The sequence below is a fragment of the Fundidesulfovibrio sp. genome, from assembly GCF_058402725.1.
Window position 1 is genome coordinate 1 of sequence record NZ_JBZVFJ010000012.1, and the last position, 40,835, is coordinate 40,835.

At 67.7% G+C, this 40,835-nt stretch carries 35 protein-coding genes; 17 read left to right on the forward strand and 18 right to left on the reverse strand.

Translation table 11 applies throughout. The annotated features are described in order from the left end of the window. The 3 genes from ACV4UX_RS03050 to ACV4UX_RS03060 all read right to left on the reverse strand — a co-directional run. On the reverse strand, nucleotides 1-189 hold a 189-nt coding region (locus ACV4UX_RS03050; protein ID WP_491591860.1), incomplete at its 3' end, for a hypothetical protein. A gap of 340 nt (nucleotides 190-529) precedes the next feature. After that, nucleotides 530-2,764, reverse strand: coding sequence for a ribonuclease R (rnr, locus tag ACV4UX_RS03055; protein WP_491591861.1), 2,235 nt, complete (start codon nucleotides 2,762-2,764; stop codon nucleotides 530-532). Beyond that, entirely contained in the window at nucleotides 2,761-4,050 is a 1,290-nt protein-coding gene (locus ACV4UX_RS03060; protein ID WP_491591862.1) for a sensor domain-containing diguanylate cyclase, read from the reverse strand. The genes rnr and ACV4UX_RS03060 overlap by 4 nt, the downstream gene beginning before the upstream one ends. A 159-nt stretch (nucleotides 4,051-4,209) precedes the next feature. Here ACV4UX_RS03060 and ACV4UX_RS03065 point away from each other — a divergent pair, with 159 nt between their 5' ends. Further along, nucleotides 4,210-4,554 carry a hypothetical protein gene (locus ACV4UX_RS03065; protein ID WP_491591863.1) on the forward strand — a complete coding sequence of 115 codons (345 nt, stop codon included), beginning with the start codon at nucleotides 4,210-4,212 and terminating at the stop codon, nucleotides 4,552-4,554. A 143-nt stretch (nucleotides 4,555-4,697) separates the two neighbouring features. Beyond that, the gene (locus ACV4UX_RS03070; RefSeq protein ID WP_491591864.1) at nucleotides 4,698-7,109 is read left to right on the forward strand and encodes a methyl-accepting chemotaxis protein; all 2,412 of its coding nucleotides are present in this window, start codon (nucleotides 4,698-4,700) and stop codon (nucleotides 7,107-7,109) included. A 96-nt stretch (nucleotides 7,110-7,205) separates the two neighbouring features. Here ACV4UX_RS03070 and ACV4UX_RS03075 read toward each other — a convergent pair whose 3' ends face one another. Then, complete coding sequence (locus ACV4UX_RS03075) at nucleotides 7,206-9,287, reverse strand: methyl-accepting chemotaxis protein (protein ID WP_491591865.1); 2,082 nt, start codon at nucleotides 9,285-9,287, stop codon at nucleotides 7,206-7,208. Between the two features lie 307 nt (nucleotides 9,288-9,594). Here ACV4UX_RS03075 and ACV4UX_RS03080 point away from each other — a divergent pair, with 307 nt between their 5' ends. Next, nucleotides 9,595-11,043, forward strand: a complete 1,449-nt coding sequence (locus tag ACV4UX_RS03080; protein ID WP_491591866.1) for an SH3 domain-containing protein — start codon at nucleotides 9,595-9,597, stop codon at nucleotides 11,041-11,043. Between the two features lie 128 nt (nucleotides 11,044-11,171). Next, nucleotides 11,172-11,936 carry a bestrophin-like domain gene (locus ACV4UX_RS03085; protein ID WP_491591867.1) on the forward strand — a complete coding sequence of 255 codons (765 nt, stop codon included), beginning with the start codon at nucleotides 11,172-11,174 and terminating at the stop codon, nucleotides 11,934-11,936. A 392-nt stretch (nucleotides 11,937-12,328) separates the two neighbouring features. On the opposite strand, the gene ACV4UX_RS03090 is transcribed toward ACV4UX_RS03085, so the two are convergent. The 10 genes from ACV4UX_RS03090 to ACV4UX_RS03135 all read right to left on the reverse strand — a co-directional run bounded on the left by ACV4UX_RS03090 (nucleotide 12,329) and on the right by ACV4UX_RS03135 (nucleotide 23,623). Then, complete coding sequence (locus tag ACV4UX_RS03090; RefSeq protein WP_491591868.1) at nucleotides 12,329-13,537, reverse strand: cyclic di-GMP phosphodiesterase; 1,209 nt, start codon at nucleotides 13,535-13,537, stop codon at nucleotides 12,329-12,331. A 170-nt stretch (nucleotides 13,538-13,707) separates the two neighbouring features. Then, nucleotides 13,708-16,137, reverse strand: coding sequence for a glycosyltransferase (locus ACV4UX_RS03095; protein WP_491591869.1), 2,430 nt, complete (start codon nucleotides 16,135-16,137; stop codon nucleotides 13,708-13,710). A 522-nt stretch (nucleotides 16,138-16,659) separates the two neighbouring features. Continuing rightward, nucleotides 16,660-17,223: a hypothetical protein gene (locus ACV4UX_RS03100; RefSeq protein ID WP_491591870.1), complete on the reverse strand. Its 564-nt coding sequence runs from the start codon at nucleotides 17,221-17,223 to the stop codon at nucleotides 16,660-16,662. A gap of 158 nt (nucleotides 17,224-17,381) precedes the next feature. Beyond that, entirely contained in the window at nucleotides 17,382-18,827 is a 1,446-nt protein-coding gene (locus ACV4UX_RS03105; RefSeq protein ID WP_491591871.1) for an outer membrane homotrimeric porin, read from the reverse strand. A 613-nt stretch (nucleotides 18,828-19,440) separates the two neighbouring features. After that, a complete protein-coding gene (locus tag ACV4UX_RS03110) occupies nucleotides 19,441-19,683 on the reverse strand; it encodes a hypothetical protein (protein ID WP_491591872.1) in 243 nt (80 codons plus the stop codon). Nucleotides 19,684-20,012: 329 nt separating this feature from the next. Continuing rightward, nucleotides 20,013-20,585 carry a type II toxin-antitoxin system VapC family toxin gene (locus ACV4UX_RS03115; RefSeq protein ID WP_491591873.1) on the reverse strand — a complete coding sequence of 191 codons (573 nt, stop codon included), beginning with the start codon at nucleotides 20,583-20,585 and terminating at the stop codon, nucleotides 20,013-20,015. Next, the gene (locus tag ACV4UX_RS03120; RefSeq protein ID WP_491591874.1) at nucleotides 20,572-21,393 is read right to left on the reverse strand and encodes a hypothetical protein; all 822 of its coding nucleotides are present in this window, start codon (nucleotides 21,391-21,393) and stop codon (nucleotides 20,572-20,574) included. Before ACV4UX_RS03120 ends, ACV4UX_RS03115 begins: the two co-directional genes overlap by 14 nt. 9 nt (nucleotides 21,394-21,402) lie before the next feature. Then, nucleotides 21,403-22,323, reverse strand: coding sequence for an IS1595 family transposase (locus tag ACV4UX_RS03125; RefSeq protein WP_491591875.1), 921 nt, complete (start codon nucleotides 22,321-22,323; stop codon nucleotides 21,403-21,405). 117 nt (nucleotides 22,324-22,440) lie between these two features. Then, entirely contained in the window at nucleotides 22,441-22,854 is a 414-nt protein-coding gene (locus tag ACV4UX_RS03130) for a Ros/MucR family transcriptional regulator (protein WP_491591876.1), read from the reverse strand. A gap of 124 nt (nucleotides 22,855-22,978) precedes the next feature. Beyond that, complete coding sequence (locus tag ACV4UX_RS03135) at nucleotides 22,979-23,623, reverse strand: EAL domain-containing protein (RefSeq protein WP_491591877.1); 645 nt, start codon at nucleotides 23,621-23,623, stop codon at nucleotides 22,979-22,981. Nucleotides 23,624-23,852: 229 nt separating this feature from the next. Between ACV4UX_RS03135 and ACV4UX_RS03140 the strand changes: the two genes are divergently transcribed. From ACV4UX_RS03140 to recJ, 7 genes are all read left to right on the forward strand, one after another. Further along, nucleotides 23,853-25,226, forward strand: coding sequence for a MiaB/RimO family radical SAM methylthiotransferase (locus ACV4UX_RS03140; protein WP_491591878.1), 1,374 nt, complete (start codon nucleotides 23,853-23,855; stop codon nucleotides 25,224-25,226). 85 nt (nucleotides 25,227-25,311) lie between these two features. After that, a complete protein-coding gene (locus tag ACV4UX_RS03145) occupies nucleotides 25,312-26,193 on the forward strand; it encodes a YicC/YloC family endoribonuclease (RefSeq protein WP_491591879.1) in 882 nt (293 codons plus the stop codon). Nucleotides 26,194-26,202: 9 nt separating this feature from the next. Continuing rightward, the gene (locus tag ACV4UX_RS03150) at nucleotides 26,203-26,466 is read left to right on the forward strand and encodes a DUF370 domain-containing protein (protein ID WP_173081119.1); all 264 of its coding nucleotides are present in this window, start codon (nucleotides 26,203-26,205) and stop codon (nucleotides 26,464-26,466) included. Beyond that, the gene (gene gmk, locus ACV4UX_RS03155) at nucleotides 26,453-27,076 is read left to right on the forward strand and encodes a guanylate kinase (RefSeq protein WP_491591880.1); all 624 of its coding nucleotides are present in this window, start codon (nucleotides 26,453-26,455) and stop codon (nucleotides 27,074-27,076) included. The genes ACV4UX_RS03150 and gmk overlap by 14 nt, the downstream gene beginning before the upstream one ends. 96 nt (nucleotides 27,077-27,172) lie before the next feature. Further along, on the forward strand, nucleotides 27,173-28,033 hold the full coding sequence (locus tag ACV4UX_RS03160) for a tetratricopeptide repeat protein (RefSeq protein WP_491591881.1): 861 nt from the start codon (nucleotides 27,173-27,175) through the stop codon (nucleotides 28,031-28,033). Between the two features lie 6 nt (nucleotides 28,034-28,039). Further along, on the forward strand, nucleotides 28,040-28,903 hold the full coding sequence (locus ACV4UX_RS03165; RefSeq protein WP_491591882.1) for an HDOD domain-containing protein: 864 nt from the start codon (nucleotides 28,040-28,042) through the stop codon (nucleotides 28,901-28,903). 66 nt (nucleotides 28,904-28,969) lie between these two features. Next, on the forward strand, nucleotides 28,970-30,664 hold the full coding sequence (gene recJ, locus ACV4UX_RS03170; RefSeq protein ID WP_491591883.1) for a single-stranded-DNA-specific exonuclease RecJ: 1,695 nt from the start codon (nucleotides 28,970-28,972) through the stop codon (nucleotides 30,662-30,664). A 165-nt stretch (nucleotides 30,665-30,829) separates the two neighbouring features. Here the strand turns inward: recJ and purE are convergent, their stop codons facing one another. Both purE and purD read right to left on the reverse strand, forming a co-directional pair. Next, the gene (gene purE, locus ACV4UX_RS03175; RefSeq protein ID WP_491591884.1) at nucleotides 30,830-31,318 is read right to left on the reverse strand and encodes a 5-(carboxyamino)imidazole ribonucleotide mutase; all 489 of its coding nucleotides are present in this window, start codon (nucleotides 31,316-31,318) and stop codon (nucleotides 30,830-30,832) included. Beyond that, nucleotides 31,315-32,595, reverse strand: a complete 1,281-nt coding sequence (purD, locus tag ACV4UX_RS03180) for a phosphoribosylamine--glycine ligase (RefSeq protein ID WP_491591885.1) — start codon at nucleotides 32,593-32,595, stop codon at nucleotides 31,315-31,317. Before purD ends, purE begins: the two co-directional genes overlap by 4 nt. 186 nt (nucleotides 32,596-32,781) lie before the next feature. Between purD and ACV4UX_RS03185 the strand changes: the two genes are divergently transcribed. From ACV4UX_RS03185 to ACV4UX_RS03195, 3 genes are all read left to right on the forward strand, one after another. Then, a complete protein-coding gene (locus ACV4UX_RS03185) occupies nucleotides 32,782-33,216 on the forward strand; it encodes a Fur family transcriptional regulator (protein WP_491591886.1) in 435 nt (144 codons plus the stop codon). A 101-nt stretch (nucleotides 33,217-33,317) separates the two neighbouring features. Then, complete coding sequence (locus tag ACV4UX_RS03190) at nucleotides 33,318-33,812, forward strand: rubrerythrin family protein (RefSeq protein WP_491591887.1); 495 nt, start codon at nucleotides 33,318-33,320, stop codon at nucleotides 33,810-33,812. Between the two features lie 51 nt (nucleotides 33,813-33,863). Further along, nucleotides 33,864-34,025, forward strand: coding sequence for a rubredoxin (locus ACV4UX_RS03195; protein WP_491591888.1), 162 nt, complete (start codon nucleotides 33,864-33,866; stop codon nucleotides 34,023-34,025). Nucleotides 34,026-34,128: 103 nt separating this feature from the next. Here ACV4UX_RS03195 and ACV4UX_RS03200 read toward each other — a convergent pair whose 3' ends face one another. Next, a complete protein-coding gene (locus ACV4UX_RS03200; protein ID WP_491591889.1) occupies nucleotides 34,129-35,574 on the reverse strand; it encodes an HD-GYP domain-containing protein in 1,446 nt (481 codons plus the stop codon). Between the two features lie 189 nt (nucleotides 35,575-35,763). Here ACV4UX_RS03200 and ACV4UX_RS03205 point away from each other — a divergent pair, with 189 nt between their 5' ends. The 3 genes from ACV4UX_RS03205 to ACV4UX_RS03215 all read left to right on the forward strand — a co-directional run bounded on the left by ACV4UX_RS03205 (nucleotide 35,764) and on the right by ACV4UX_RS03215 (nucleotide 40,115). Next, nucleotides 35,764-38,400: an HDOD domain-containing protein gene (locus ACV4UX_RS03205; RefSeq protein ID WP_491591890.1), complete on the forward strand. Its 2,637-nt coding sequence runs from the start codon at nucleotides 35,764-35,766 to the stop codon at nucleotides 38,398-38,400. Beyond that, nucleotides 38,397-39,719: a P-loop NTPase gene (locus tag ACV4UX_RS03210; RefSeq protein ID WP_491591891.1), complete on the forward strand. Its 1,323-nt coding sequence runs from the start codon at nucleotides 38,397-38,399 to the stop codon at nucleotides 39,717-39,719. Before ACV4UX_RS03205 ends, ACV4UX_RS03210 begins: the two co-directional genes overlap by 4 nt. An 81-nt stretch (nucleotides 39,720-39,800) precedes the next feature. Next, nucleotides 39,801-40,115, forward strand: a complete 315-nt coding sequence (locus ACV4UX_RS03215) for a cupin domain-containing protein (protein ID WP_491591893.1) — start codon at nucleotides 39,801-39,803, stop codon at nucleotides 40,113-40,115. A gap of 102 nt (nucleotides 40,116-40,217) precedes the next feature. Here the strand turns inward: ACV4UX_RS03215 and ACV4UX_RS03220 are convergent. Continuing rightward, the coding region (locus ACV4UX_RS03220) for a methyl-accepting chemotaxis protein (protein ID WP_491591892.1) at nucleotides 40,218-40,835 on the reverse strand (618 nt) is incomplete at its 5' end.

Below are 40,835 nucleotides of genomic sequence, written 5' to 3' on the forward strand. Positions count from 1 at the left end.
TGTGGCCCACTCTTCGGGAGAAATCACGTCGGGCCAGCGGAATTCGGGCTTGAGCCAGGCAAGGGGACCCTGCCCGGGCCTGTCGATGAGATAGGCGAGGCTCGATTCGCTCAGGCCGCCTTCCCCAGCCGCCTCGGTGAGGAAGCGGCAGGTGGCGTCTGCGGGCGGCGCGAGCGAATCGATGGGCATGGCGAAGCTCCCTGCGGCCGATGCGGCAGCTGAGACGGCGCCCGAACAACCAGCCGCCAGCCGGAACCGGCACGTGCTGCTCCTGTCATGGATAGCGGCATCGCCCTGTCTTCGCAAGGAAAACAGTGAGGCACGCTTGCAATCAGGGGGCGGGGCCCTGCGGCGTTGAGCCGCCTGGGCGCAGGATGGCGGGGGCGGCGACCAGGGGGCGATCCGCAGACTCGACGAGAGAGCACCCGAGGGAACCGGGGGTGGCTTCCGCCGCGACCTGGGTCGGTGCGCGGGCCTGGGGAGCGCTTTCGTGCGCGGAGGCCCGGCCCGCACGTTGTCAGGGCAGGTCTCAGCGGGCGCGGCGTCCCTTCTTCCCGCCCGCCTTGCCCGCGAGCTTGCGCTGCTGCCGCCGGGGCAGGCCCATGCGGTCGTCGGCCAGGGCCAGGTTCACCTCCAGGCGCGCAAGGCTCACGTCTTCGAGCGTCACGCGCACCTTCTGGCCCAGGCGGAAGCGCCGCCCGGTGCGCTGGCCCAGCAGCTCCTGGCGCTCGGGGAACAGGGCGTAGTAGTCGTCCGTGAGCGTGGAAAGGCGCACCAGCCCCTCGCAGAGCACTTCGGGCAGCTCCACCCAGAACCCGAAGTCCGACAGCGAGCTGACCACGCCCTCGAACTCCTGCCCGGTCTTGTCGCGCAGGAAGAGCACGGCCGCTCGCTTGAGCATCTCGCGCTCGGCCTCCATGGCCGCGCGTTCGCGCAGGCTCAGGGTGTCGCACACGGTCTGGAGCCTTCGCGCCGTGACGGGCTGGGCCTCGCCCCGCAGCACGGCCTTGAGGGCGCGGTGCACGCAGAGGTCGGCGTAGCGGCGGATGGGCGAGGTGAAGTGGCAGTAGCACTCCGAGGCCAGGCCGTAGTGCCCGGCGTTCACGGTGTGGTAGCGCGCCTGCATCATGGAGCGCAGGAGCAGGCGGCTGGCAAGGAACTCCAGGTCCGTGCCCCGGGAGCGCTCCACCAGCTGCTGGAGCCCCTTGGGTGTGGGTTCGGAGGGCAGCGAAAGGCCCAGTTCCGTGCGCGAGAGCACGCCGAAGAGCGTCTCCAGCTTGTCCGGATCGGGCTCGGGGTGCACGCGGTAGGGCAGGGGCGCGCCGTGCTCCGTGAGATGCCGGGCCACGGCCTCGTTGGCCGCGATCATGAACTCCTCGATGATGCGGTGGGAGAAGCGCCTCTCTCGCGCGCGGATGTCCACCCCCCCGGTGGCGGGGTCCAGGCGGATCTCGGGTTCGGGCAGTTCGAAATCCAGGCTGCCGCGCTCCTCTCGCCGCGCCCGCACGGCCCGGGCCAGGGTCTCGGCGCGGCGCAGCATGGGCATCAGCGGGGCCAGGGCCTCACGCTCGGGGCCATCCTCCTCCAGGGCGGCGTGCACCTGCTCATAGGTGAGCCGGGCCTTGCTTCGGATCACGGCCGACGCGAAGTCGCAGCGCCCGGGCAGGCCGGAGGCGTCGAAGCGGATGGCCACGGCCATGGCCAGGCGGTCCACGCCGGGATTGAGGCTGCACAGCCCGTTGGAGAGGGCCTCGGGGAACATGGGCTCCACCGAGAGCGGGAAGTAGCAGGAGTTGCCGCGCTCCATGGCCTCGCGGTCCAGGGGCGAGCCCGGGGGCACGTAGTGGGCCACGTCGGCGATGGCCACGCGCAGCAGGAAGCCCTTGCCGTCCTCCTCCACGAGGACGGCGTCGTCGAAGTCCCTGGCGGTCTCGCCGTCGATGGTCACGAAGTCGAGCCCGCGCAGGTCCTGCCTGCCGGGGAGGTCGGCCTCGCCGGGCGCGGCGGGGAGCAGGGCGGCCTGTTCCAGGCAGCGCTCCGGGAAGGGGCCCGGGATCTGGTGGTTGAGCTTGACCATGCGCTCCTGCACGGCCAGGTCGGTCTCGCGGCCCAGGGACTCCACGAGGCGCGCCGCGAAGAGCTGGTGGTCGAGCATTTCCCCGGCCTCCAGGGCGAGCACGTCGCCGGGGGCGGGATCCTTGCCGCCCGGGGCGGTCTCCAGGAGCAGGGCGTGCAGGTGGCGCGGATCGGTGGGGCGGCACAGGGCCAGGCCCGGCTTGATCAGGCGCTCCACGCGGCAGGGCATGGCCTGCATGCCGCGCTCCAGCACGCGCACGATGCGTCCCTCCGGGTTGCGCCCGCCATGGCGGGTGAGGGCCACGGCCACGCGGTCGCCGTGCCAGGCCAGGCCGAAGTCGCGCGGGTTGATGAACACGTCCTTGCGGCGCTTGTCGTCGAGGATCACGTAGCCCACGCCCGAGCGCTGCACCTCCAGGCGTCCCGTGACCAGGCGCATGCTCTCGGCCAGGCCCCAGGCCCCCTGGATGCGGATGATCCGCCCGCTCTGGGTGAGCGTTTCCAGCAGGTGCAGAGCCTGGGCCTTCTGGACCTTGTGCGCGCCAAGCCCCGAGAGCACGTCCTTCACGGTGAGGGGCCTGCCGCGCTCCTTGAAGAGGGCCAGGAGCGATGCCTCGTCCATGCGCGCCGCGTCGCGTCCCGTCTTGCGGGCGCGCTTGGCCAGGCGGTCGGATCGTTTGGAGCTCATGCGGCCTCCACGCGGTTTCTGCCGTTGCGTTTTGCCAGGTAGACGGCCTGATCCACGCGCTGGAGCATGGCCTGGAGCGATTCCCCCTGGCGCGCCTGGGCCACGCCGAAACTGCACGTGACGCTGGGCGCGCCTGCGAAGGGGTGCCGGGACACGATCTCGCGCAGGCGTCCGGCCAGTTCCAGGGCGTCGTCCAGGGCGGTGTAGGGCGACAGGATCATGAATTCCTCGCCGCCCCAGCGGCCCAGGGCGTCGGTGTCCCGGATGTTGCGCAGCACCAGCCCGGCCAGCTCCTGGAGCACAAGGTCCCCTGCCAGGTGGCCGTGGGTGTCGTTGACGGCCTTGAAGTGGTCGATGTCGAACATGATGAGGCAAAGGGGCGCACGGTAGCGGCGGAAGCGCACGTGCTCGGTGTTGATGGCTTCGGAGAGCTTGTAGCGGTTGGCCACGCCGGTGAGGCTGTCCGTGGTGGCGCGGTAGATGAGCTGGACGCGCTCCTGCTCCAGGGGCGTGATGTCGGTGAAGGTGACCACCTCGCGGTCCAGTTCGGGGAAGCTCTTGTGGGTCACCCAGTACATGTTGTCGCCGGAGCAGGGCTCGCCGTCCGTGGAGAAGCAGACGGTGTGCTGGCGTCCGGGTTTGGAGCGCAGGATGTCCAGCCAGGTGAAGTCGTGCAGGGGGATGCGCTCTCCGGCCAGGTGGATGCTGGTTCTGGCTCCGGGCCTGCCTTCCAGGAGGCTTTCGAGGGTTTCGTGGCCCAGGTGCTGGAGGCAGGTGCGGTTGGCGTAGTCCATGCGCCCTTCGCGCGTGGAGATGATGCAGTGGGGGTTGATGTCCAGGAGGTAGGAGAAGAGCGCGGCCCGGGCCTCCTCCTGGCGGCGGTGCAGGGCGTGCCGGGCGTGGCGGTAGAGCACGGGGAGCGCGGCCCCCCGGTCCACGGGTTTGCGCAGGCAGCCGTCGATGCCCGCCTCCACGGCCTGGAAAAGGATGGGTTCCTCGTCCTGGGAGACAAGGGCCAGCACGGGAGTGTCCGGGGCATGGGTCTTGAGAATGGCCGCCAGCGAAATGCCGTCCAGGGAGGGCGGCAGGGTCAGGGCCGTGAGCACCATGTCGGGGCGGCGTTCCCGGAAGAGCTTGAGCCCCTGGGACCCGTCGCAGGCGTGCAGGAGCCCCCCCGCCAGGGGGCGCAGGAGGTCAAGGAGGTCCCTGGCGGTCTGGTCGTCGTCCTCGACCAGGAGCAGGGTGGTCTTCGCGAGGGTTTCTTCCGGCGTGGGGGCGTTGCGCATGGGAGGGGAGTACAGGATTCGCGGGGTTTTGTCCCGGGGGGGGACGGCTCCGCGCCGCTTGTGAATCGGGCCGCCGGTCAGGCCGTGCGCCAGGGGAGTTTTCAGAAGCGATTCCATCTGGCACAGTGCGATAAAACGCGTTGCGAAGGATTGGGAACCATGTCCGGATCTGGTTGGGAACTTGTAGGCGAAGTGCGCCTGGGGGCGGAATTGACCTTCGACGAGGCTCAGGAGGCGGAAGGCCTCCTGAGCGGGGAGCTGGAGAGGCTGATGGAAGGCCTGGGTTCTCCCTGGCTTGACGTGAAGGTGACGGGCGAAGGGATTGTTTTCACCGCGTCGCCGCGCGTGGGGGAGTTGGAGGACCTTCGGGAGCTGTGCGCAGGGCTCTCGCGGCTGCTGGACCCGGGCGCGCGCGGCCGTCTGGTGGCCGTGGGGGAGAATTTCGGGCCGGTGCTGACCTTCGGCTTCACCGCGCGCGGGGTGGAGCCTCCATCTGGGGAATGAGGCGGGCTCTTCGGGCGCTCGAGGCGGCGTCAATCGTGAAGAAAGTATCGAGGCGCGCGTCGTTGACAAAATGGTGACGAATGTGAAAACGAGTGGGAGTTGTCTGTTATACATAGATAATATCTATCGGGTGGAGGGGTGGCATGGGAATTCGTCGCAAGATGTTCCTGCCGTTTGTCGCGGCCATTGTCGTGCTTGGCGGGGCGAGCCTCTGGGTGCTCTATTCTTCGCTGGAGGATCTGGAGGAGAAGTTCATCGGCCATGTTCTTGCCGGCAAGGCGGCCGAGGTGCAAAGCGCCATCGAGAGCGCCTCGCGCGCGGCCATGGAGCAGGCGGTGCTTTTCTCGCGCATTCCCGGGATCCAGGCCGCCTATGAGGAAGCCCTGAAAGGCAACATCTCCGACGAAGCCGACCCTGCCGTGCAGCGCGCCCGCGAGGCCATCCGCCTGGAACTGGGGGGCCTGCTCCAGGGCTACGAGGCGGGCATGGGCCGCAAGCTCCAGCTGCACTACCACCTGCCCAACGTGCGCAGCCTCGTGCGCCTGTGGCGCGACAAGCAGGTGGTGCGCGGCGGCCAGAAGCTCGACGTCTCCGACGATCTCTCCTCCTTCCGACCCACCGTGGCCGAGGTGAACCGCTCGGGCAAGCCCGTGATGGGCATCGAGCTGGGCGAGGGCGGCTTCGCCATCCGGGGCGTCACCCCGGTGCTGAGCGCCCAGGGCAAGCCCGTGGGCTCCGTGGAAACCCTGGCCGACTTCGCCGCCGTGCTCCAGGGAGCGTCCAGCGGCGGCAAGCAGCTCATCCTGTACATGAACGCGGAACACCTGAAGATCACAGCCGCCCTGCGCGACAGCGCCAAATACCCCGTGCTGGCCGACCGCTACGTGCTGGTCTCCGGCGGCAAGGACGGGCAGGCCGAAAAGCTCGTCTCGCCCGCCCTGCTGGACAAGGGCGCCAAGGGCCTGGCCCAGGAGACCCGCGAGGGCCTGGCCCTGGGCGCCTTCCCCATCAAGGACTACAAAGGGGCACAGGTGGGCGTGGTGGTGGCCGTGTTGGACATCCGCACGGAAAAGGCCCTCATCTCCATGGTGGAATACACCCTGGCGGGCATGCTCCTGCTGCTCCTGGCCGTGCCCACGGGCATCGCCGGATACGCCTTCAACAAGCTCGTGGCGCGGCCCGTGGACCTGATCGTCGCCAAGATCAAGGACATCACCGAGGACAAGGCCGACCTCACCGCCAAGCTGCCCGCCGATTCCAACGACGAGATGGCAAGCCTCGCCCAGTGGTTCAACCGGCTCATGGACAAGCTCTCCGGGTTCATCTCCCTGAACAAGGCCGTGCTCGACGCCGTGCCCGACCCCCTCTTCGTGGTGGACAAGGAAAGGCGCATCCTTTTGGCCAACAAGGCAACCGCCGAGCTGGCCGGGCGCAACCAGGACGCCTTGCGCGGCCAGGGCTGCGCCGACATCTTCGGCACCGACGTGTGCGGCACCCTCCAATGTCCGGTGCAGATGATCCAGGACGGGAAGGCCGTGGCGAAGGATGCCGTCATCGACTGCCGCAAGGGCGGCAACCGCATGGTCATCAAGCCCTATGTCCAGGCCGTGCGCGACGCCCACGGCCACGAGTTCGGCTGGCTGGAGTTCGCCCAGAACATCACCGGCGTGGTGGAGCGCGAGGAGGCCCTGCAGGAGCACCTCGACCAGCTCCAGACCGTCAACGCGGAGATCTCCCACGTGGCCGGGGAGATCACCGGCTCGCTGCGCACCATCTCCACCCAGGTGGAGGAGGTGAACCGGGGCGCGGGCGTTCAGCGTCGCCGCGTGGAGGAGACCATGGCCGCCATGACCCAGATGACCGGAGCCGCGCGCGACGTGGCCCACAGCGCCCAGGCCGCCGCCACCCAGGCCGAGGAGGCCCGGGGCGCGGCCGCCGAGGGCGAGCAGGTGGTGCGCCAGGCCACCGGCGTGATCAACGCCGTCAAGGACCAGACCGAACTGCTCAAGGCCAACATGGGCGCCCTGGGCCAGCGCGCCCAGGACATCGGGCGCATCCTCACCGTGATCTCCGACATCGCCGACCAGACCAACCTCCTGGCCTTGAACGCCGCCATCGAGGCCGCGCGCGCCGGAGAGGCCGGGCGCGGCTTCGCCGTGGTGGCCGACGAGGTGCGCAAGCTGGCCGAAAAGACCATGACCGCCACCGGCGAGGTCACCCAGGTGATCTCCGCCATCCAGCAGGAGACCCACCGCAACCTGGAGGTCACCGAGCAGGCCGCCCGCACCGTGGACGAAGCCACCATGCTCTCGGGCCGCTCCGGTGAGAACCTGCACCGCATCGTGGAACTGGTGACGGGCACGGCCGGACAGGTGCAGTCCATCGCGGCGGCGGTGGAGGAGCAGTCGGCCGTGAGCGTGCACATCTCCAAGGCCCTGGACGAAGTGTCCGCCGTGTCCCAGGACACGGCCAAGGGCATGGACGAGTCGGCCCATTCCCTGGCCCAACTGGGGCAGCTGGCCGAACGCCTCAAGACCGTGAGCCTGGGCATGTAGCGAACGTCCCGCCCGGAATCGAAGCAGATCGGCCGGCCAGGGTGCTCCCCTGGCCGGCCGTTTGCGTCGCGGTCGCCGCTTTGCGGCGCGCCGGGCTCAGGAAGGCAGCGCGCGGGCCGCCGTCAACTGCTTGCAGCCAGTGGCCTTTTCTCCCTCGCACTGCAACTCGCGGATCAGGCTACCCAGCACCTGGGCCTGGGAGGACAGCTCGGTCACGGCCGAGGAGGCGTGGCGCATGGCCTCCGAGGTCATTGAGGAGATGCGGTTGATATCCTCCACGCTGCGGTTGATCTCCTCGCTGGCCGCGCTCTGCTCCTCCGCCGCCGTGGCGATGGAGCGCACCTGGTCTGCCGCGGTCTCCACCAGTTCCACGATCTGGCGCAGGGCCTCGCCGGAGTTGTTGGCCAGCCCCGTGGCCTCCTCAATGAGCCTGGCGGCCGTCTCCACGTTGTTCACGTTCACGCGCGCGCCCTGCTGGATTCCGGAGATGGCGTCTCCGACTTCCCTGGTCGCGCTCATGGTCTTTTCAGCGAGCTTGCGCACTTCGTCGGCCACCACGGCGAAGCCGCGTCCGGCGTCTCCGGCGCGGGCGGCCTCGATGGCGGCGTTCAAGGCCAGGAGGTTGGTCTGGTCGGCGATGTCGTTGATCACGGTCATCACCTGGCTGATGCCCTCGACGCGTCGGCCCAGGGCGTTCATGTCGGTCTTGAGGGCCTGGGCCTGGTCCATGACGTGGCCGATGCCCTGCACCACCTTTTTCACCACGTGCGAGCCTTCCTCGGCCATGTCTTTGGCGCGCACGGTGGTCTCGGCGGCCTGGGACGCGTTGCGGGCCACCTCCAGCACGGTGGCGTTCATCTCCTCCATGGCCGTGGCCGTCTCGTCGGTGCGCCGGGCCTGCTCTTCGGAGCCCCGGCTGGACTCCTCCACCTGGGCCGTAAGCTGTTCCGAAGCCGAGGAAACCACGGCCACCACGTCCTCCAGGCGCGCGGCGGCGGCCAGCATGCCCTCGGCCTTGGCGCGTTCGGCCTGGGCCAGGGCCTCTTCGGCCTGGAGCACGGCCCTGCGGGCAATCTCGGTCTGCTCTTCGGCCTCGCGGGTCTTGCCCTCGGCGGTGGCGATCATGCCGCGCAGGCGCTCCACCATCACGCGCAGGGAGTCCGAGAGCACGCCCAGTTCGTCGTCGCGGCGCACGTCCAGGGAGCGGTCCAGCTGGCCCTGGGCCACGGCGTGGGCGAAGTCCGCGTTGGCGGCCAGATCCCGGACCATGGCGCGCACGATGAAGAAAATGATCAGGCTCACCAGAACGATGCCCGCTCCTCCGAACGCTGCGGTGGCGTCGCGCACGGCCTTGGAGGCCTCGGCCGAATCGGCCCTGTTCACGGTGACGGCCACGATCCAGCCCGTGGCCTTTTCGCGGGTGAAGGCCACGGTTTGTTCCTCTCCCCGGTCCTCGTGGGACACCTGGCCCTTGTCCATGCCTACGAGCCTGCGTCCCCAGTCGGTCTCGGCCAGGTTGCGCTTCATGATGAGCGCGGCGTCCGGGTGGGCGAACACCAGGCCCTGGCGGGTGGCCAGGAAGGCTTGCCCCGTGCGGCCCAGCCGGACGGGGGAGACCATGGTGTCCGTGAACTTGCCCAAGTCAACCCGGGCGTAGACCACCCCCGCGATGCGCTCGCCGTCCTTGACGGGCGCGGCCACGATGAACACCGGCTTGCCCGTGACGCGGCTGACCAGCGGCTCCGAGACTGAAGCCTCGCCCCGCATGGCCAGCTTGAAGTAGTCGCGGTCGGCAAAGTTGCCCGTGGCCTTGGGGTCGCTGCTGAGCACTGTGTCGCCCTTGGTGTCCAGGAGGTTGGCGGCCTGCACGGACTCCTCGAAGCCGGTGAGCTCCTTGAGGGCGGTCACGGCGGCCTCCCGGGCGGCGGGGGAGGGGTCCCGGAGGAAACCGGCGATCTGGGGCGAGCGGCTCTGGATGAGCAGGACGGCCCGGATGTCCTCGACCCACAGGCTCGTGCCCTTGGCCAGGATGTCCACGGAACTGGCCGAGGCGTTCAGCATCTCGGCCCAGAGTTGATCTGCGGCCTTGCGGTAGGAAAAGTAGCTGGCCAGACCCATTGTGAGGAACACTGTGCAGAGTGTCGGGACGAGGATCTTGCCGCGTAAGCCAATTTTCATCTGGCACCTCCGGATGATCGGCCAGGGGCTGACCGCCGGGACGCAGGGCGGCTCCCGGGGGAAGGCGCGGCCTGCGCGAGGGCGGATTCAGGATTGCGGGAGGAGAAGCCCGGAGGGGCAAGCCGGTAAATGAATCGTAACCCTAATGTAACAGCATGCCGGGCTGTTGGGAAGATGAATCACGAAATGACGGTGTTCCGCGCACGACCCCGGGAAGGCCCTCGCCAGCGGAATACCGCCAAGGGCTCTTGACCCCGAGGGCAAGGAGGGGCACTGCCTTTGCGGGACATTCCCCGCGAGGTAGACCATGCTTCCATCGTTTTGCGCGCCGCGCCCGGCGGCGAGTCCGTTGCGTCCGGCCCTTTTCGTTCTGGCCCTGGCCCTGCTGGCGGGGGCGTGCGGCCCCAAGCCGTCCGGCCTGGACGTCACCTTCAAGCCCAAGCCCTCCTGGACCACCGAAAAGGCCATCGACGACCTCAAGGAGATGCCCCAGGACGCTCTGGCCTACGTGGACAAGGCCCAGGCGGACACCCCGCTGCTGGACCCCGGTTCTGCCAAAATGCGCGCCGAGATCTACGTCGAGCGCCTCTTCGGACCCTGGCGCGGCGGCAACCCGGCCTACGCCCTCAAGTCGGCCCAGCGCTCCCTCACGGCCTATTCGCGCAAGCCCGGCTACGACGAACTCGGCGCGGCCCGCCTGCGCCCCTGGTCCGACCGCATCCTCTGGAACGCCAACCTGCGCGCCTTCGCCAAGGCCCGCCGTCCGGCCATCGCCGTGGCCAACACCAACCTGCGCGCCATCCCCACCATGGACCCCCGCTACGGCACGCCCGGGCGTCCGGGCCAGGGCTATCCCTTCGACATGCTCCAGATGTCCGCCCTGTGGGTGGGCACGCCCGTGCTGGTGGACCACGTAAGCCGAGACGGCCAGTGGGCCCTGGTGGAATCGGCCATCGCCCCGGGCTGGGTGCGCACCGCCGACCTGGCCTACGTGGACGACGCCTTCATGAGCGGATGGCTCACCCGGGCCTTCGCCACCGTGACGGCCGAGAAGGTCCCGCTGACCCCCGGGCTCACGGCGGGGGTGGGCGCGGTGCTCCCCGTGGAGGAGACCGACGGCGTGCGCCTGAAGATCATGGTCCCCCAGGCCGGTCCCGGCGGGCAGGCCTACGTCTCGACGGTATGGCTCACCCAGGGCGAGGCGGCGCTCATGCCCCAGGCGGCCACGCCGCGCAACATCGCCCGCGCGGCCAACCAGATGATGGGGCAGGCCTACGGCTGGGGCGGCCTGGACGGCAAGCGCGACTGCTCCGCCGCCACCCGCGACGTGCTGGCCCCCTTCGGCCTCTGGCTGCCGCGCAACTCCGCGGCCCAGGCCAAGCGCGGCACCTTCATCCCCCTGGACGGCATGACCGGGGAGGAGAAGGAGCAGGTGATCCTCAAGAACGCCATCCCCTTCAGCACGCTCATCTGGATGCCCGGGCACATCCTGCTCTATGTTGGGCAGTACAAGGGCCGCCCGGCGGCCTTCCACAACATGTGGGGCATGCGCACCCTGGAGAACGGCGTCGAGGGCCGCAAAGTGGTGGGCAAGGCCGTGATCACCACTCTGCGCCTGGGCGAAAACTATCCGGAGGTGGGGCCGGAGCGCATCATGCTGGGCCGCGTGCGCGGCATCACGCTGGTGACCCCGGCCGGGGGAAAGGACGCCCAGGAGCCCGCCGCCGAGGAGGAGGCTCCGGACCCGGACCAGTAAGCCCGGCGTTGTCCGCGCGGCCCGGACGGGCCGCGCCCCGCGCCAGGGAGGCGCGCCGTGACCATCGGCGGCGCGAGCACCGCATCGGATAAACGGAGCGGGACCGTCCCGCGCCAGGGAGGCGCGCCGTGACCATCGATCTCAAGAACACCCTGCTGGTTTGCGCGGCGGTGCTGGCGCTCTTGGCCGTCGTGAAGCGCCTGGGCTCCAGCAGGCCGCACCGTCTGAGCCTGGCCCAGAAGAACCTCATCGCCACGAACTTCGGCTCGTTCACCACGCTCTACACGCTCTTCCTGGGGCTGGCGGTGGTCACGCTCCTGCAGGACTACAACGCCCTGGAGGAGGCCGCCACCCAGGAGGCCGACCTCCTGCGCGTGGAGCACGAGCTCTCGCGCGAGCTGCCGGGCTCCGCCCCCTTCCGGGAGGCCCTGCGCGCCCACGTGGGCTGGGTGATGGGGCCGGGCTGGGAGCGCATGGCCCGGGGCGAGCGCGACGACGGCGGCGAGGACATCTATCGCGGGGTCTGGCAGGCGCTGCACGGCATGGCCGTCCCCGAGGGCCAGGCCGCCCAGTTGCGGGTGTTCGCCCTGGACAAGATGGTGGAGGTCAACAGGCTGCGCCACAGGCGCATCCTGGCCGCCAGCGGCAACCTCTACACGCCCATCTGGTTCCTGGTGTTCGTGGGGGTGTTCTTCACGGTGGCGGGGTTCTACTTCATCGATTCCGAGCATCCGGCGGCGGACTTCTTCTTCGCGGCCATGATGCTGAGCCTCGTCCTGGGCAACGTGTTCATCCTCTACGAGCTGGACACCCCCTATTCCGGTATCATCCACATCGGCCCCGAGCGCTTCGCGGCGCTCCATGCCGCCATGACCGCCCCCGGAGGGGGGTGACGGGCGCGAGCCCTCGCGGGAGCCGGGCCTGACAGCCTGTCGCAAAAACCCCACGGGCTTCGTTGCGGGGAGAAGCCAAACCCTCACGGATGGGAACAAAGCTTCGGGCTTGGCCTTGTCCCCGCGCCTTGCCGGCGCGTTCCCCCAAGGGCTGCACGAATCGACGGTCTCAACGGGCAGCCCGTGTCGCGGTTTTGGAAAACTGGAGGATGTTTATCACAATCAAAAGGAATGGTTCGGGCCGTTTGCCTTGAACATCCGCAGGGGCGGATTGTGACGACGCACCACTAGTGTCGTGATTTTGAAAACATGAAATGTTTTTCAAAATTATAACCAATGGTTTTGTATGATTGCCTCAAGAGTCCGTATGGACGGATCTTGAGGACGCACCACTAGACGAGCCTGTCGATGGCCAGGTTCAGGCTCCTGGGGTCCAGGCAGGCCTCGATGGACAGGCCTCCGGGGCCGTCCTTGGGGGTGCGCGCCAGGTCCACCAGTTCGGGGCGCAGGGGGGCGAGCCTGCGCGAGTGGCTCACCTTCACCAGGGGGCGCGCCGGGGTCTCGGGGCGCGAATCCACCACCACGGCGTAGGTCTGGTCCGAGAGGCGCACGAAGGAGCCTGGCGGATAGACGCCGAAGCACTCCACGAATTTCTCCAGCAATCCCGGGTGGAAACTCTCGTTGCGCCAGGCGAACATGGACTTCACCGAGTCGTGGGGCGTGAAGGCCTTCTTGTAGACGCGGTCGCTGGTGAGGGCGTCGTAGATGTCCACGATGGTCAGGATGCGCGAGAAGGGGTCCTTTTCGTCGCCCTGGAGCTTGCGGGGGTAGCCCTGGCCGTCGTAGCGCTCGTGGTGGTGCAGCACGCCCAGGAGGATGTCGGTGGTGATGCCCGGCTGGCTGCGCAGCAGCTCGTAGCCCAGCACGCTGTGGCGGCGCATCACGTCGAACTCCCTTTCCGAAAGGCGTCCCGGCTTGTTGAGGATGTCCAGGGGGATCCTGAACTTGCCCAGGTCGTGGTAGAGTCCGGCGAAGCCCAGGCGGCGCAGTTCCTCGCCCTCCATGCCCAGGTGGCGGCCGAAGAGCAGGGCCAGCAGCGAGACGTTCAGGCTGTGGCGCAGGGTGTACTCGTCGTGGTGGTGGAGCTTGGCCAGCAGCAGAAGCTGGGCCGGGTCCGCCGCCATTCCGGACAGGAGGGTGTCCACGGCGGCGAAGGACTGGGTGTAGTCCACCTCCAGGCCCTCGCGCACCTTGCGCATCACGTCCATCACGTGACCAAGGCAGTGGGCGTAGACCTTCCCGGCCGGGGCGTCCTGGGGCAGGGCGGAATCCCGGGGCGCTTCGGTCGCCGGAACGGTCGCCGGATCGGAGCCTTGAGCGGCCGCCGGGCCGGAGGCCTGGGCGCTCCCGGTGCGCGGGACGAGGGTCCTGCCCGTGTCCACCGTGACGAACCGGACGCCGGATTCCTTCAGGGCGCGGATGCGCTCGGGGCCGTGCATCCAGTCGCGCACGGTCTCGAGAGGGCTCTGCAGGGTGCCTTCGCCCGCGCGCTCCACGTACATGCCCGGGACGAGCTGGTCGATGGGAATTTCCTTGAGCATGTCTGGCCCGCTTCTCTGCTTGGACTCGGGCGCGGCACGCATTCGCCCACAAGAACGCTACACTTTCCGGGCGTGCCGGTAAAGCGCCGCGCGTCAGGGAGGCGCGCCGGACGGGGAATCCTGCCCCGGACGCCCGCGCCGGGGCTGCGTCCGGGGCCGGGCCGGGCGGGTCAGCAGGCGCAGCGGTAGAGTTCCCAGGTTTCCATGAAGGCCTTGTCGAAGGAGCGCTCCTCCATGGCGACGCGGGCGGCGCGGCTCATGCGCCTGCGGCGCGGCTCGTCGCGCAGGAGTTCGGCCATGGCCCGGCAGAGGCTTTGCGCGTCGCCTCGGGGCGCGACGACACCCGTGACGCCGTCCTCCACGTTCTCCCGGGGGCCTCCCTGCGCGCCCACCACCACGGGCAGGCCCGAGGCCTGGGCCTCCAGGACCACGTTGCCGAAGGTGTCGGTGGCGCTGGGGAACACGAAGAGGTCGCAGGATGCGTAGAGGCGGGCCAGATCCTCGCCCTGGATGTAGCCGGTGAACACCGCGCCCTTGCCCTGGAGCCCGCGCTTCATCTCCTGGGCGTAGGGTCCGTCTCCGGCCACCACAAGGGTGGCCTCGGGCAGGGAGCGGCGCAGTTCCAGGAAGGCATCGGCCAGCAGGTGCAGGTTCTTCTCCCGGGAGATGCGGCCCACGTAGAGCAGGGCGGGGCCTTTGCGAACGCCCCAGCGCTCCAGGATGCCGTCGCGCTTGGCCGGTGTGAAGCGCTCGATGTCCACCCCCCGGGTGAACAGGGTGATCTTGCGCCGTTCGATGCCCTTGGCGGCAAGTTCGTCCCCGGTGGCCTTGCTGGGCACGAAGACCTTGTCCATCTGGTTGTAATACCAAAGCATGTACTTCCACATGAGCTCCTCCATGGCGTCGTCTCCCGTGAGGGCCTTGGCGTACTGGGGGAAGGCCGTGTGGTAGGTGCCGTAGACCGGCAGCTTGAGGATGCGCGCGATGCCCAGCGCCGCAAGCCCGATGGGGCCGGGCGTTGCCGAGTGCAGGTGGGTGAAGCCCTGCTCGTGGACGTATTCGAGCATCTCCAGGAAGGGAGGGTAGTGGAAGGTCTGGCCGGGGTACTCGGCCAGTTCGCAGCTGCCGATGGGCGCGAACTGGCGCACGCCCTCGATGTCCGCGCCGTCCTGGCGCGAGCAGGTGATCACGCGCAGCTCCTTGCCGTGCTTGAGGGCCATGTCCACCTGCATCCTGAGGGTGAGGGCCACGCCGTTCACGTCGTGGAAGGTGTCTGTGAAGTGGCCGACCTTCACGCTCTGGCCGTCCGTCCCGCCCCGCAGGGCGGCGTGGGCCTGGCGGCAGAGGGCGCGATCCTTGGTGAAGACGGTGTAGGCCACGAAGTAGGGCGCCAGGGCCGTGTAGAGCGCTCCTGCTGCGCCCAGGCCGTTGAACACGTCGAAGAGGTTGGCCCCGGAGAGCTGGCGCAGGAGCCTGTCTCCGAACCCGGCCAACACCTTGTCGGAGGCGCGGGTGACGAAGCGGAACCATTCGTCCTCCATGCTGGCCCCGGCGTGCTCTCCGGAACGCGGGACAGGGCCGGCCGCCGTCCCGGACTTGGCCATGGCGAAGAGGGCCTTGTCCTCGTGGATCAGGCGCTCGGCCTCGTGGCGCAGCATGTCCGGCAGCGAGCCCGAGGCCGGGGCGCGCCGCGAGCGCTTCACCGCCGTCCAGAGGGCCTGGAGCCGGAAGACCACGCCCGCCCTGCGGCCCGGGTCGCCCGAGAGGAAGCGGTCCAGGAAGGTGAGCAGCACGTCCTTGTCGACCGTGCGTTCCAGGCCGAAGCGCGCTTTGTAGAACTGGTAGGCGATGGCGTAGAGGTTGTGGGCCATGGCCTTGGGGGAGGAGTTGCGCCCGGCGGGGCGCGCGCCGCCCCGGGCCACGGCCTCCAGGAATTCCGGCAGGCTCTTCGCGCCCGGCACGTGGGTGTGCAGGGAGGCGATGCCCAGGGAGCTGTGGTCGTCTGAGCCGCCGGTAAGCCCCTTGATCCACGGTGTCGCGCCCACGGGCTCCAGTCCGTGGCGGTCTGCCAGGCGCTCCATGTCTTTGCGCGTCAAGCCGGCGAGGAGGTTCCGAAGGGTGTCGTTCTGGTAGGCGTCGCGGGTGCCGTTGAGCTCGAAGGTCTCGAAGAGCAGGAGCATTCGCTCGAAGTGCCAGGGCGTGAGCTTGTCGTTGACCCCGAAGAGCGGGTGGGCCAGCACGTGGACGATGCCTTTCCCGCGCAGGTAGGCCACGAGGTCGTGGATGTTCTCGCGGACCTTCTGGATGTCCTGGTGGATGGCCTCGTCGATGTCCAGGGCCAGCACGTGCGCCTTGCAGCCGTCCTCGGGAAAGTAGGTGGTGACCTCTTCGCTCACGAAGGTTCCGGGCAGGTGGGCGATTTCCAGCGCCCCTGCGATGGTGTTGTGGTCGGTGATGGTCACCAGGCCCATGCCCCTGCTTTTTGCGATCTCGTAGAGCTTGCGTGGTTCGGTGAAGCTTTCGGGACAGCCGAGCTTCTGGAGGAACCACTGGGAGGGGCGGGTGGAGTGCTTCGAGTGGACGTGGAGGTCGATTTTCATGGCCTGGCTCCTGGATTGTGTCGCAAACGCGGGATCGGCCCCGAGGGGCCGATCCGGCGAGTGGTCCTGGGGTTGTCCGGCGAGTGGCCGCGCCGGGCGGCGGGGGGGATCGTCCGGTCGGACCGGGCTGCGTGAAGGCAGGAGGGCGCGAGGCGGGTGGTGCGGCGTCGTGTCCTGGCGGACGGGCGCGCCGTGCGCCGGGTTTGGCGGCGGCTTGAGCCTGCGGATGATGGTGGCTGTGCTGCCAAGGCCTGCGACCTCCCTGTTCCGGGAGGGGGTAGCACGCGCTGGATTTTGCGTCGTGACGCCACGCGGTGGATTGCGTGACGGCTGGAGGCGGTCCTGTGTCGGGGGCGGGGCGGCCGGGCCGGACCGGGCTCGGAAGGCGCTGGGCGGGCGGAGCACAAAAGAACCGGAGACGGAGAACCGCGGCAGGGACGAATGCGAGCGGCCCCGATGCGCAGGGCCGTGCCGGGAGGAGCAAGGCGGGGCTGTCGGCGGGCGCGCGGACCGGCGCAGAGGCTATTTGGAGAGCGCGGCCTTCTCGCTGGCGAAGAAGACGTAGTTCCCGGCGATGCTGCCGCTGCCGGGGCTCACGGCGGCGGGAGGCTTGGAGGCGGTGAACATGCCGCTGTAGCCCACGGCCACGAAGTACCCGCCGGAGGGGTCCTTGGGGTGCTTCATGAGCATGTCGAAGGCGAAGCCGGAGGGCGTGATGGCCTGGGTGGGGTAGCTTTTCTGGGCCTTGGCGAGCACGTTGCCCTTTTCGTCGCAGAGGTAGGCGGCCAGGGTGAGGTCCTCCACGGTGTCGGCCCAGAGGGGGAGGTTCTCCTTGATGGGCCAGGCCGTGCCCTTGACCTCGAACTGTCCTTCATGAGGCTGCGTGAGCAGATCGAAGTGCATGAACTTGGCGTAGATCTTCAGGGATCCGCCGTCCTCCCAGGGCTTGACCACCAGATGGCCGGCCGTGAGCTTGGAGGAGCAGCCCGCCAGGGCCAGGGCCAGCAGGGCCGCGCAGGCCAGGAAAGGGCCGACCAGGATCGGGGAGCTGCCGCGCGGGGGGGCGCTGGAGAGGATCGCCATCATGGCGCAGGGATATCCCGAAAAACCCGGGCTGGCAAGCGGGTGGCCGGGGCGGGCAGCCACGGCGGGGTGGGCGTCTCCGGCAACGAGGTTCTCAGGGGAGCAACAAAAAGGCGGCCGGGGTTTCCCCCGGCCGCCAGGAAGGCGATCGGAAACAAGTCCTAGAACTTGTACTGGAGGCCGATGCCCAGCATGAACATGTCGCCGCTGCGGGCCTGGTTGACGAAGCGACGACCCCAGACGGAGCTGTCGAACTCGCCGTGGGACCAGCCGAAGGTGGCGATGGCGGCCAGGTTTTCGTAGATGTTGTAGGTGTTGTCGAAGTTGATGCCGAGCACGTATTCGGTCTCGGCCAGGTCGCGGCCCATCTGGTAGAACTGGCCAGAACCCAGGATGGCGTTGGCGCGGCGCAGGCCGGCGGCGGAGTTGGTGCCGCGCACGTAGGCGAAGGTGAGGCGGTGGCTCAGGTCGGCCATGAAGGAGATGTTGTTGAGCGAAGCGGTGAAGCCCCAGGAGCCCACGGGGTTGACGCCCACGTAGGTGTTCGTGAAGGCCTGGTCGGAGTCGAACAGGAAGGAGGTGCTGGAGCCCCAGGTGCCGGCGACGGTGGGCAGGCGTTCGGAGCCGTTGCGCAGGGAGGCGTCTTCACCGGTGGACCACCAGAAGGCGATCTGGGGGGTGAGCATGTCCAGGCCGGTGTACTCGGCGGCCACGTCGAAGAAGAAGCCCTTGCGACGGTTGGGGGCGCGGTCGTTGCCGTTGCCCTCGCCGTAGATCACGTCGGCGTAGAACTTGAAGGGATCCAGGGCGGTCACTTCGAACGCGCCGCCGACCCACCAGTAGATGTTCTGGGCGTTGCTGAAGCCGGGGGCCAGGGCGAAGGTGCCGGCGGACATCAGGTTCTGCTGCAGGGTGGCGTTGTAGAGGCCGCAGTTGCCGGCGCCGACGCCGTAGTTGGCGTTGCGGCCGGCCACGCCGAGCAGGGCCCAGGGGGTGGCGCTGAAGCCGTCCAGGGTGATGGGCACGGAGAGGTAGTAGCCGTCGAATTCGTCGGGCACCTGGGTGGTGGTGGGGTCCATGTCGCGGTTGGAATCGAGGAAGCGCATGAAGCCGCCCACGATCTTGACCTTGTCGTCCACGACGGGGATGTTCACCATGGCGGCGGCCACGTGGGTGTCCATGATCAGGGAGCTGCCGGCGAAGAAGGAGGCGTGGGCGATGGCCAGGGGCTGAAGACCGATGGTGAACTCCACGTCGGTGCCGGGCCACTTGAACTGCAGGAAGGCCTGGTAGACGTCGATGGCCACGCGCGGGTTGTCCACGGTGTAGGTGCCGTTGCCCCAGGGGGTGTTGTTGGCGCGGATGCCGAAGCGGAACTTGAGGTTCTCGTTGGTGATGAAGTCGGTGCGCAGGCGGAAGCGCTCCCAGATGGTGAAGGCGTCGAAGGTCTGGGTGCCGGTGCCGTCCCAGCCGGTGTAGTTGGCTTTGCTCCACATGTTGGCGTGGATGCGGGCGTCGCCGGTCATCTTGACCTCGGTGGCCGCGGAAGCGGCGGCGGCGCAAAGGGCCATGCTCACAAGCAGGGCCAGTGCCAGAAAACGTTTCATAAGGTTTGATCCTCCTCCTCGAGTTGATAAACGCTGCCACAGCCAGGAGGGCATGGCACAGGGCGGGAAGCCGCCTGGCCTCGCCCGAGAGCGAGGCCTCTTCCCTCCATGCCCTTGCCGCGTGAAGGCGTCCGGGGCGGCGCGCGGCGTCGCGCCTTGCTGCCCAGGCCGTCGGAGCGGATGATGACGCTCATCCGTAACACGGGCAAACGATGTGTAAATTGAAAACATCCTGCTGACAAGTCAAATCGAATGACATTTTTGTCAATGGGCACGCCTTGTGAAGGGGTGTGCGCTTTGAAAATTCAGTGGGTTGTCAGCCGTCACACGTCGTCTTGACATAGTGTGATTTCTATAAATCGGGATGGTATTGAGACTGACTGTCATGGTCAAGCGACTCGCGGCAGTTCGTGCACACGATGAGCAGGGCGTCCGGCATCCGCGCGGCAGCCCCGTCCGGTTCAGGGCGGTCGGCGGGGTCCGCAGGCCGGACAGCGGCGCGAAAAGACACGCCGGAGGGAGGGGACGGTCGCGTCGGGCGCGCGCCGGAGGAGGGGCCGCAGAGGCGGGCTTTCAAGCGCGGGGAACGGTGCTGGCCGGGGCTGGCCCCGGTTCAATGGAGGCAGGCGCGGTGTCCCTCGCGGGGCAGAAGGCGGATGAGGCGGGGTTCATAGGCGGCGCGGCCGGGTTGGCAGCGCGGGCAGCCATCGTAGAGGAGCAGGCAGTCGGCGTCGAGGAATTCCGGAGGAACGCCCATCCAGAGCGCTTCCTCGCCGGGTTTGCACTGGGAGAGCACGGGCGATTTGCATCGGCGGCATTCGGCGTAGAGCAGGGAAGGATCGAACGTGGCGGACATGACGGCCTCCCGGTTCGCGAAGTTCAAGCCGACGGAGCAGTTCCTCCATTGTATGCCACGAGTCCAAAACGATGTAAAGCGCTGCGCCGGATGGCCGGAACCGGCCCCAAAAAAAAGGCGATATTATACTTTGCAAACCCAAAGGGTGACGAAGGCGGATTGAGGGGAGAGGCGGAGGCTAGGCTTCTTTGGCTTTTTCCCTCTTGGACGGCGCAGCAGGCGTGCGGGCCACCTTGAGGAGAGAAGCGTCAAAAGCGGGTTCGCTTTCGTCGCATTCAAGGGACTTAGCGACTGATGTAAACTTATCAAGTTGAGTTTTCTCACCTTGCTTAGTTGGCTTCTTTGGCATCGGTGTCTCTTATTCGAATATACCTGACATTGTCTTTGCCAAGTTTAAGCAAAGACGTTTTATAAACTTCCTCTACTGGCGGTTCTGGTGGCTTCCTTATTATTAACTCTCTGCCTTCCTCATTCCTGATAAGTCCGTTTAGACATAGCAGATCGGACCCGTCGAAGGTATGAAGCTCTTCCGCGCCGTACATCAATGCAGTAACAAGATGAATTGCGTCTTGAGGTTTTTTGAGCCCCTTGTCCGCATAATATCTCAAATAAGACCTCGCCGTCTTGGCCACTTCCAAGTCGACGGAAGCTATAATTATGAATTCTTGAGAGAAAAAATCTTCAATTATTAAGTCATTTTCTTCGGCTAGAACCTTATATGGCTCTTTGCACTTTGTTTTATATACTTCGGCTAGCGTAAGAGTAGAAACCAATATCTCGACGTTGCCCTTCATGGCTTCAGACATGATATACTCACATCCTGGCCACTTGTTTTTTTCTTCATTGATAAGGCCAAGCCATGTACATGAGTCCCAGTAATATCTTGGCTTACTCATCAACATCCCCCCGCAAGGTGTCCAGATATTTATCTGGAGACATCCCGCCAGTAAAATTGGGGTCGCGTATATTGTCTAAAAGAATTCTGCCTGGATCAACTTTGGTAAAGCTTTGAAGAGTAACCCTGGATATGGTGCCATCTTTGTTGTAACTGATGGTGCCCTTAGCCAGAACTCTTTGTTGATCCCATACATCACGCCAGTCGTTACTTTCAGATATTATGTCAATTTTTTCTTTGGGTACGACGCACCATATCTTGGTCCTTCTCAACCTATCAAATAGCTGTATTGCTGGGTTACCGTAGTGCTCCCCAATGTCAATAATATGCCCATCAATTGTCCCTATTTCATTTCTCTTTAAATCATTTCCAATCGATATAATTTTTTTATAAGCACGCACAGCCATGATTGGGGTAACTTCTAGTGGTGGAAGATCGTCAAAAAAATCAATCGAAAATTTTCCAATTCCATTTTGGGCGCGCTTCAAAATGTTGGTCGCCGACTGAATTTTCGTCCCCTTATTCCATTCAAATGGGATGCGGCCTTCAATTAGATTGACCAAATTATGTTCAAAGCAGTCCTTTAGCTTTTTTGCCTTTAGGTCAGTGACTTGTACTGTATGGCCTGGAGAGAAGGCTTCACATACAATATTGAATGGAGATTGCTTGCTTGCAGAAACTAAACGCCAAGAAATATCTCCGTTGTCGCGCAAAAGATTGAAAAAGTCTTGCAATTGGTTAAAGGCGTCCTCTACATCAAGTATGTCTTGATGTAGCGCAGAGGCATCGATGGTAATGCTTATTTTTTCAGCCATCTTCGTCTCCTAGGCCGCCATTGGTGAGCCACGGTAGGTCAGCCTCTTCCCGACCGCCCCAAGCAACGCAGTGTCGGCGCGCTCCTCATCGCAAACTCTCCGTTCGTTATATCTAAAGTCGAACTCCGCAATATAACGGTGAAGGTGTTTCTTTGCACAGTGCTGATAAACGCCCTTCATTCCTCGCTTGAATATGCTAAAGAACCCTTCAACAGTGTTCGTGTGAATTATTCCCCTTCCATATTCTCCCTGGTTGTGTCGGACAAAGTCATGAGATGCAAAATCCCTGCCGAGATATTTATATTGCCCAGCCTCATCGGTCATAATCCGAGTTTTGCTATCAATTTGTTCTTTCAATATGGGCAAGAGGGTTTTGACCTTAAGGTCATCAACCACGATGCTCACAGTCTTTCCCCCACGCTCGACAAGAGAAAGAACCTTGTGCTTATGGGCAAACCCTCGCCCCCTCTTATCCCCCTTGGGCTTAACAGTGTAATCGTGGCCAATGAAAGTCTCATCCACTTCAACGATTTTCCCCTCTCCCCCAAGGGCCGGAAGGAAGCCATCTTTCATGGCTTCGCGGATTCGATGCGCCATGAACCAAGCCGTCTTGAGGGTGACCTCAATCGTCCGGTGAAGCTGGTTGGCGCTGATCCCCTTCTTGCTGGCACACATAAGGAAAACCGCCTGGAGCCACTTGTAGAGAGGCACGTGGCTGGACTCAAAAACAGTTCCGATCTTAACCGTGAACTGTTTCCGGCAGTGCCCGCATTTCCAGAGCCCAGGCCGCGTGGCCTTACCTTTTAGCGGATAAATTTTCTGGCTGCCACTACAATGTGGACAAACGGGGCCATTCGGCCAGAGAAGCTGCTCAAGCTTTTCGATGGCTGCCAACTCGTCGTGAAAAAATGGCTTGGATAGGATGCTCATGGTTCCCCTCGTTGCTAGAGAAACCATACTCATTCGGGTTGGGTTTGGCAAGTATAATATCGCCAAAAAAAAGCCCCCGTGGATGCACGGAGGCTCGCGGTCTGCGTGTGCGAAGCCCTACGCGGGCTTTTTACGGCGCTCCCAAAGGCGCATATCCAGCATTTTCTTGCGGCGCGCGCGCTGGAGTTCCTTGCAGACCAGGGGGGTGTCCTTGGAGTAGCCCCATTTGGCGCGGTACTCGTCGGGGGTCAGGCCAAGCTTTGCCAGGTGGCGCTTGGTGATCACCTTCATGGACTTGCCAGTCTCCATGCAGATGATGGACTTTTCCCGGATGGCTTTCTTGGCGTCCAGGGGTTTGCCCTTGGCGTCGTCCTGGGCGATTGGCGATGATGCTCCTGCTCCGCCCTGCACGACGGCTTTCAGTCCGTGCATGAGGTTGCGCACCATGCTCACGATTTCCTGGGAGGTCATCACGCGGACTTTAGCCTGTGCCCTGACGATCTCCAGTGCTTCCTTCAAATAGTCGTCCATGAGGTCTCCTTAAACAACGGAAACAATCCAGCAGAATAGATGGATTGAATCTATCCGAATTTATAGTTTTGTAAATCTGTTTTTTCTCGGGGACCCTGCGGGATCGCGGCAGCCTGGATCGGCGCTAGACGGACGCAAGGCGTTCCGAGTGAGGCGGGAAGAGTGGTCCCTGGCCGAAGCGCATGCCCGTCTGGCGCAGCATGGAGAGTTGCGCCCTGTTGCGCACGCCGCTGGCGGCGGGGATCATCAGGAGGTTGTCCGCGAAGCGTGTGAAGCTGGCAAGCTCAGCCGCGCCGTCCGGGTCGCTGGTGAGGGTCACGGTGTCCAGCGCGCCCAGGCGCAGCACGTCGGCCGGGAGCATTTCAAGGAAGGGGCCGGACGCGGCGTCCAGGCTGTCGATGTCGACGCCCAGGCGGAACCCCCGGCGTTTGAAGGACATCAGTTGCTCGAGGGCGCGAAATCCCAGGGCCTTGCAGATCGAGTCGGAGAAAAACAGGCAGAAGCGGGCCGCGTCCTGGTCCATGTCCTGGACGGCGCGCGACAGGCGTTCGGGGGCCTCGCGATCGGCCATTTCGCGCGTGCCGAGGCGCACGCAGGCGAAGGCGTCCTTGGCGAAGAGGGCGTGCTCGCCCCTGAGCAGGGCCTTGGCCTGGGAAAAGCCCGGCAGCAGGCGGGAGCGAAGCACGGCGGGGCTCAGCTCCACGGCGGCGACGGTCTCGTCCGTGAGTTCGTAGAGCGGACAATAGAGCGACGGGGAGTGTAGGAACACGCCCTGGGCGTTCGCGGGGGAGATTAAGGCATGCATGGCGCCTGTACTGGCAAAATGCATGCCATGAGTTGATTCTGAACAACACCATACAATTCAAAGTGTTTTATATCTTGGCAACCTGTGCGTTCCTGGAAAAAAAGCGGGATGTGTCCTCAGGAAGGGACAGGTGTCCTGTAAAGCGGACTCGGGCGCGGCTTCACCTGCCCGGCGCTTTGCGGTAGGGGCGGGGATGCGCTTCTTCATTCAGACCCTCGGCTGCAAGATCAACCAGTACGAATCCCAGGCCGTGCGCGAGGCCTGGGAGGACGCCGGATGGCGCGAGTCCCGGCAGGCTTCGGACGCCCAGGTGGTGCTGGTGCACACCTGCGCCGTCACGGCCGGGGCCGTGGCCGACAGCCGTGGTGCCGTGCGCCGCGCCCTGCGCGAGTCTCCGGGCGCGCGCGTGCTCGTGGCCGGTTGCGCCTCCCAGGTGGAGCCCGGCCCTTTCGCGGAACTGGCGGGGCGGGACAACGTGATCCCGCAGTCCCGCAAGGAGACGCTCTGCGCCCTGCCGGACGGCGCGGCGTCGACGCCGCGCGTCGGAGACTGGCCCGCCTTCTCCATCCGTCGCTTCAAGCGCTCGCGCCCGGTGCTCAAGGTGCAGGACGGCTGCTCCCACGGCTGCACCTACTGCATCGTGCCCAGGGCCAGAGGCCGGGCGCGCTCGCGGCCCTTCGCGGGCATCCTGGGCGAGGCCCGGGCGCTCCTGGAGTCGGGCGGCCGGGAGATCATCCTGTCCGGGATCAACCTGGGCCAGTTCGATGCGGACGGCGGAGATTTCTGGGACATGCTCGCTCGCCTGGAGGCCGCCCTGTCCCCCCGGTGGGCGGGCCGCGCCAGGCTGCGCCTCTCCTCGCTGGACCCGGGCATGCTCGGCCCGCGCGCGCTGGAGGTTCTGGCCGGTTCGCGCATGGTCTGTCCGCACGTGCACATCTCGCTGCAAAGCGCCGACGAGGGCGTGTTGCGCGCCATGGGCCGGGGCCACTACGGCCCGGAGGGCGTGCTGCGCTTCCTGGAGGGTCTGCGCCGGGAGACCCCCCTGGCCGCCGCCGGGGCGGACCTGCTCACGGGGTTTCCCGGGGAGGGCGAGGCGGCCTTCCGGGCCACGCTGGACTTCGTGGAGGCGGCGGGCCTGTGCTACGCTCACGTGTTCCCCTATTCGCGCCGCCCGGGCACCGTGGCGGCCCGCGCCCCGGGGCAACTGCCCCGGGAGGTGAAGAAGGAACGCGCCCGCGCCCTGCGCGAGGAGGCCCTGCGCCGCGAGCAGGACTACGTGGCGCGCCTGGCCCGTGCGGAGCGCCTCACCGTGGCCCTGGAACGCGACGACCCGCCCTCGGGAGCAAGCGAACACTACGTGGAGGTGCGCCTGGAAGGGGCCTTCGCGACAGGCTTGCGCCCCGGCGCGCTGGTGGAGGCGCGCCCCTTGCGCGCCGAGGGGACCCTCGTGCTGGCCGAGCCTCTGGCGTTTCCCCGGGGGCGTCCTCACGAGGAAGGGGCTTGCGGTGAAGCGTCCGCCTGCGTGGAGCCTCCCCTTTACGAATGCCCGCCTGAAAAGGTAGGGTGAACGCTTCAGGCGCGCCCGCCCCGGGCCGCCAATCCAAGCAGCGCCGCCCGGACGCGGCCCCGCGCCCGGCCCGGCAGGGAAACCTATGCCCAAAAGCATGACCGGCTTCGGCCGCTCCGTCACGGAAAACGACTACGCCAGCATGGTCTGGGAGGCGCGCTCCGTCAACAGCCGCTACCTGGACCTCAAGTGGCGTCTGCCCCTGTTCCTGCGCTCCCAGGAGGCCGACCTGGAGAAGATCGTGCGCGCCCACGCCGAGCGCGGCCGCATCGAGGTGAGCTGCAACTGCCAGCCCCACCGGGCCGAGGCCCTGGACGTGGCCCTGAACAAGCCCCTGGCCCGGGCCATGCTCCAATCGGTGGAGAGCCTGGCGCGCGACATGGGCCGCTCCTTCGAGCCGGACTTCACCCGGCTCATGACCATCTCCCATCTCTGGCAGGAGGGGCTCTCCGACGCGCCCGACGAGCTGGCCCAGGCCCTGCGCCGGGGCCTGGCCCTGGCCCTGGAGGACCTTCAGGCCGCCCGCGCCCGTGAAGGTGCGCTCCTGGCTGCGGACATCCTGCGCCGCCTGGAGCGCCTGGCCGGCTGGCACGTCCAGATCAAGGCCCTGGCCCCGCGCGTGAAAGAGGAGAAGTTCCAGACTCTGCGCACGCGCCTGGCGGCCATCCTGGAGAAGACCGGCATCGAGGCCCCCGAAGAGCGCGTCATCCAGGAAGTGGCCATGCTCTCCGACAAGCTCGACGTGTCCGAGGAGCTCACCCGTCTGGGCTGCCACCTGGACCAGATCCGCGAACTGCTGGGCCAGGACGGCGACGTGGGCAAACGCCTGGACTTTTTGCTCCAGGAGGCCTTCCGCGAGATCAACACCTGCGGCAACAAGGCCCAGTCCATCGAGGTGAGCCGCATCGTGGTGGAGTTCAAGGCCGAATTGGAGAAGGTGCGCGAACAGGTGCAGAACATCGAATAGGACCGTCGCGTGCAGAAAACAGGACTGCTCAACATCGGCTTCGGCAACTACGTGATCAGCGCGCGCGTGGTGGCCATCGTGAACCCCGCGTCCTCGCCCATGCGCCGCCTGCGCGAGGACGCCAAGGACTCCCAGCGGCTGGTGGACGCCACCCAGGGCCGCAAGACCCGGTCCATCATCATCACGGATTCGGGCCACGTGGTCCTCTCGGCCATCCAGGCCGAGACCATCTCCCAACGCTTCAGCCAGGACGACGACGATGACGACAAGTAGACGGCTGGGACTGGCCCTTATCGTGAGCGCCCCCTCGGGCGCGGGCAAGAGCACGCTCATCAAGGCCCTGCGCCGGGAGTTCCCGGCCATCGGCTATTCCATCTCCTGCACCACGCGCGCCCCGCGCCCGGGCGAGCAGGACGGCGTGGACTACCTCTTCACCAGCCAGGAGCGCTTCCGCGAGCTCATCGGCAAGGGGCACTTCGCGGAATGGGCACAGGTGCACGGCAACTACTACGGCACCCCGAAACAGGCCGTGCTGGACATGCTGGCCCAGGGCCGCGACGTGCTCTTCGACATCGACGTGCAGGGGGCCAGGGCGCTCAAGGAGAACCTGGGCCTGGGACACACGGTGTTCGTGCTGCCCCCCTCGCGCGAGGAACTCCTGCGTCGCCTCCAGGGCCGGGCATCCGACTCCCCCGAGACCGTGGCCCTGCGCATGGAGAACGCCCGGGACGAAATCGCCCAGTCGGGCTGGTTCGAGCACGTGATCGTCAACGATGTCCTGGAAGGCGCCGTGGACGAGCTGCGCGCCGTCTACCTGGCCGCCCGCAGCGCTCCGGCCCTGCGTCCGGAACTCGTGGAGACGCTTCTTTCACAGTGGACATGATAGACCGATGATTGCTTGCAGCGGATTGCTCTTCGGGGTATGCGAAGGGAGGCGGGGCTTTGAAAGGGCCGCGCATCCCGAGCGGGAGCCAACGTCATGAGCGAGTCCATGGACATCCAGGAAGGGGGGCAGACGCCCCGCGCCGCCTCCCGCCCCAGGGACAAGATCAAGGGCATCTTTTCCACGCAGTCCATCCAGAAGGTGGGCACAGGCACCACCACTCGCAAGACCATCCAGAAGACCTACTGGTTTGTGGAGGAGCTGGAAGAGAATCAGCTCGAGATCCAGCCCCTGAACAAGAACTACATTCCCTCTGGCCCCAAGCGCAAGATCACCATCGAGGACTTGCTTGCCAAGTTCGCTCCGGAGCCGGAGTTCTACATTTCCACGGTCTACCCCAAGCTCCAGGAACTCTCACGCACCATCCAGAAGGGCGAGCGCCACCGCGAGAAGGGCGAGATATTCAGCGCCGAACTGGAGTTCGGGCAGGCCCTCCAAGTGGACGAGGAGAACGTGCGCGCCAACTTCGGCCTGGGGCTCACCTACCTCGACCGGGGCGAAGCCCACAAGGCCAACGACATCTTCGAGCGCCTCGTGCGCCTGGACGCCGCCTTCGAGCCCGAGCACAAGCACCTCTTCAACGACTTCGGCATCAGCCTGCGCAAGAACAAGATGCTCGACCAGGCCCTCGACTACTACCGCAAGGCCGAGAGCCTCACCGAATCCGACGAGAACCTCTTCTACAACATCGCCCGGGCCTATTTCGAGAAGGACGACGCGGGCCAGTGCCTGGAATACCTCAAGAACGCCCTGCGCCTGAACCCGGGCCTCGTGGAGGCGCGCAAGTTCGTGAAATACCTTGTGGAGCAGAACAAGGTCTCGCTCGACCTGCCCGGCGTGCGCGAGCTGCTCCCCAGGGACGACCCCTCCCGCCAGCCCATCAACGTGGGCATCTAGGCCGCCATGAGCCACGAACGCGGCCAGCAATTCCTCCTCGACCTGCCGGGCCTGCGGCACGATCTGCCCTATTCCCCGGCGCTGCTCACCACCCTCTACAGCCAGACCGGGCAGGGCGCCGCCACGCCCATCGAGGAGATCGCCGAGACCCTCTCGCGCGACCAGGGCCTTACCGCCAAGGTGCTCACCATGGCCAACTCGGCCTTCTACGGCCTCCAGCAGGAGGTGACCACCGTGGGCCGGGCCATCGCCGTGCTGGGGCTCAACGAGGTGCGCTCCCTGGTGCTGGCCGTGGGCGTCAAGGGGCTCACCAGCGCCAAAGGCTTTCCCAAGGACTTCCCCATCGCCCCCTACTGGGAGCACCAGCTTTCCGTGGCCCTGGTGGCCCGTCGCCTGGCTCCGGCCATGGGCGGACTCGACGGCGACAACCTTTTCACGGCAGGCGTCCTGCACGACCTGGGCAAGCTGCTCACCGCCCTGCACCGCCCCGACGACTGGCGCGCCATCGAGGCCCTGGCCGCCGAACGCGCCCTCCCCTATTCCGAGGCCGAGGAGGAGTACTGGGGCATCGAACACGGCGTGCTGGGCTCCATGGTCATGGGCGCGTGGAATCTCCCCGCCGACCTGACCGAGCCCGTCAACTGGCACCACGCCCCCATGCACTCCCCCGGCCACCGTCGCCAGGCCCTGGCCCTCTGCGTGGCCGACGCCGTGGCCCACGTGGCTGCGGACCCCGACGCGCTGGTGGCCTGCCCCTGGCGCGAGGTGCTCCACAAGTTCAACCTCTCCCCAGAGGACCTGCTCGCGGATGTCCAAGCCCTCCTTGAGCGCCACGACCCCGGCGTCTTCGCCTCCGGGCTGGCCGCATGAGTCGCCTTTCCGCCGTCCATTCCGCCATGCCCCGCGCGCGTCTGTCCGCCCGGGAGGGCGCGCGCCGTGCGTAAGCTCTGGCGTCCCCGGAGCCAGGTTCCCGCGCCCGAGGCCCTGAGCGACTGGGCCGGGAAGCTCTGCGTCTCCCCCCGTCTGGCCGGGCTGCTCTGGAGCCGGGGCCTGGAGACGCCGGACGCCATGGACGTGTTCCTCTGCCCGGGGCTGCGCCACCTCATGAGCCCCCGGGAGATCCCCGGCCTGGACGAGGCGGCGCGCGCCGTGGCCCATGCCCTGGAAGCGGGCCGCAAGATCACCGTATGGGGCGACTACGACGTGGACGGCGTCACCTCCACGGCCCTGCTCCTGGATTTCTTCGCCAAGCGCGGCTTCGCCGCCGCCAGCCACATCCCGGCGCGCATGGAGGAGGGCTACGGCCTCTCCTGCGCGGGCCTGGAGCGCCTGGCCGGGGACGGCACGCAGCTCGTGCTCACCGTGGACTGCGGCATCGGGGCCGTGGCCGAGGCGCGGCGCGCCCGCGAACTGGGCCTTGACCTGGTGGTCACCGACCACCATCTGCCCGGCCCCGAACTGCCGGACGCCCTGGCCGTGGCCAACCCCAAGCTGGCCGACGGCCCCGGGCGCGACCTGGCTGGCGTGGGCGTGGCCTTCTTCCTTGCCGCGGCGCTCAACCGCATGTTGCCGGGCGAGCCCCTGGACATCCGGCAATTCCTCGACCTGGCCGCCATGGGCACCCTGGCCGACGTGGTGAGCCTCACGGGCCAGAACCGCATTCTGGTAAAAAACGGGCTCCTCCTGCTGGCCGAGGGGGCGCGCCCCGGCGTGTTCGCCCTCAAGGAGGCTGCGGGATACTATCCCAAGGCCCCGCTGGAGGCCTCCCAGGTCACGTTCGGGCTGGCGCCGCGCATCAACGCGGCGGGCCGCCTCGGGCATGCGGGCGACGCCCTGCGCCTGCTCCTGGCGCGCGACCTGCGCGAGGCCCGGCCCCTGGCCAAGCAGCTCGACGAACTCAACGTCCGACGCCGCCAGGAGGAGGAAGCCATCTCCGCCGAGGCCCTGGAGCAGGCCCGGTTGCAGGCCGGCGCGTCCGCCCTGGTGCTGCACGCGCCCCACTGGCACCAGGGGGTGATCGGCATCGTGGCCTCGCGCGTGGTGGAGAACCACTACCGCCCCGCGCTGGTGATCACCGCGTGCGATGGCAAGCTCAAGGGGTCGGGGCGTTCCATCCCGGAGGTGGACCTCTATGCGGCCCTGGAGGCCTGCGGCGGGCATCTGCTGGGGTTCGGCGGCCACCGCCAGGCCGCCGGGCTGAGCCTGGCCCCGGAGAACCTGGAGGTCCTGAGCGCGGCCTTCCGCGAGGCCGTGCGCGCCCAGCTGGGCGAGGCGGACCCCGTGCCCAGCCTGCGCCTGGACGGGGAGCTCTCCTTCGCGGACATCCACCAGGAGCTGCTCAAGGAGCTGGACCTGCTTGGCCCCTTCGGCTGCGGCAACCCCGAGCCCGTGTTCTCCTCGCCGCCCCTGGACGTGCGCGGCAGGCGCACCTTCGGGGCCAACCATGTGGTCCTGGAAGTGCGCGACCCCGGCGCGGGCGTGACGCTTCGCGCCAAGGCCTGGCGCATGGCCGACAAACTGGGCCCCGAGGTGCAGGGCAAGCCCCTGACCCTGGCCTTCACCCCCAAGCTCGACACCTACAACGGCCTGGCCAGCGTGGAGTTGCGCGTCAAGGACTGGGCCGTCTCCTGACCCCCAGGGCCGCCAGCGGCCCGCGAAAAAGCCCCGGGACCTGGATGCGCTGTCATCGCGCCGTCCGGGATCGGGGCTCTTTGCCATCGCGGGCCGGGTGGCCTCGCGAGGGGAACACCGTCAGGAACGCCCGGCGGCGTTCCCGTTGGAGGCGAATCCGGACCGCTAGGCCTCCAGCTCCCTGGCGGCCTTTTCCACGCTCTGGGCGAAGCCTTCGCGGGCCTGGCGGATTTTTTCCTCCAGGCTCTTGTCCGTGAGGGCCAGGATCTGGGCGGCCAGCCAGGCGGCGTTGCGCGCTCCGGCCTTGTCGATGGCCAGGGTGGCCACGGGGAAGCCGGGAGGCATCTGCACGGTGGCGAGCAGGGCGTCCATGCCGCCCAGGGGCGAGGCGTTCACGGGCACGCCCAGCACGGGCTTGAGCGTGCGCGCGGCCACCGCCCCGGCCAGGTGCGCGGCCATGCCCGCCGCGCAGATGAACACCTGGCAACCCTTGGCCTCCAGTTCCGTCACCAGGCGTTCGGTGCGCTCCGGGGTGCGGTGGGCGCTGGTGACGGTAAACAGGTGCTCGATGCCCAGTTGGCCCAGCACTTCCGAACAGGGGCTCATGACATCCTTGTCCGAGATGGAGCCGATGAAGATGGCGACCTTGGTCATTGCGAAATCCTCTTGATGCCTTTGGAGCCGATGTCGCGGCGGAAATAGGAGTTCTCGAAGCCAACGGCCGCCACGGCGCGGTAGGCGTTCTCCTGGGCGCTGGCCAGGCCGTCCCCCAGGGCCGAGACGCCCAGCACGCGCCCGCCCGTGGTGCGCAGAGCGCCGTCCTTCAGGGACGCTCCGGCCACGAAGACCTTGGAGTCCGGCAGGGCGTCGGCCTGCTCCAGGCCCGTGATCTCCATGCCCTTGGGGTAGTCGCCGGGGTAGCCCTTGGCGGCCAGCACCACGCAGAGGGCCGTCTTGGGGCTCCAGCGCAGGGAGGCGGGGTCCAGCCTGCCGGCCACGCAGTCGCGCATCACCTGGGCCAGGTCGGATTCCAGGCGCAGGAGCAGGGGCTGGCACTCGGGGTCGCCGAAGCGCACGTTGTACTCAAGCACCGAAGGGCCTGCCGGGGTCATCATGAGCCCGGCGTAGAGCACGCCCTTGAAGGGGTGGCCGCGCTCGGCCAGGGTGCGCAGGATGGGGCGGATCACCATGTCGGCCATGCGCTCCCACTCGGTGTCGGGGAGCACCGGGGCGGGGGAGTACGCGCCCATGCCGCCTGTGTTGGGTCCGGTGTCGCCTTCGCCTGCGGCCTTGTGGTCCTGGCAGGAGGGCATGGGGGCGCAGGTCGCGCCGTCGCAGAAGGCCAGGAAGGAGGCCTCCTCGCCCATGAGGCAGTCTTCAACCACCACGGTGTCTCCGGCCTGGCCGAACACGCGGCGGGCCATCATCTCCTCCAGGGCGTCCAGGGCCTCCTGGCGGGTTTTCGCCACCACGACGCCCTTGCCCGCCGCCAGGCCGTCGGCCTTGACCACCATGGGCAGGGGGCGCCCGGTCACGTGGGCGCGGGCGGCTTCCAGATCGGTGAACACGCGGAAGGCGGCGGTGGGCACGCCGGAGGCGGCCATGATCTCCTTGGCGAAGGCCTTGGAGCCCTCCAGCCGCGCGCAATAGGCGTCGGGGCCGAAGCAGGGCACGCCCAGGGCCGCCAGGGCGTCGGTGAGCCCGGCCACCAGGGGGGCCTCGGGGCCGGCCACCACGAAGTCGACGGCGTTGGCCCGCACATAGTCCGCCAGGGCCTGCACGTCGGTGTCCCCGATGGGGACGTTCTCGGCCACCAGGGCCGTTCCGCCGTTGCCGGGGGCCACGCGGAGCTTTTCCACCAGGGGGCTCTGCGACAGTTTCCAGGCCAGGGCGTGCTCGCGGCCGCCCGAGCCCACCAGTAAGACGTTCATTGGCTCTCCTTACGGGAAATGACCGTGAGGTAGCGCAAGTGGATGGCGAAAGCAAACCGACCCCTTGCGGAGGGAAACTTTATGAGAATTGTTCCGGATTGCGCTTGACTTCGGCAGGAAATAATCTACTCGTAACACGAACCGACTGCGGGAGAGAAACCTATGCTGCAAACGCAATCAACGGTCATGGACTTCGATTCCGCCCTGGAGCGCTTCAAGTCCATCTCCCTGGAAAGGGGCCTCCGGCTGACCCATCAACGCCTGGAAATCCTGCGCGAACTCGTGGGCGCCAAGGACCATCCCAGCGCCGAGATGGTCTTCGGGCGCGTACGGCGCAGGCTGCCCACCATCTCCCTGGACACCGTGTACCGCACCCTGTCCACCTTCGATGAACTGGGCCTGATCATGCGCGTGCCCGTCACCGGGGACCAGGGGCGCTTCGACGCCGACACCAGCCCGCACCATCACTTCGTGTGCTCGCGGTGCAAGGCCATCTACGACTTCCTCTGGGACGAGTTCGACCGTCTCACCCCGCCGCTCGACTCCGAGGCGCTGGGCCGTGCGGACGACCGTCGTGTGGTGCTGCGCGGCGTGTGCACGCGTTGTCTGGGCGAGCAGTAGTATTTTTCTTTCAAAGCACTTGACCAGTTTGCGCCCTTTGGCTTATCATTTTAATCAGAAAAATTACTAAGTCGGAATTACCGACTGAAAAGGAGAGCCCGATGTCCAAGTCCGACGCAAACCTTCAGGAAGCCTTCGCAGGGGAATCCCAGGCCAATCGCAAATACCTCGCTTTCGCCAAGCAGGCCGAAAAGGAAGGCTTCAAGCAGGTTGCCAAACTCTTCCGCGCCGCCGCCGAGGCCGAGACCATCCACGCCCACACGCACCTGGCCGCCATGGGCGGCATCGGGACCACGGCCGAGAACCTGAAGGCCGCCGTCGCCGGCGAGACCCACGAGTTCGAGAGCATGTACCCCCCCATGATCGAGACCGCAGTGGCCGAAGGCAACAAGAAGGCAGAGCGCAGCTTCCGCTACGCCAACGCCGTGGAAAAGGTCCACGCCGACCTCTACGCCAAGGCCCTGGCCGATCCCGCCGGACTCAAGGACACGGAATACTACGTCTGCAGCGTTTGCGGCTACACCTGCGAGGACCACGCCCCCGAGAAGTGCCCTGTCTGCCAGGCGGCCGCCAAGGCCTTCTACTCGGTGGGCTAGGCCCGCGTGAACCGCGAACAGGCGGCCGCGAGGCCAGCCGGAGGAGACGTCATGGACAAGTGGGAATGCCCTTGCGCATATGTCTACGACCCCGCCGAAGGGGACGTGCAGCACGGCGTCAAGCCGGACACCCCCTGGGAAGAGGTCCCCGAGGACTGGGTGTGCCCCAAGTGCGGGGCCGAAAAGGAATACTTCGAAAAGGTCGAGGCGTAGGCCCTCGCGGCTGAACGCCCGGCGCGCTTCCCGGCGACGGGGCGTCTGCGCCATCAAGCCCCTTCCGCCTTGGCGGGAGGGGCTTTCGCGTTGCCTGGGCGGCTCAGGCGGCGGTGGGCTTGTCCAGAAGCTCCAGCCAGGCGTGGGCGAGCATCGGGTCCCACTGGCTCCCCGCGCCCTGGCGCAGGATGTCGCGGGCGGTCTCCAGGGAGCGGCCCCTGTGGTAGGCGCGGTCCGAGGTCATGGCCTCGAAGCCGTCCACCACGCTCACCAGCCTGGCCAGGAAGGGAATGTTCTCTCCGGCGAGGCCATCGGGATAGCCCGCGCCGTCGAAGCGCTCGTGGTGGTGGAAGACCACGGGGAGCACGGCCCCCAGGCTCTCCACCTTGCCCAGGATGGTGCGCGCGATGGCCGGATGCTGGCGCATCACGGGCAGCTCGGACTCGTCGAGCGGCCCGGATTTGTTGAGAATGTTGTCGGGGACGCCGATCTTGCCGATGTCGTGGAGCATGCCCGCCGTGCGCGCCAGCTCCACCTCGCGGGCGGGCAGGTTCAGGTGGCGGGCCAGCTTCACGGCGTAGCGGCTCACGCGCTCGGAATGGCCCCGTGTGTAGGTGTCCTTGGCCTCCACGGCGTGAACCAGGGAGTAGACGATCTCCTCGTTGACGGCCTTGAGCCGCGCGCAGGCCCGCCTGGACTCGAAACAGACCGAGGCGTGGGAGGCGAACAGCGTGAAGAGCTTGAGATCCTCCACGCCGTAGGGGGCCGACCCGGCCGCGCGCAGGGCCACCACCGCTCCAGCGCCCTCCGAGAAGGTGAGCGGCGCGCCCACGGCCGAGAGGGGCGGGCGCGCCTCCTGGGCGTTGAAGGCGTCGCGCAGCAGCTGCTCCTCGAAGAGCATGGGGCGTCCCTTGCGCGCCAGGCCCGCCGAAAGCGACTCGAACCAGGCCCGCACGCCCGGGTTTTCGCGGAAGTAGGGACCCAGGAAGATGTGGCGCTGTCCGCCGGAACCGTCGGACCCGTGGGCGAAGAAGGCGATGCCGTCGGGAGCGAAGGCCTGGCCCACCTGGGCCAGGAACTCCTTGACCAGCGCGCGGGCCTCCTGGCGTGCCGAGAGCGCGGCGGAAAGGACCAGCATGCGCGAAAGCCCCCCCGCGCCCGCCTGCACGCGCAGGGAGCGCTCCGTGACGGCCTTGAGGACGGCGGCGCGCAGGTCTTCCACCTTGAAGGGTTTGAGCAGGTAGTTCACCGCGCCCAGGCGCACGCATTCCACGGCGCTCTCGATGGTGCCGTAACCCGTGAGCACGATGAGGTCCGTGTCCGGGGCCACGGAGCTCATCGTTCGCAGAAGGTCGACCCCAGAGGCTCCGGGCATGCGCAGGTCGCTCACCACGAGGTCGAACGTGTCCTCGCGCAGGCGCTCCATGGCCTGGAGGCCGTCGCGGGCCGTGCTGACGGTCTGGGCCAGGTCGGCCAGGGACTCCGCGCAGACCTCCAGAACGCCGGGCTCGTCGTCCACGAGCAGGATTCTCGGCCCAAGGGCATGCATGCGCGCCTACCGGTCGAAAGGATGGGCACATCCGGCCCTCAACGGTAGGATACATCGCTTCCGGGAGGGATGTCCAGTGAATCTGGGGGTATCCGGGAATCCGGCGGCCGTCGCGGTTTGCCTTTCCGGGGTTTTGATGTAGTGAGCGCGAAACGCCCCCACACCCGAACCAGCGACGGCGATCAACCCATGGACCAACCCGACACCAGGCGTCCGGCCGACAGGGTGCGAGCCCTGGTGGAGGGCCTGGACAGGCTTCCCTCGGCCCCGGCCTCCGCCTCCCGCCTCCTGGAAGTGGCCGCCTCCGACGCCCCCTCGCCCAAGGATCTGACCCAGGCCGTGGAGGCCGACCCGGCAGTGAGCCTGCGCATCCTGCGTCTGGCCAACTCCGCCGAGTTCAACCGCGCCCAGAAGGTGGACGACGTGCGCCAGGCCGTCATGCTCCTGGGCGCGGAGGCCGTGCGCACGGCCGCCCTGTGCGTGTGCGTGCGCGAAGGGCTCTTCAAGGATTTCGACGCCGGCGACCCGGCCGTGTCCGATGTCTGGCGGCACAGCCTGGCCTGCGCCTGCGCCGCGCGCATGCTGGCCGAGAAGGTCCGCCCGAATTTGGCGGGCGCGGCCTTCGCCGCCGGGCTCCTGCACGATTGCGGCAAGCTGGCGCTCCTGGCCTGCGCCCCCCGCGAGTCCGCCGGGCTCTACGCCGACGAGTTCCTCTTCGGCGGGCGTCTCGTGCGCGCCGAGCAGGAGGCCCTGGGCGCGGACCACTGCCTGGCGGGCAAGTGGCTCCTGGAGCGCTGGGGCCTGCCCGCCGGTCTGGCCGAATCGGCCTGGATGCACCACCAGTCGCCGCAGGCCCTTCTGACGGCGGGAGCGTCGGGGCTCATCCCCCTCTTCACGGCCCTGGCCGACCGCATCGCCCACGAGTCCACGGGCCTGGCCGCGCCCTCCCAGGACGAGGGCGAGAGCCTGGCCGCCGCTCGCGAACTGGGCCTGGACAAGGCCGCCCTGGCGGAGATTCGCGGCGGATTGGGCAGGCGCTTCGCCGAGCTTTCGGGGCTCTTCGCCATGCCCCAGGACGCGGCGGGCTTCTATTTCGACGCCCTGGCCCGGGCCAACCGCAGGCTGGGCGACACGGGCCTGGGGCTGGCCGGGCGCGTCCGCTCCCAGGAGCGCGACGCCCGCGCCCTGCGCCACGTGGCCCAGGCCGGCCTGGAGCTGGCCAAGGCCGAGAGCGAGGACGCCGTGCTCAAGGCCCTGGCGCGCTGCCTGCGCGACCGCTTCGGCGCTCCCTCCGGCCTGGCCTGCCTCCTGGAGGACGACGGCCGCGTCCTGCGCGGCAGGCTCTGGAGCGAAGCGGGGGAAGGCCCGGTGAACGTGCCCCTGGACGATTCCGGCGCACCCCTGGAATCCGGCGCGCTCCCCTGGCCCTACGGAGAACTGGCGCGCGGGATGCGCATCCGGGCCGCCGCGCTGCCCGGTCCCGAGGGGCCGCCCGTGCACTTCCAGCACGGCGTGGCCACGGTGGCCGTGCGCGAGAACGGCCTGGGCGCCGGGGAGCTGCTCTTCGCCCCGGGCTCCGGGCGCGTGGAGCCCGAGGTGCGCGGGGCCGTGGGCCTGCTGGCCCAGCTGGCCGCCCAGGCCTTCCGCCGTCTGGATCTGGCCGACAGCCGCGAGCGCCGGGGCGAGCGCCTGGCCCTGATGATGCGCTCCATGCAGGAGATGAACGACAAGCTCCTCAAGACCCAGCGCCTGGCGGCCGTGGGACAGCTGGCCGCCGGGGCCGCCCACGAGATCAACAACCCCCTGGCCATCATCTCGGCCCGGGCGCAGCTGCTGGAGATGCGCGAGACCGACCCGGCCAAGAAGAAGGGCCTGCGCCAGATGGTGGAGCAGATCGACCGCATCGGGGCCATCCTCACGAGCCTCATGGACTTCGCCCGCCCGGCCCCGCCGCGCATGGAGCTCATGAACCCCCGCGAGTGCCTGGAGCGCGTGCTGGCCCTGGTGGAGAACGGCCTGGGCGCCCAGAACATCCGCCTGGAGCGCGACTACGCCCCCGACGTGCCCGACATCCGCGCCGACGCCCACCAGATGGAGCAGGTGCTCCTGAATCTGGCCCTCAACGCCCAGCACGCCATGGAGCAGGGCGGGGGCGTGCTGCGCGCCGGACTGCGCCGCCTGACGGCCTCCGACGCCGTGGCCTTCACCGTCTCCGACACCGGAACGGGCATCGCTCCCGGCAACCTGGAGCGCATCTTCGACCCCTTCTTCACCACCAAGCCCGAGGGCAAGGGCACGGGCCTCGGGCTTTCCACGGCCTGGGGCATCGTCACGGCCCACGGCGGGACCATCGCCGTGGACACCGAGCCCGGCCGCGGCTCCCTGTTCACCGTCACCCTCCCGCGCGACCTCTCGGCGCGCCCCGTCCTGGCCGACGAATCCTCGCCCCGCCGCGAGGAGGCGGCCGTGCTCGTGGCCGACGACGAGGCCCACATCCGCGAGATCCTGCGCGAATCCCTGGAGTCGCGGGGTTTCGCCGCGCGCACGGCCTCCGACGGCGAGGAGGCCCTGCGCCTCCTGCGCGCGGGGCGCTACCGCCTGCTCATCCTGGACATCCGCATGCCGGGGCGCGACGGCCTCTCGCTCCTGCGCGAGTCGGCCACCTTCGCCGGGCCGGACATGCCCGTGCTGGTGCTCACCGGCATGGCCACCGAGGAGGAGCAGGCCCAGGCCATCAAGCTGGGAGCGGCCGCCTGCATGCGCAAGCCCTTCCAGGTGGAGCGCCTGCTGGCCGAGGTGGAGCGCCTTACGGGACGCGGCGGATGAACCGCGTCCTTGCCGTGGGCAGCGGAAAGGGCGGTACGGGCAAGACGAGCGTCTCCGTGAACCTGGCCCTGGCCCTGGGACGCCTCGGCCGCCGGGTCTGCCTGCTGGACGCGGACCTGGGCCTTTCCAACGTGGACGTGCTCCTGGGCGTCTCCCCGGAGTGGACCCTTGAACACGTGCTCTTCGACGGCGTGCCTTTGGAGCAGGCCGCCATACCCGCTGCCCCGGGCGTGGACGTGATCCCCGGCGGCTCCGGCGTGGCCCGCCTGGCCGACCTGGACCGCCCCGCGCGCCTGGCCATGGCCCGGGAGTTCTCCAAGCTGGCGGGCTACCACTACCTCGTGGTGGACGGCTCGCCCGGCGTCTCGGCCCAGGTGGTCTCGCTGTTCCTCTCCTGTCCGGAACTGCTGCTGGTGACCAACCCCGACCCCGCAGCCCTCACGGACGCCTACGCCCTGGTGAAGGTGCTCTCGGGCAACGGCCTGCGCCGCGCCCCGTCCCTGGTGGTCAACCGCGTGAGCGGCCCTGAGCAGGCGCGCGACATCTTCGAACGCCTGCGCCGGGCCATGACCCGCCACCTCTCCCTGGACCTGCGCTACGCCGGCCATGTGCCGCGCGACCACCACGTGGCCGCGGCCGCTGCCCGCCAGCGCGCCCTGGTGAAGCTTTACCCGGCGGCTCCTGCGGCCCGCGCCCTGATGGAACTGGCCGGACGCCTGGACACGGCGGGCGCGCCCCCGGGCACGGACCCGGCCGGGGCCTTGGCCTTCGCCAAGTCCCTGCAGGTGCGCATGCGCGAAGCCGCCCAGACCTCGGGCGCGCCTTCCGTCGGGCCGGACGCCGTGCGCGCCCTGGACGACGCCCTCTCCCTGCTGGATTCCCTGGGCGGCGCGGCCGGGCCGGGAGACCTGGAGCGCCTGCGCGCCCTGGTGGCTCGGGCGCGCTCTGGCCTGGCGCTCCCGGCGCGCCGGGAGCGCCCCGGGGGGCGCGACGGCGCGGGCGTTGCGGTGATCAGTTCCGACGAGTCCATCGGGCAGATCCTGGCCGAGAGCCTGCGGGCCTCGGGCATGGAGGTGAACCCGGACGGGGCCGGGCGCACCGAGGCTGCCGTGGTCTACTGGCGGGGCGATCCCGACGGCCTGGCCCGGCGCATGGCGGGGCTGGGCGAAGCGGGGCTGGTTTTCGTGCGCTCCGTGGCCTCCCACGATGCGCCTCCGGCCTGGCGCGGGGCCACGGAGGTGATGGACATGCCCTTCCGCGTGGAGGACCTGGCCGGGGCCGTGCGCCGCCTGGCGTCGCGCCGCCAGGGCAAGCCCTGATCTTTCGCCGGGGGCTCGACGCGGTGCGGCCGCTGGGGTAGGGTGGGCATCCACTCATTTTTCCCGAGGAGGCACGCCATGATGAAGAAAGTGAGCGTCTTCGACGAGGCCAAGTTCACCGACCTGACCTTCCACAGTTTCCTGGTGCACGATTCCGAGCACTTCAAGATCATCAACTTCAACTTCAAGGCCGGGCAGCACATGCCCGTTCACTCCCACGAGATCGAAGGGCAGCTCTCCATCGTGGTGCTCTCGGGCGAGGGCGAGTTCCTCTCCGAGGACGACGCCATCCCCTGCAAGACGGGCGACGTGCTCGTGAGCGACATCGCAGAACCCCACGGCGTGCGGGCCGTCACGGACATGCGCGTGCTGGTGACCATCGCCCCGCCCATCTGAGCGAACCCCTGCGGGGATTCCCCGGTCCGGCGTCGGGCCGGACCGGCTCCCTCACCGCTCTCTGCGGCGGGCCTTCCCGGGAAATCCGGGGCGGACCCGCCGCTACTGCTTTGGCCCTGCCGGGAGCGCGCCCAGGAGACGGTCGGCGTTGCGGCTCGGAAGCGCACCGGTGGCGAGCGCCGTGTCCTCCCGCGAAAGGAGCGACAGGCGCTCGACCACACGCTCGAGGGACCCGGCCTGGCCGGCCAGGTCCTCAACGGCCTGCGTTCCGGCCGACATGGCCTTCGCCACCTCCTGGCTGAGCTGGCGCACAGCCTCGACGCTGCGTCGCATCTCGCCCGCTGCGGCCGACTGCTGCTGCGCCGCCGCCGCGATGGACCGGACCTGCTCGGCGGAGGCCTCGGCCAGCGTCACGATTCCGGTCAGCGCCTCTGCGGAGCGTCCGGCATGCTCCGAAGCCGCCTGTACGGAGCCGCCCGTGCGGTCCACGCCCGCCAGCGATCGGCGCGTGCCCTGCTGGATGGCATCCACGGCAACGGCCACTTCCTGGGTGGCGCTCATGGTTTTTTCCGCCAGCTTGCGCACCTCGTCGGCCACCACGGCGAAGCCCCTCCCTGCCTCGCCCGCGCGGGCGGCCTCGATGGCGGCGTTCAGGGCCAGGAGGTTGGTCTGGTCGGCGATGTCCGAGATCACCCCCATGATCCGGCCGATGCTCTCCGC

Coding starts and splice junctions, on each gene's coding strand:
- ACV4UX_RS03165 (WP_491591882.1), top strand. CDS start 28,040: ATGAGCCACGAACGCGGCCAGCAATTCCTCCTCGACCTGCCGGGCCTG.
- ACV4UX_RS03205 (WP_491591890.1), top strand. CDS start 35,764: ATGGACCAACCCGACACCAGGCGTCCGGCCGACAGGGTGCGAGCCCTG.
- ACV4UX_RS03075 (WP_491591865.1), bottom strand. CDS start 9,287: ATGAAAATTGGCTTACGCGGCAAGATCCTCGTCCCGACACTCTGCACA.
- ACV4UX_RS03190 (WP_491591887.1), top strand. CDS start 33,318: ATGTCCAAGTCCGACGCAAACCTTCAGGAAGCCTTCGCAGGGGAATCC.
- gmk (WP_491591880.1), top strand. CDS start 26,453: ATGACGACAAGTAGACGGCTGGGACTGGCCCTTATCGTGAGCGCCCCC.
- ACV4UX_RS03210 (WP_491591891.1), top strand. CDS start 38,397: ATGAACCGCGTCCTTGCCGTGGGCAGCGGAAAGGGCGGTACGGGCAAG.
- ACV4UX_RS03145 (WP_491591879.1), top strand. CDS start 25,312: ATGCCCAAAAGCATGACCGGCTTCGGCCGCTCCGTCACGGAAAACGAC.
- ACV4UX_RS03140 (WP_491591878.1), top strand. CDS start 23,853: ATGCGCTTCTTCATTCAGACCCTCGGCTGCAAGATCAACCAGTACGAA.
- ACV4UX_RS03125 (WP_491591875.1), bottom strand. CDS start 22,323: ATGAGCATCCTATCCAAGCCATTTTTTCACGACGAGTTGGCAGCCATC.
- ACV4UX_RS03070 (WP_491591864.1), top strand. CDS start 4,698: ATGGGAATTCGTCGCAAGATGTTCCTGCCGTTTGTCGCGGCCATTGTC.
- ACV4UX_RS03065 (WP_491591863.1), top strand. CDS start 4,210: ATGTCCGGATCTGGTTGGGAACTTGTAGGCGAAGTGCGCCTGGGGGCG.
- ACV4UX_RS03195 (WP_491591888.1), top strand. CDS start 33,864: ATGGACAAGTGGGAATGCCCTTGCGCATATGTCTACGACCCCGCCGAA.
- ACV4UX_RS03110 (WP_491591872.1), bottom strand. CDS start 19,683: ATGTCCGCCACGTTCGATCCTTCCCTGCTCTACGCCGAATGCCGCCGA.
- ACV4UX_RS03080 (WP_491591866.1), top strand. CDS start 9,595: ATGCTTCCATCGTTTTGCGCGCCGCGCCCGGCGGCGAGTCCGTTGCGT.
- purE (WP_491591884.1), bottom strand. CDS start 31,318: ATGACCAAGGTCGCCATCTTCATCGGCTCCATCTCGGACAAGGATGTC.
- ACV4UX_RS03095 (WP_491591869.1), bottom strand. CDS start 16,137: ATGAAAATCGACCTCCACGTCCACTCGAAGCACTCCACCCGCCCCTCC.
- ACV4UX_RS03130 (WP_491591876.1), bottom strand. CDS start 22,854: ATGGACGACTATTTGAAGGAAGCACTGGAGATCGTCAGGGCACAGGCT.
- ACV4UX_RS03120 (WP_491591874.1), bottom strand. CDS start 21,393: ATGGCTGAAAAAATAAGCATTACCATCGATGCCTCTGCGCTACATCAA.
- ACV4UX_RS03060 (WP_491591862.1), bottom strand. CDS start 4,050: ATGCGCAACGCCCCCACGCCGGAAGAAACCCTCGCGAAGACCACCCTG.
- purD (WP_491591885.1), bottom strand. CDS start 32,595: ATGAACGTCTTACTGGTGGGCTCGGGCGGCCGCGAGCACGCCCTGGCC.
- ACV4UX_RS03100 (WP_491591870.1), bottom strand. CDS start 17,223: ATGATGGCGATCCTCTCCAGCGCCCCCCCGCGCGGCAGCTCCCCGATC.
- ACV4UX_RS03200 (WP_491591889.1), bottom strand. CDS start 35,574: ATGCATGCCCTTGGGCCGAGAATCCTGCTCGTGGACGACGAGCCCGGC.
- ACV4UX_RS03215 (WP_491591893.1), top strand. CDS start 39,801: ATGAAGAAAGTGAGCGTCTTCGACGAGGCCAAGTTCACCGACCTGACC.
- ACV4UX_RS03090 (WP_491591868.1), bottom strand. CDS start 13,537: ATGCTCAAGGAAATTCCCATCGACCAGCTCGTCCCGGGCATGTACGTG.
- rnr (WP_491591861.1), bottom strand. CDS start 2,764: ATGAGCTCCAAACGATCCGACCGCCTGGCCAAGCGCGCCCGCAAGACG.
- ACV4UX_RS03185 (WP_491591886.1), top strand. CDS start 32,782: ATGGACTTCGATTCCGCCCTGGAGCGCTTCAAGTCCATCTCCCTGGAA.
- ACV4UX_RS03115 (WP_491591873.1), bottom strand. CDS start 20,585: ATGTTGATGAGTAAGCCAAGATATTACTGGGACTCATGTACATGGCTT.
- ACV4UX_RS03160 (WP_491591881.1), top strand. CDS start 27,173: ATGAGCGAGTCCATGGACATCCAGGAAGGGGGGCAGACGCCCCGCGCC.
- ACV4UX_RS03105 (WP_491591871.1), bottom strand. CDS start 18,827: ATGAAACGTTTTCTGGCACTGGCCCTGCTTGTGAGCATGGCCCTTTGC.